Origin of the sequence: Methylobacterium terricola (assembly GCF_006151805.1) — a bacterium.
Taxonomy (GTDB): Bacteria; Pseudomonadota; Alphaproteobacteria; order Rhizobiales; family Beijerinckiaceae; genus Methylobacterium; species Methylobacterium terricola.
In genome coordinates this window covers 1-51953 of record NZ_VDDA01000030.1, presented here as the reverse complement: position 1 = coordinate 51953, position 51953 = coordinate 1, and the positions used below count along the sequence as shown (strand labels likewise).

41 protein-coding genes are annotated in these 51953 nt (G+C 71.5%); 25 read left to right on the top strand and 16 right to left on the bottom strand.

The features are described 5' to 3' along the window. Window positions 1-111: 111 nt before the first annotated feature. The 3 genes from FF100_RS31320 to FF100_RS31310 all read right to left on the bottom strand — a co-directional run bounded on the left by FF100_RS31320 (window position 112) and on the right by FF100_RS31310 (window position 2913). A complete protein-coding gene (locus FF100_RS31320) occupies window positions 112-723 on the bottom strand; it encodes a protein-L-isoaspartate O-methyltransferase family protein (protein ID WP_139039949.1) in 612 nt (203 codons plus the stop codon). A 745-nt stretch (window positions 724-1468) separates the two neighbouring features. Then, window positions 1469-2236, bottom strand: a complete 768-nt coding sequence (locus FF100_RS31315) for an EAL domain-containing protein (protein ID WP_139039948.1) — start codon at window positions 2234-2236, stop codon at window positions 1469-1471. Between the two features lie 104 nt (window positions 2237-2340). Beyond that, a complete protein-coding gene (locus FF100_RS31310) occupies window positions 2341-2913 on the bottom strand; it encodes a cupin domain-containing protein (protein WP_246102586.1) in 573 nt (190 codons plus the stop codon). Window positions 2914-3078: 165 nt separating this feature from the next. Between FF100_RS31310 and FF100_RS31305 the strand changes: the two genes are divergently transcribed. From FF100_RS31305 to FF100_RS31290, 4 genes are read left to right on the top strand one after another with little or no spacing between them, the layout of a single operon-like run. Beyond that, the gene (locus tag FF100_RS31305; protein ID WP_139039953.1) at window positions 3079-3858 is read left to right on the top strand and encodes an ABC transporter substrate-binding protein; all 780 of its coding nucleotides are present in this window, start codon (window positions 3079-3081) and stop codon (window positions 3856-3858) included. Between the two features lie 16 nt (window positions 3859-3874). Continuing rightward, window positions 3875-4528, top strand: coding sequence for an amino acid ABC transporter permease (locus FF100_RS31300; RefSeq protein WP_139039946.1), 654 nt, complete (start codon window positions 3875-3877; stop codon window positions 4526-4528). Then, window positions 4525-5256 (top strand): amino acid ABC transporter ATP-binding protein, encoded by a 732-nt coding sequence (locus FF100_RS31295; protein WP_139039945.1) that lies wholly within the window; start codon window positions 4525-4527, stop codon window positions 5254-5256. The genes FF100_RS31300 and FF100_RS31295 overlap by 4 nt, the downstream gene beginning before the upstream one ends. An 11-nt stretch (window positions 5257-5267) precedes the next feature. After that, the gene (locus tag FF100_RS31290; RefSeq protein ID WP_139039944.1) at window positions 5268-6554 is read left to right on the top strand and encodes an NAD(P)/FAD-dependent oxidoreductase; all 1287 of its coding nucleotides are present in this window, start codon (window positions 5268-5270) and stop codon (window positions 6552-6554) included. A gap of 209 nt (window positions 6555-6763) precedes the next feature. On the opposite strand, the gene FF100_RS31285 is transcribed toward FF100_RS31290, so the two are convergent. Further along, a complete protein-coding gene (locus FF100_RS31285; protein ID WP_139039943.1) occupies window positions 6764-9481 on the bottom strand; it encodes a bifunctional diguanylate cyclase/phosphodiesterase in 2718 nt (905 codons plus the stop codon). A 450-nt stretch (window positions 9482-9931) separates the two neighbouring features. Further along, window positions 9932-12319 (bottom strand): EAL domain-containing protein, encoded by a 2388-nt coding sequence (locus FF100_RS31280; protein WP_171070403.1) that lies wholly within the window; start codon window positions 12317-12319, stop codon window positions 9932-9934. Between the two features lie 354 nt (window positions 12320-12673). Here FF100_RS31280 and FF100_RS31275 point away from each other — a divergent pair, with 354 nt between their 5' ends. From FF100_RS31275 to FF100_RS31250, 6 genes are all read left to right on the top strand, one after another. After that, a complete protein-coding gene (locus FF100_RS31275) occupies window positions 12674-13909 on the top strand; it encodes an ABC transporter substrate-binding protein (protein ID WP_139039941.1) in 1236 nt (411 codons plus the stop codon). A 5-nt stretch (window positions 13910-13914) separates the two neighbouring features. After that, window positions 13915-15141, top strand: a complete 1227-nt coding sequence (locus FF100_RS31270) for a cytochrome P450 (protein WP_139039940.1) — start codon at window positions 13915-13917, stop codon at window positions 15139-15141. A 102-nt stretch (window positions 15142-15243) separates the two neighbouring features. After that, on the top strand, window positions 15244-16152 hold the full coding sequence (locus tag FF100_RS31265; protein ID WP_139039939.1) for an aldo/keto reductase: 909 nt from the start codon (window positions 15244-15246) through the stop codon (window positions 16150-16152). Beyond that, window positions 16142-16855, top strand: coding sequence for an NADPH-dependent F420 reductase (locus tag FF100_RS31260; protein WP_139039938.1), 714 nt, complete (start codon window positions 16142-16144; stop codon window positions 16853-16855). Before FF100_RS31265 ends, FF100_RS31260 begins: the two co-directional genes overlap by 11 nt. Continuing rightward, a complete protein-coding gene (locus tag FF100_RS31255) occupies window positions 16852-18198 on the top strand; it encodes an NTP/NDP exchange transporter (RefSeq protein WP_139039937.1) in 1347 nt (448 codons plus the stop codon). The genes FF100_RS31260 and FF100_RS31255 overlap by 4 nt, the downstream gene beginning before the upstream one ends. Next, window positions 18191-18844, top strand: coding sequence for a class II aldolase/adducin family protein (locus tag FF100_RS31250; RefSeq protein ID WP_139039936.1), 654 nt, complete (start codon window positions 18191-18193; stop codon window positions 18842-18844). The genes FF100_RS31255 and FF100_RS31250 overlap by 8 nt, the downstream gene beginning before the upstream one ends. 37 nt (window positions 18845-18881) lie before the next feature. Here FF100_RS31250 and FF100_RS31245 read toward each other — a convergent pair whose 3' ends face one another. Beyond that, entirely contained in the window at window positions 18882-19865 is a 984-nt protein-coding gene (locus FF100_RS31245; RefSeq protein ID WP_246102585.1) for an MBL fold metallo-hydrolase, read from the bottom strand. 288 nt (window positions 19866-20153) lie between these two features. On the opposite strand from FF100_RS31245, the gene hydA reads away from it, so the two are divergent. Together hydA and FF100_RS31235 are read left to right on the top strand one after the other, a co-directional pair. Beyond that, window positions 20154-21650, top strand: a complete 1497-nt coding sequence (gene hydA, locus FF100_RS31240; protein ID WP_139039935.1) for a dihydropyrimidinase — start codon at window positions 20154-20156, stop codon at window positions 21648-21650. Between the two features lie 58 nt (window positions 21651-21708). Then, the gene (locus FF100_RS31235) at window positions 21709-22113 is read left to right on the top strand and encodes a carboxymuconolactone decarboxylase family protein (protein ID WP_139039934.1); all 405 of its coding nucleotides are present in this window, start codon (window positions 21709-21711) and stop codon (window positions 22111-22113) included. A gap of 233 nt (window positions 22114-22346) precedes the next feature. Here the strand turns inward: FF100_RS31235 and FF100_RS31230 are convergent, their stop codons facing one another. Next, on the bottom strand, window positions 22347-23696 hold the full coding sequence (locus FF100_RS31230; protein WP_139039933.1) for an NAD(P)H-dependent oxidoreductase: 1350 nt from the start codon (window positions 23694-23696) through the stop codon (window positions 22347-22349). A gap of 127 nt (window positions 23697-23823) precedes the next feature. On the opposite strand from FF100_RS31230, the gene FF100_RS31225 reads away from it, so the two are divergent. Then, window positions 23824-24264 carry a bleomycin resistance protein gene (locus FF100_RS31225; protein ID WP_139039932.1) on the top strand — a complete coding sequence of 147 codons (441 nt, stop codon included), beginning with the start codon at window positions 23824-23826 and terminating at the stop codon, window positions 24262-24264. 241 nt (window positions 24265-24505) lie between these two features. Here the strand turns inward: FF100_RS31225 and FF100_RS31220 are convergent, their stop codons facing one another. Next, the gene (locus FF100_RS31220; RefSeq protein WP_425463372.1) at window positions 24506-26431 is read right to left on the bottom strand and encodes a potassium transporter Kup; all 1926 of its coding nucleotides are present in this window, start codon (window positions 26429-26431) and stop codon (window positions 24506-24508) included. 210 nt (window positions 26432-26641) lie between these two features. Between FF100_RS31220 and FF100_RS31215 the strand changes: the two genes are divergently transcribed. Continuing rightward, window positions 26642-27703: an SDR family oxidoreductase gene (locus FF100_RS31215; RefSeq protein ID WP_139039930.1), complete on the top strand. Its 1062-nt coding sequence runs from the start codon at window positions 26642-26644 to the stop codon at window positions 27701-27703. Window positions 27704-27838: 135 nt separating this feature from the next. Further along, window positions 27839-30220: a methyl-accepting chemotaxis protein gene (locus FF100_RS31210; protein WP_139039929.1), complete on the top strand. Its 2382-nt coding sequence runs from the start codon at window positions 27839-27841 to the stop codon at window positions 30218-30220. A 153-nt stretch (window positions 30221-30373) separates the two neighbouring features. On the opposite strand, the gene FF100_RS31205 is transcribed toward FF100_RS31210, so the two are convergent. Both FF100_RS31205 and FF100_RS31200 read right to left on the bottom strand, forming a co-directional pair. Next, window positions 30374-31156: a 2-keto-4-pentenoate hydratase gene (locus FF100_RS31205; protein WP_139039928.1), complete on the bottom strand. Its 783-nt coding sequence runs from the start codon at window positions 31154-31156 to the stop codon at window positions 30374-30376. Next, window positions 31153-31971, bottom strand: coding sequence for an SDR family NAD(P)-dependent oxidoreductase (locus FF100_RS31200; RefSeq protein ID WP_139039927.1), 819 nt, complete (start codon window positions 31969-31971; stop codon window positions 31153-31155). The genes FF100_RS31205 and FF100_RS31200 overlap by 4 nt, the downstream gene beginning before the upstream one ends. A 190-nt stretch (window positions 31972-32161) precedes the next feature. On the opposite strand from FF100_RS31200, the gene FF100_RS31195 reads away from it, so the two are divergent. Next, window positions 32162-32833 (top strand): RraA family protein, encoded by a 672-nt coding sequence (locus FF100_RS31195; protein WP_139039926.1) that lies wholly within the window; start codon window positions 32162-32164, stop codon window positions 32831-32833. A 12-nt stretch (window positions 32834-32845) separates the two neighbouring features. Here the strand turns inward: FF100_RS31195 and FF100_RS31190 are convergent, their stop codons facing one another. Together FF100_RS31190 and FF100_RS31185 are read right to left on the bottom strand one after the other, a co-directional pair. Then, complete coding sequence (locus FF100_RS31190; protein ID WP_139039925.1) at window positions 32846-33478, bottom strand: flavin reductase family protein; 633 nt, start codon at window positions 33476-33478, stop codon at window positions 32846-32848. 4 nt (window positions 33479-33482) lie between these two features. Further along, window positions 33483-34448, bottom strand: coding sequence for an acetamidase/formamidase family protein (locus FF100_RS31185; RefSeq protein WP_139039924.1), 966 nt, complete (start codon window positions 34446-34448; stop codon window positions 33483-33485). A 132-nt stretch (window positions 34449-34580) separates the two neighbouring features. On the opposite strand from FF100_RS31185, the gene FF100_RS31180 reads away from it, so the two are divergent. After that, window positions 34581-35462 (top strand): beta-keto acid cleavage family enzyme, encoded by an 882-nt coding sequence (locus FF100_RS31180; protein WP_139039923.1) that lies wholly within the window; start codon window positions 34581-34583, stop codon window positions 35460-35462. Window positions 35463-35681: 219 nt separating this feature from the next. Here the strand turns inward: FF100_RS31180 and FF100_RS31175 are convergent, their stop codons facing one another. The 3 genes from FF100_RS31175 to FF100_RS31165 form a co-directional block, all read right to left on the bottom strand. Then, window positions 35682-38525 carry an ATP-binding protein gene (locus FF100_RS31175; RefSeq protein WP_139039922.1) on the bottom strand — a complete coding sequence of 948 codons (2844 nt, stop codon included), beginning with the start codon at window positions 38523-38525 and terminating at the stop codon, window positions 35682-35684. Window positions 38526-38675: 150 nt separating this feature from the next. Next, entirely contained in the window at window positions 38676-39089 is a 414-nt protein-coding gene (locus FF100_RS31170; RefSeq protein WP_048450618.1) for a DUF3830 family protein, read from the bottom strand. A gap of 67 nt (window positions 39090-39156) precedes the next feature. Then, a complete protein-coding gene (locus tag FF100_RS31165; RefSeq protein WP_139039921.1) occupies window positions 39157-40407 on the bottom strand; it encodes an allantoate amidohydrolase in 1251 nt (416 codons plus the stop codon). 196 nt (window positions 40408-40603) lie between these two features. On the opposite strand from FF100_RS31165, the gene FF100_RS31160 reads away from it, so the two are divergent. The 4 genes from FF100_RS31160 to FF100_RS31145 all read left to right on the top strand — a co-directional run bounded on the left by FF100_RS31160 (window position 40604) and on the right by FF100_RS31145 (window position 45058). Continuing rightward, window positions 40604-41497: a LysR family transcriptional regulator gene (locus FF100_RS31160; protein ID WP_139039920.1), complete on the top strand. Its 894-nt coding sequence runs from the start codon at window positions 40604-40606 to the stop codon at window positions 41495-41497. 100 nt (window positions 41498-41597) lie between these two features. Further along, the gene (locus FF100_RS31155) at window positions 41598-42713 is read left to right on the top strand and encodes a D-alanine--D-alanine ligase family protein (RefSeq protein WP_139039919.1); all 1116 of its coding nucleotides are present in this window, start codon (window positions 41598-41600) and stop codon (window positions 42711-42713) included. A gap of 362 nt (window positions 42714-43075) precedes the next feature. Beyond that, complete coding sequence (locus tag FF100_RS31150; protein ID WP_139039918.1) at window positions 43076-43348, top strand: hypothetical protein; 273 nt, start codon at window positions 43076-43078, stop codon at window positions 43346-43348. 714 nt (window positions 43349-44062) lie between these two features. Continuing rightward, the gene (locus FF100_RS31145; protein WP_139039917.1) at window positions 44063-45058 is read left to right on the top strand and encodes a Hint domain-containing protein; all 996 of its coding nucleotides are present in this window, start codon (window positions 44063-44065) and stop codon (window positions 45056-45058) included. Window positions 45059-45097: 39 nt separating this feature from the next. Here FF100_RS31145 and mdoH read toward each other — a convergent pair whose 3' ends face one another. Beyond that, window positions 45098-46897 carry a glucans biosynthesis glucosyltransferase MdoH gene (gene mdoH / locus FF100_RS31140; protein ID WP_246102584.1) on the bottom strand — a complete coding sequence of 600 codons (1800 nt, stop codon included), beginning with the start codon at window positions 46895-46897 and terminating at the stop codon, window positions 45098-45100. Between the two features lie 66 nt (window positions 46898-46963). On the opposite strand from mdoH, the gene FF100_RS31135 reads away from it, so the two are divergent. The 4 genes from FF100_RS31135 to FF100_RS31120 all read left to right on the top strand — a co-directional run bounded on the left by FF100_RS31135 (window position 46964) and on the right by FF100_RS31120 (window position 50354). Continuing rightward, window positions 46964-47866: an MDR/zinc-dependent alcohol dehydrogenase-like family protein gene (locus FF100_RS31135; protein ID WP_425463371.1), complete on the top strand. Its 903-nt coding sequence runs from the start codon at window positions 46964-46966 to the stop codon at window positions 47864-47866. 114 nt (window positions 47867-47980) lie between these two features. Further along, on the top strand, window positions 47981-48382 hold the full coding sequence (locus FF100_RS31130) for a 6-pyruvoyl trahydropterin synthase family protein (RefSeq protein ID WP_139039916.1): 402 nt from the start codon (window positions 47981-47983) through the stop codon (window positions 48380-48382). Continuing rightward, window positions 48382-49422 (top strand): glycosyltransferase family 4 protein, encoded by a 1041-nt coding sequence (locus tag FF100_RS31125; protein ID WP_139039915.1) that lies wholly within the window; start codon window positions 48382-48384, stop codon window positions 49420-49422. The genes FF100_RS31130 and FF100_RS31125 overlap by 1 nt, the downstream gene beginning before the upstream one ends. Beyond that, window positions 49419-50354, top strand: a complete 936-nt coding sequence (locus FF100_RS31120) for a methyltransferase domain-containing protein (protein ID WP_139039914.1) — start codon at window positions 49419-49421, stop codon at window positions 50352-50354. Before FF100_RS31125 ends, FF100_RS31120 begins: the two co-directional genes overlap by 4 nt. Window positions 50355-51953: the final 1599 nt, after the last annotated feature.

The following is a 51953-nucleotide window of genomic DNA, read 5'->3' as shown; positions in this document are numbered from 1 at the left end:
CGACGATAGCGGACAGGCGCGTCAGGTCGGCGGCGCTGGGGATCACACAGACAGTCTGAGCCATGCCTCAGACTCGCATGCCTCATGCCCCCTGTGAATCCTCTGAATGCGTCAATGCACTAGCTGCTTCGATGGGCGCCAAGGAAAGACGATCCGCCCGCCGGGCCGTAGCGCCTTCAACCACCGACCGGGCGGTGAGACGACGCCGGCATTGACGTAGATCACGTCGCAATCCGGCAGGGGCAGTTCCGTTGCATCCCCCTGCACGACAGTCACGCCCTCGAACGGCGCGAGGTTGTCGAATGCGCGGCGTGCCAGCGCCGGTTCGATCTCGAAGGCGTGCACGCGTCCGTTCGGCAGGGCCAGCATCGACAGGAGAGCGGTATAATATCCGGCTCCCGCTCCAATGTGGACGAGGGTCTCCCCCTTTTTTGGAGCGACCGCTCCGATCCAGCGCGCGTGCAGGAATGGTTCGCCGTTGTTGATCCCCTTGGCGGCATCGAGGGCAACGAGGCAGTTCTGGTAGACGAAGATCGGATTGGCGCTCGGTGTTTCGACGTATCGCTCGTTGACCATGATCTTCCATGGCCCGGCACCGAGAAAAGCCTCTCGTGGAACGATTTCGAAGGCACGTTCGAGCCGCGGATCATCGGAGCCGCTGGCGACGGCCATAAGCCTCGCGTGGAAGGCACGCACCTCGTCGGCGTTGCGATGCTTGTCCATGGGGCGGTCAACGTCTGCTTCGATCGCGATCCTGCCCTAAAGCCGTCAGACTGCAACCCCCAACCGGCTGCAGACCTCGGCCTCATCGAGAGCCGAGAAGCGGACCGTCCGGGGCCCGTACTGATTCCCAGGCCGCGTGAAAACTCGGACGTACCCGAAGGTGTACAACAATCCTCTGCGCAGCAGCCGTCCGAGCACCCTGAAAGGCGGCAAAGATGCCGCCAGGTTCCTAAGATGTACGAGAATAGATCTGTCTACGACATCCGCATTTTTTCACAGCTTCGGCCGAAAGCGGCCCTCTCCATGATCGAACCGATCGGATCTCGACCCGAGATCTGACGCTCGACGGCAAGCGCCGTCTCATACCCTCGCGCCTTGGCGTCGACACGTCGATGCCAAGGCATCCGGCGCATCAGCGCCGGCGCCCGTTCGAAGGCGCGGCGGTATCAGAGGGGCCTCAATCGAGGCAGCGACGCGCCTGCGGCGCGTTCTCGCGCACGCGGTTGAGCAAAGTCTCGAACAAGGCGGTCCGACCGGGTCGAAGCGGACGCCCGCGCCGCTCACGACGGCGTCGGTCGCCGAACAGCCCGACCGGACGGTGGTCCGCCCCGGGGGATTCGCCAAGCCCGACCCGTCACCGTCCTCTCCGGCAAGGCACCGTCCGCATCGCCAGGCGACCGGACGGGACACGGACCGCTCCGTGAAGGCCCCGGTCGCCGCGCCGAGACCGACCGGCCCTGCCGCGTCACGCCGCCCGCCGCGCCTCCGGCAGGCTCAGCTCCGGCAAAGCCGCCACCGCCGGCCGGGCGAACAGGTAGCCCTGGAACAGGGTGATGCCGGCCTCGCGCAGGGCGGCGAGCTCCTCCGCCGTCTCGACGCCTTCCGCGATCACCGCGACGCCGAGCGCCCGGGCGATGCCGATCACCCCCGACACGATCACCTGCCGGGCCGGCGACTCGGCGATGCCGCGGATCAGCTCCATGTCGAGCTTGATCAGGTCGGGCTGGAACCGCGCCAGCAGGCCGAGGCCCGCATAGCCGGCGCCGAAATCGTCCAGAGCGGTGAGGAAGCCGCGCTGGCGGTAATCGGCGACGATGCGCTGGACGTGGGCCACGTCGGTCATGCGCTCGTTCTCGGTGAACTCGAACATGATCCGCTGATGCGCGAAGCCGATCCGCCGCGCCGCCTCCAGGGTGGCGCGGATGCAGGCCGCCGGCTCGTAGACCGCGTTCGGCAGGAAGTTGATCGACAGCCGCACGTCGCCGGCCGGAAACAACCCGCCGGCCAGCTCGATCGCCTTGGTGCGGCAGGCCTGGTCGAAGCGGTAGCGGTTGTCGTCGTTGACTTGGCCGAGGATGTATCCGGCCCCCTGGCCCTCGGTGCCGCGCACCAGCGCCTCGTAACCCCACACGCCGCCTGTCGCGACATCGACGATCGGGTGGAACGCCATCGTGAAGGCGAAGGGCAGCGGCTCGCCGCTCCTGCACTGCCCGCACCCGCTCTGCCTGGTCATCATGCCGCTCCGGTCCCGTCGGCGGACACCCTCCCCGAGCGTCCTTCACACATCGTAAAACCGGAGCGCGAATTCTTGCATGGGAGGGGGGTTCCGCCGGTGCGTCACGGTTTCGGCACGGCGTTGACCCAGAGGACCACGGTCGGCCGGTCGGGGGACGGGTTGCGGTAGCGGTGCGGGCGCCGGCTGGCGAAGCGGAAGCTGTCGCCGGGCCCGAGCTCCGCCATCACCCCCTCGACCGTGAGGACGAGGGCGCCCTCCATCACCAGCCCGGCCTCCTCGCCGTCATGGACCAGGGGTTCGTCGCCGGTGCCGGCGAGCGGCGCGAGCTGCATCTGGAACAGGCTCAGGCTGCCGTCGCCCCGCGTCAGCAACTGCTTGGTGATGCCGGCGCGCCAGAGGGTGAGCGCCGCCCGCGCTCCGGCCCGGGTGACGATCCCGTCGGCGGCCGGCTCCTCCGGCCCGCCGAACAGGGCGCCGAGGCCGACCCCGAGGAGGTCGGCGACCCGGGTCAGCGCCCGCAGCGACGGCGAGGACAGGCCGCGCTCGACCTGGCTGAGATAGCCGATCGACAGTCCGGTCCGCCCCGCCACCGCCTTCAGCGACAGGCCGCGCGCCTGCCGCAAGCCGCGCAGGCGCTGCCCGACCGCCCGGTCGGCGGCGGGACCGGCCGTCATCGCCTCGGCCGCGTCCTGCTCGTTTGGTGATCCGTCTGCCGCCTGTTTCATGTGCATGAAATTTGATTGCGTGACGCAGCGAATTATGGCCTGATGTTCATGTCAATGAAATTTATCGGGTTGGGGCGGCGCGCCGCGGACCACCTCCAGGGGGAGCAGAGGATGATGAGGCGTCTGGTTCTGGCCGCGGGCGCGGCCCTGGTGCTGCTCGCGGGCTCAGGCCTGGCCCGCCCGGCCCTGGCGCAGGAGACGGTCCGGGTCGGCTCAACCCCGACGGGCGTCCCCTTCACCTTCCTCGACACAAAGACCAACACCATCCAGGGCGTGATGGTGGACGTGATCACCGCCATCGGCAAGCAGGCGGGCTTCTCGGTCCAGATCGAGCCGTTCCAGTTCTCGACCCTGATCGCGGCGCTCACGGCGAAGAAGATCGACGTGATCTCGGCCGCGATGTTCATCACGCCGCCGCGCAAGGAGGTGATCGCGTTCTCCGACCCGGTCTACACCTACGGCGAGGGGCTGGTGGTGCCGAAGGCCGACACCAAGGCCTACACGGCGTTTGCCGACCTCAAGGGCGAGACGGTGGGCGCCCAGGTCGGCACCGCCTTCGTCGACGCGCTCAAGAAGTCGGGCGAGTTCGGCGAGGTGAAGGTCTACGACACCTTCCCCGACATGCTGCGGGACGTGAATGCCGGCCGGGTCAAGGCGGTGTTCGCCGATGCGCCGATTATCGCCTACAACCTCAAGAGCGGCAACTTCCCCAACGCCCATCTGGTCGCGTCGTACAAGCCGGTGGTCGTCGGCTCGGTCGGCATCGGCGTGCGCAAGGACGACACGGCGTTGCTCGCCAAGATCAACGCCGGCCTTGCCAAGATCAAGGAGAGCGGGGAACTCGCCAAGATCCTGGAGAAGTGGGGCCTGCAGCCCTCCGTGAACCCGTCCTGACCGGACGCGCCGTCCCATGGACAGTTTTCTCGCCGACGCCCGCGAGTTCGTTCCGATCCTGCTCCAGGGCGTGTGGCTGACGGTCCTGATCACGGCGGGCTCGCTCGTGGTCTCGACCGCCCTGGGCCTGGTCTGGGCGATGATGCGGGTCTCGGGCGTGCGCGCCCTCTCGTTCTTCGCCGCGACCTTCATCAACGTGATCCGGGGCATCCCGATCATCGTGCAGCTGTTCTACATCTACTTCGTGCTGCCGGATTACGGGGTATCGCTCACGGCGGTGCAGGCCGGCGTGCTGGGCCTGGGCCTCGCCTACTCGGCCTACCAGGCCGAGAACTTCCGCGCCGCCATCGAGGCGATCGACAAGGGCCAGGTCGAGGCGGCGCAGACCATCGGCATGGGCTGGGGGCTGACCATGCGGCGGGTGCTGCTGCCGCAGGCCTTCCGCACCGCCCTGCCGCCCTTCGGCAACGTGATGATCATGATGCTGAAGGATTCCTCGCAGGCCTCGACCATCACGGTGGCGGAGCTCGCCCTCCAGGGCAAGCTCATCGCCTCGGCGACGTTCAAGAACACCAGCGTCTTCACCCTCGTCGCCCTGATGTACCTGACCCTGAGCCTGCCGCTGATCCTGATCGTGCGCCACTTCGAGAAGCAGGCGGGCCGGCGATGATCGTGCTCGACGACGTCCGCAAGTCCTACGGGGCGCTCGCCGTCCTCAAGGGCATCACCGCCCAGGTCTCGAAGGGCGAGGTGGTCTGCGTGATCGGGCCGTCGGGCTCGGGCAAGTCGACGGTGCTGCGCTGCATCAACGGGCTCGAATCCTACGATGCCGGCACGATCACGGTGAATGGCCGCACGGTCGACCGGTCCGACCGCTCGATCCGGGCCGTCCGGGTCGAGGTCTCGATGGTGTTCCAGCGCTTCAACCTGTTCCCGCACCGCACGGCGCTCGAGAACGTCATCGAGGGGCCGATCTACGTGAAGGGCGAGGACCGGAAGGAGGCGACCGAGCGCGGCCGGGCGCTGCTCGCCCGGGTCGGCCTCGCCGGCAAGGAGGCGGCGCACCCGCCGCAGCTCTCCGGCGGCCAGCAGCAGCGGGTTGCCATCGCCCGGGCGCTCGCGATGCGGCCCGAGGCGATCCTGTTCGACGAGCCGACCTCGGCCCTCGATCCGGAGCTCGTCGGCGAGGTGCTGGGCACGATGCGTCAGCTCGCCGAGGAGGGCATGACGATGGTCGTCGTCACCCACGAGATGGGCTTTGCCCGCGAGGTCGCCGACCGGGTGCTGTTCCTCGACGGCGGCGTGATCGTTGAGCAGGGCGCCGCCCGCGAGGTGCTGGGCCGGCCGCAACAGCCCCGCACCCAGGATTTCCTGAGACGGGTGCTGAACCCGCTGTGACGAGTGCGTCGATGACCGAACCCTTCCCCCTCGGGCCCGCCCTCTGGGCCACCACCGCGTCGCCGGCGCCCGCGACCGCGCCGCTGACCGAGTCCGGCCGGGCCGACGTGGTGGTGATCGGCGGCGGCTTCTGCGGCCTGTCGACGGCGCTCCACCTCGCCGAAGCCGGGCTGAGGCCGGTGGTGCTGGAGGCGCGCGAGATCGGCTTCGGCGGGTCGGGCCGCAACGGCGGCCAGGTGATCCCGGGCCTCAAGCACGATCCCGACGAACTGGTGCGGATGTTCGGGCCCGAGCGCGGCGAGCGCCTCGCCGCCTTCGGGGCCGGCACCGCCGACGCGGTGTTCGACCTGATCGCGAAGCACCGGATGGACGTGCCCCACACCCGCACCGGCTGGATCCAGGGCGCCCACACCGCCGAGGGGCTGGCCCAGGCCGAGAAGCGGGCCGAGCAATGGGCGCGGCGCGGGGCGCCGACCCGCCTCCTCGACAAGGACGAGGCCGGCCGGCTGATCGGCAGCGAGCGCTATCGCGGCGGCTGGCTCGACGGGCGCGGCGGCGCGGTGCAGCCGCTCTCCTACGCCCGCGGCCTCGCGCGTGCGGCGCTCGCGGCCGGCGCCCGGATCCACACCGACACCCCGGTGACCGGCTTGTCCCGCCAGGGTGAGACCTGGACGGTGCGGACCGCATCGGGCCCGAGCCTGACCACCGAGCGGGTGGTGCTCTGCACCAACGGCTATTCGGGCGAGCTGTGGCCGAACCTCCGCCGGACCATCATCGCGGCCAATTCCTTCCAGGTCGCCACGACCCCGCTCTCGGACAACCTGCGCCGCAGCGTCCTCCCCGAGGGCCAGGTCTCGTCCGACACCCGCAAGCTGCTGCTGTATTTCCGTCTCGACCATACCGGCCGGCTGCTGCTCGGCGGGCGCGGGCCGTTCCGCGAGCCGAAGGGCGCCGCCGACTGGGCGCATCTGGAGCGGATCGTCCCGAAGCTGTTCCCGCAGCTCGCCGGCATCGGCTTCGACCATCGCTGGTGCGGCCGGGTCGCGGTCACCCGGGACTACCTGCCCCACCTGCACGCGCCCGAGCCCGGCCTGCTGATCGATATCGGCTGCCAGGGCCGTGGCGTCGGCCTCCAGACCCGCATGGGCCAGGCGATCGCCCGGTACATCGCCGGCGGCGACGGCGACGCCCTGCCGATCGCCCCGACCCCGATCACGCCCCTGCCGCTGCACGGGCTGCACCGGCTCTACGCCTCGGCGGTGGTGGCCTGGTACCGGTTCCAGGATGGGGGATTGTGAGGGCGGGCCCCATAGGATGCCGGGCCGGCATGTCTGACATCACGGCTCGGTCAGGATAAGCCGGCCGTCACCCTCTCCCGCATGAACGCAGCGACGCGGAAGGCGAGCGGAGGATGAGGGCCGACGGCCCGTTCGTCCACCGCACGCAGGCGCCACCCGACATCGTTTCACGCGGGGGCCGGGCACAGCTCCGCGCCGTCCCCCGCAAATCACCCGTGCGACCGGCGCCGAGGCGCCCCATCGGGCACGGCCCGCACCGGGCGGACCGCCCCGCCTCCCGGCATGCCCGCGCGCAAGTCCCCGAGCGGGCAGGGCCGGCCGAACAGGTAGCCCTGCAGCTCGTCGCAGCCGACCGCGCGCAGGAGCGCGGCCTGGGCCTCGGTCTCGACGCCCTCCGCCAGCACGATCATGCCGAGCGCCTTGCCGAGGCCGACCGTGGCGCGGACGATCTCGTCGCTGGCGCCCTCCTCGCCGGCGCCTTTGCCGAGGCTCGCCACGAAGCTGCGGTCGATCTTGATCTTGTCGAAGGGGAAGCGGCGCAGGTAGCTCAGGGACGAGTAGCCGGTGCCGAAATCGTCCATCGCGGTGCTGACCCCGAGGGCGCGCAGGCGGTGCAGGACCGTCAGGGTGGCTTCGTCGTCCTGGAGCAGCACCGATTCGGTGATCTCGAGCTCGAGCCGCCCGGCCGGCAGGCCGCTCGCCGCCAGCGCCTGCGCGACCTCCTCGACGAGGGAATCGCCGACGAACTGCGCCGGCGAGAGGTTCACCGCGACCTTGATCCCGGCCGGCCAGCTGGCGGCGTCGATGCAGGCCCGGCCGAGGGCCCAGGCGCCAAGCCGGCGGATCTGCCCGGTCGCCTCGGCGATCGGGATGAACTCGCCCGGGCTGACGAAGCCCTCGCGCGGGTGGCGCCAGCGCAGCAGCGCCTCGTAGGCCCGCACCTCCGCCCCGTCGGCGGCGACGATCGGCTGGTAGTGGAGGTCGAGCTGCCCCGCGGCGAGGGCGCAGCGCAGGTCGGCGCCGAGCTGCCGGCGCCGCTGCAGGTCCGCATCCATCGCGGGATCGAAGAAGCGCCAGCCGTTCCGCCCCGCGGCCTTGGCCTGGTAGAGCGCGACATCGGCCCGGCGCAGCAGCTCGGCGGTCGTGGTGGCGGCGTCCTCCGTCAGCGCGAGGCCGATCGAGGTGCCGATGCCGACCTCGTGGCCCTGGACCTCGAACGGCTGCCGCAGGAGCCGGACGATGCGCTCGGCCAAGGCCGCCACCCCGGCCGGGTGCGAGGGGGCGCAGCGCATGACCGCGAACTCGTCGCCGCCGAGGCGCGCGACGAGGGCGGTGGCGCCAACCGCCTCCTGCAGGCGCCGGGCCACGAGGCGCAGCAGATCGTCGCCGACCGGATGGCCGTAGGTGTCGTTGACCTCCTTGAAGCCGTCGAGGTCGAGGCAGAGCACGCTCACCGCCTCGTCGGCGCCCCGGCCGGCCAGCGCGGCGTCGAGCCGCTCCTGGAGCCGGCTGCGGTTCGGCAGCCCGGTCAGGCCGTCATGGCCGGCCATGTGGGCGATGCGGGCTTCCGCGCGGCGCCGTTCGGTCACGTCCTCGTGGGTGCAGATCCAGCCGCCCCCCGGGATCGGCACGTGCACGACGGCGACGGCGCGGCCGTCGGCGAGGTCGCAGGTGAAGCTCTCGGGACGGCGGCCGGCGGCGATGCGGGCGCAGGCCGCCACCAGCCGCTCCGCCCGCGTGCCGTCCGCGCTCAGATGGGCGAGCAGGGCGGCGACCGGCGTGCCCCGCCGGCGCAGGGACGCCGGCACCGCGTGCATCTGCGCGTAGCGGTCGTTCATCACGATCAGCCGATCGTCGCCATCGTACAGGCATAGCCCCTGGGTCATGTGGTCGAGGGCGATGCCGAACTGGGCGTGCTGGGCGCTGAGCTCCCGCTCACTGCGCTCCCGCATCTCGGCGGCCGCCCGGGCGGCCTCGGCCTCGGCGAGCCGCGCCTGGGCCCGCAACTGGCGCAGGCCGAGGAGCACCAGCCCGGCGAGTCCGAGATCGAGCAGCAGGGCGGCGACGCCGATGACCCAGGCCTGCTGGCGCCAATCGTCGAGGCTCGCCTGCGCGGAGCGGCTGACGCCGAGGATCAGGGGATAGCGCGCCAGGGCCCTGGCGCCCGAGATCCGGTCCTCGCCGTCGATCGGGCTGATGGTGCGCATCACGCCGCCCGCCGTGCTCGCGCGGGTGATCCTCAGGGGCGCGGCGGTCGCGAAGGATTGCCCGACCGCGCCGTCGAGCTTGGGATGGCGGACGAGGAGCGTGCCGTCGTCGCGGAAGACCGAGACGACGTAGTCGGGGGCCGGCGCGATCGCCCCGTAGAGCCGCTCGAAATAGCCAAGCTCGACGGCGCCGAGCACGAGGCCGAGGAAGCTGCCGTCCGGGGCGCGCACCTTGCGGGCGATGTAGATCGTCCAGGCCCCGTCGCCGCGGTTCTGCACCGGCCGGCCGATATAGCGATCGAGGGCGGGATCGGCCGACAGGGCCTTGAAGTAGTCCCGGTCGGCGATGTTGACCTTCGGGATCGGCCAGTAGCGGCTGAAGTTCAGGAGGTTGCCGTGCCGGTCGATCACCGTCACGGCGTTCACCTGCGGCAGGGCGCCGATCCGCGTCTTCAGCACCTCGTGCAGGGCCTGCTGCCCGGCCTGTACGGCGTAATCGGCCTCGGTGACGACCTTGGCGCTGCGGAACGTGGCGATCACGTTGTCCTGGACCAGCTCGATCGCCTGCAGCGCCCGGTCGGCCTGGTCGGCAAGCACGGTCGACAAGCCGGCAAGGTTGCGCTCGGTCTCCGTGACGGCCTGGCCGTGCAGCCCGTGCACGAGCAACCCGGCGCCGACCGCGATCGCTGCTGCCAGGACGCCGGCGGACGCGACCACCATCCGGAAGGAGCGGCCGCGCGACGCATCGGACGGCTGTGAAAGGTCGGTCGTCGGGCCCACAGGTCTCGTCTGATCGCTGCGCACGTCAAGGGACCCCGTCTATGCGCCCTCCAGCTTAAGGCCCGATGAAGGCGCGCGGTCGACCGCTCACTTTCTCGACCCCACCCCCAGTATAGCGGCGAGAACCGGTAGCCGGGATCATAAATCGGCGGCATTGACCACAGTCAGATACCGCCCGGGGGAGCGGCGCCATCAAGCCGGCCATGACCAATACAGTGCCGTGCAACCGCCGCAACGCCTCCCCGGGCGCCTGACGCGGCAGGCGCAGGAGACCGGTTCGTCTACCGGGAATCTTCTCGCCGACCGGAACTCCGGCCGGATTCGCGACCCGATTCCTGGCGGGCGCGGCAGGCACGGGCCGGAACTCTCTGACGTAACGTCATCCGAAGCTCACGCCTCCAGCGGCACGGGCTTGCCGAACAGGTAACCCTGCACCTCCGTACAGCCCTCCCGCTGCGCCGCCGCGAGCTGGTCCTCGGTCTCGATGCCCTCGGCGGTGATCGTCGCGCCGAGCTGCGCCCCGATGCCGACCACCGCGCGCACGATCGCCGCCGTGCCGGGATCGGCGATGTCGGCGATGAAGGAGCGGTCGATCTTGATCGTGTCGAAGGGGAAGCGGCGCAGGTAGCTCAGGGACGAGTAGCCGGTGCCGAAATCGTCGAGGGCGATCCGCACCCCGAGGCGGCGCAAAGCCATGAGCAGGTCGGCGGCCTCGCCCTCGATCGGCAGGCTCTCGGTGATCTCGATCTCGAGCCGGTCCGGCCGCAGCCCGGATTCGCGCAGGGCGCCCTGGACGGCGGCGATCAGCGGCCCGTGCCTCACCTGCGCCGCCGAGACGTTGACGGCGACCCGGGTGCCGTCGGGCCAAGCCGCCGCGTCGCGGCAGGCCCGGCGCAGGATCCAGGCGCCGAGGCGGTCGATCAGGCCGGTCTCCTCGGCGAGCGGGATGAAGGAGGCCGGCGGCACCAGCCCGCGGGTCGGGTGGTGCCAGCGCACCAGGGCCTCGCGGCACACGACCCGCCGCTCCGCCGCGGTGACGATCGGCTGGTAGTGCAGCGCGAACTCGCCGCGCTCGAGGCCGAGGCGCAGGTCGAGCTCGAGGCCGTGGCGCTCGGCGACCGCCGCATCCATCGCCGGATCGTAGAGCCGGAAGGTGCTGCGGCCCGCAGCCTTGGCGCCGTAGAGCGCCCGGTCGGCCCGGGCCATCAGGGTGTCGGCATCGCCGCCGTGGCAGGGGGCGAGCACGACGCCGATGCTGACGCCGACATGCATCGCCCGGCCCGCGACGGTGACCGGCGCCTGCATCGCCTCGACGAGGCGGGCGGCCGCCCGCGAGGCCGCCAGGGGATCGGCCCCGGGCAGGAGCACCGCGAACTCGTCGCCGCCGAGCCGCGCGAGCGTGTCCTCGGACCGGAGGACCGCCCGCATCCGCCGGGCGACCTCGCACAGCAGGGTGTCGCCGGCGGCGTGGCCGAGCGTGTCGTTCACCACCTTGAACCGGTCGAGGTCGAGCCACAGGATCGCGCAGGCCTCCCCGCCCAGGAGCGCGTCGAGGCGGGCGCGGAACAGGGTGCGGTTCGGCAGGTCGGTGAGCGCGTCGTGGTCCGCCATGTGGGCGATGCGCCGCTCGGCCTCGCGCCGCGCGGTGACGTCCTCGACCTGGAGCAGGGTCGGGTGGAGCAGGGGCGAGGCTGGATCGGGCGGCAGGGCGAGGCGCACCGCCGAGACCCGGGCCCAGAGCGTCGCTCCGTCCGGACGGCGGAAGCGCATCTCGGTCGGGATCGGTCCGGCCTCCGTGGCCGCGCGGGCGAGGAGTGCCGCGAGGCGGTCCGCCTCCTCGGGCGGCGCCAGGGCGGCGAGGGGCCGTCCGACGAGACCTCCCCCCGTCCCGTCCCCGAGGGCGGAGCGGAAGGCACGGTTCGCCTCGACCAGGATCCCGGCGGCATCGACCACCAGCATCCCGGACGGCGCGTGCTCGATGATGCCGCGGAAATGGCTCGCGCGGCGCGAGGCCTCGGCCTCGGCGGCCCGCAACGCCGCCTGCTCGCGCTTGAGCGCGGTGATGTCGAAATGCACGCCCGTGCGCGCACCGCTCTCGCGTACGTGCTCGATCACCCGGGTCCAGCGGTCACCCGGCAGCGACACCTCGAATGGCGCCCCGGCGAAGAGCAGGGATTCCCGCAAGCGCGCCAGCAGCTGGCCCGGCGCCTCCCCGCCGGCCTCCTGCCAGGCCCGGGCCACCACCGCCTCGAGGGTCAGGCCGACCGCCTCGGCCGGGCCCAGGCCGTAGAGCTGGCCGAACTGCCGGTTGGCCGAGACGATGCGCCCGTCGGCATTCGCCGCCGCGATGCCGTCCGGCGCCCCGCGGGCGGCCTCCGCGGCGGCGGCGGCCGCGGCGGGCGCCGCCTCCCGGGTGATCGGCCGCCACAGCCGCACCCGGCCGATCCCCGGGATGGTCTGGGCCGAGACCCGCAGCCAGGTGCCGCGATGCTCGAACTCGAACGGGCGGCTCTGGGCCTGGTGGCGGGCGATCCCGCTCGCGACGTATTCCTCGACGTAGCGGAACTCGTCGGAGGTCAGGCGGGTGCGGTAGAACCGCAGCAGATTTTCGCGGTAATGCTCGCCGACATGGACGAAGCCGTCATGCTCGGGGAAGAGGTACAGGAAGGTCTGGTTCCAGCCGAGCGTCCGGTCGCTGGCGTCGAACGCGCACAGGCCGATATCGAGGCCGTCGAGCAGGTCGGCGAGGAGATCGAGGCTCGGCTTGGGCTTCAGCATGACTCGAATTTCAGCATGACCGGACTTTCGGAGCGAGCTGGACTTCAGCACGGCGTGGTGTTCCGGCCTGCGGGGACCACGGTGACGCGACGCACCGCTCCCGGTCCGGGCGGCCGGCGAGCCGGGACGACCATGACTTGTTTTACGTCCACGGCCCTTCTGGCATGAACAGATTACCGTCATCCTTGACCCTCGGGTACCATCTTTTCCTCGGAACCGGGCACCGCGCCGGAGCCGGGCGAGACCCGGGCCCTTGCCTCGCCGGCGCGGATGGGCTGTGAAGGGAAGTGACGACACGAAAAGAAGACGAGGCGACCTCGCGCGGGAACGACGCGGGCGCCGGGAGGAGCCGAGATGATCCGTTTCACCACCGCCCTGGGCGGGGCCGCCCTGACGCTCGCGGCGCTCGTCGGACCCCTTGCCGGAGCCCTTGCCGGCCCGGCCGCGGCGCAGATCTCCGACGATGTGGTGCGGATCGGCGTGCTCACCGACCTCTCGGGCCCCTACGCCGATAGCGGCGGGCGCGGCTCGGTGGCGGCCGCCGAGATGGCGGCGCGGGATTTCGGCGGCAGCGTCCGGGGCAAGCCGGTTGAGATCGTCTCGGCCGACCACCAGAACAAGCCCGACGTCGCCTCGAGCCTCGCCCGGCGCTGGTACGACGTCGACAAGGTCGACGCCATCGTCGACCTGCCGGTGACGGCGATCGCGCTCGCCGTCCAGGCGGTCGCCAGGGAGAAGAACCGCACGGTGATGATCACCGCGGCGGCGACCTCCGACCTCACCGCCAAGACCTGCTCGCCCGTCAGCTCGCACTGGACCGACGACACCCACGCGCTCACCGCCGGCACCGCCCGGGCCGTCTTCGAGCGCGGGGGCAAGTCCTGGTACTTCATCACCGTCGACCACGCCTTCGGCCACGCCCTCCAGAAGGAGGCCACCACCGTCGTCGAGTCCCTCGGCGGCAAGGTGCTGGGCACCTCGCGCCACCCGATCAACACCGCCGACTACTCGTCCTTCCTGCTCCAGGCCCAGAGCTCGGGGGCGGACGTGGTCGCCTTCGCCAGCGTGGGCGACGACTTCACCAAGGCGGTCAAGCAGGCCGACGAGTTCGGCCTGACCGGGGGCCGCCAGACGCTCACCGGGTTCCTCGTCTACATCACCGACATCAAGGGCCTCGGCCTGCCGGTCGCCCACGGCCTGACCTTCTCGGAGGCCTTCTACTGGGACCAGAACGAGGCGTCCCGCGCCTTCGCCAAGCGCTTCCAGGAGCGCACCGGCGCGATGCCGACGAAGAACCAGGCGCTGATCTACACGGCCGTCACCCACTACCTGAAGGCGGTCGACAAGGCCGGCACCGACGAGGCGGTGGCGGCCAACGCCGCGATGCGGAGCCTGCCGGTGGCGTTCTTCGACCACCCCGCCACGTTGCGGGCCGACGGACGGCTCCTCTACGACCCCGTGCTCTACCGGGCGAAGGAGCCCGCCGCCTCCAAGGGCCCGTGGGACCTCTACGAGGTGCTGCGCACGATCCCGCAGGGCGAGGCGTTCCTGCCGATGAACCCGGCCTGCGCCCCGAAGGAGCGCGGGTGAACCGGATGGCCGATCCCGCCCTCGTGCAAGGATTCGACCTGCGGCGCCTGCCGGAGGGGTTCATCGCGAACCCCTACCCGGTCTACGCGGCCCTGCGCGCGCACGCCCCGGTCCACCGGATGGGGGACGGGCAGATCCTGCTCTCGCGCCATGTGGATCTCGAGCGGGTCTACAAGGACGCCGCGACGTTCAGCTCGGACAAGACCGTCGAGTTCGGGGCCAAATTCCGCGTGGAGGCGGAGCCCTCCCCGCTCTACCGCCACCACACCACGAGCCTCGTCTTCAACGATCCGCCGCGCCACACCCGGGTCCGGCGCATCATCGCCGGCGCCCTGACGCCGCGGGCGATCGCCGCGATGGAGGCCGGCATCGTCGCGCTGGTCGACCGGCTCCTCGACGCGGCCGAGGCCCGGGGCCGGATCGACCTGATCGAGGATTTCGCCGCCGCGATCCCCGTCGAGGTGATCGGCAACCTGCTCGGCGTGCCGCGGACGGAGCGCGGGCCGTTGCGGGACTGGTCGCTGGCGATCCTCGGCGCCCTCGAACCGGTGCTCCCGGCGGCGGTCGAGGAGGCCGGCAACCGGGCGGTGACCGACTTCCTGGCCTATCTCGACAGCCTCGTCACGGAGCGCCGCAACCGGCCGGGCGACCCCGAGAAGGACATCCTCACCCGCCTGATCCAGGGCGAGGTCGGCGGCGAGCGGCTGTCGCCGGAGGAGCTTCTGCAGAACTGCATCTTCATCCTCAATGCCGGACACGAGACCACCACCAACCTGATCGGCAACGGCCTGCACCTGCTGACCGAGCATCGGGACGCGCGGGCGCGGCTCCTCGCCGAGCCCGACCTGATGCGAAAGGGCGTGGAAGAGGTTCTGCGCTTCGAGAGCTCGAACCAGCTCGGCAACCGCGTCGCGACGACGGATTTCGCGCTCGGCGGGACGGAGTTCCCGGCCGGCACCCAGATCACGCTCTGCATCGGCGCCGCCAACCGCGATCCCGCGCAGTTCCCGGATCCCGACACCTTCGCCGTCGCCCGCGACCCCAACCGCCACCTCGCCTTCGCCAGCGGCATCCACCAATGCGTCGGCATGGCGGTGGCGCGGCTGGAGGGCCGGATCGCGCTCGGGCGCTTCCTCGCCCGCTTCCCGGATTACCGCCTCGACGGCGTGCCGGAGCGCTCGCAACGGGTGCGCTTCCGGGGATTCCTGCGGCTGCCGGCACGGCTGGGGTGACGCTGACCTCAATCGTTTGTGTGCGGGCGCGGCGTGGGCAGGCGCCCCGCTGCGCCCTAAGCTTCCCGCCAGCGATGCATTGATGAGCCAAAGGGATCCTGCATGATGCTCCACCGCCGCGCCGTCCTGGCCGGATCCCTGGCAACCGCCCTTCTCCCGAGCCGGCTTCTGGCGGAAGAGCCCGGGCTGATCCGCCGCCCGATCCCCTCCACCGGCGAGACCGTGCCGGCGATCGGCATCGGCACCTCGCGGCGCTACGACGTGGCGCCGGATTCCGACGCCATGGCGCCGTTGCGCGAGACGGTGGCGAAGTTCGTCGGCTTGGGCGGCACGGTGATCGACACCGCGCCCGATTACGGCCGGGCCGAGGAGGTGCTGGGCCGGATCCTCGCCGAGACGAAGCTGCGCGACAAGATCTTCCTGTGCAGCAAGGTGGCGGCCAAGGGGCGCGAGGCGGGGCAGGCGCAGATCGAGCAGTCGTTCCGCCGCCTCGGCACCGACCGGATCGACCTGATCGCAGTCCACAACCTGATCGACCCGGAGGCGCAGCTGCCGCTCCTGCGCGAGCTGCGGGACAAAAAGCGCATCCGCTACATCGGCGCCACCACCTGGGCCGAGAAGCAGTACGGCGATCTCGAAGCCCTGATGAGAGCCGAAAAGCTCGACGTGATCCAGGTCAATTACGCGGTCGATGCCCGCCAGGCCGCCGAGCGCATCCTGCCGCTGGCGCGTGACCGCGGCATCGCCGTGATGGTCAACGTGCCGTTCGGGCGCGAGCGCCTGTTCACCCTGGTGCGCGGCCGCGAGCTGCCGCCCTGGGCCGCCGAGTTCGACTGCAGGAGCTGGCCGCAATTCTTCCTCAAGTACGTCCTGTCGCACGAGGCGGTGACCTGCCCGGTCCCCGGCACGGCGCAGGTGCGCTACGTCGAGGACAATCTCGGCGCCGCAAGCGGCCGCCTGCCGGATGCCGGCCAGCGCCGCAAGATGGAGGAGTTCATCGATGGCCTGTGATCGTCGCATGCTGCTGGGTGTCGGGGCTCTCGCCCTGGCGCTCGCCGCCGGCCCCGCCCTCGCGCTGGACGCGAAGATCCCGGTCGCGGTGATCGGCGGCGGCAATATCGGCGGGACGATCGGGGGCCTGTGGGTCAAGGCGGGCCACCCGGTGATGTTCGCCTCGCGTCACCCGGACGACCTGAAGCCCCTCGTCGATCAGCTCGGGCCGCTCGCCCGGGCCGGCACGGTCGAGCAGGCGCTGGCGTTCGGCGACGCCGTGCTGATCGCGGTGCCCTACAAGGCTTATCCGGAGATCGGCCAGGCCTATCGCGGGCTCCTCAAGGACAAGATCGTGCTCGATGCCGGCAACGCCACCAAGGCGCGCGACGGCGACCTCGCGGCGGAGGCGGAGAGTGCCGGCATCGGCGCCACCTCGGCCAAGTACCTGCCCGGCGCCCGGCTGGTGCGGGCCTTCAACGCGGCGAATTACCGGCTCTTCGCCCAGAACGCCCATCGCGCCGGCGCCCCGATGGCGGTGCCGATCGCGGGCGACGACAGGCAAGCCCTCGGCGTCGCCGCTGCGCTGGTGCGCGACGCCGGCTTCGAGCCGGTGGTGGTCGGCGGCCTCAACACGGCGAGGAAGTTCCAGATGGGCAGCGCCGGCTTCGGCCACGACGCCACGGCGGCAGACGCCCGCAAGGCGTTCGGGGTCGCCGAATGAGCCCTGCTCCGGGCGCTGCCGCGCAGGCGGCGCAGGCCGGCCTGAAGGTCCCGGCCTGGCTGCGGCGCCTGACCGACGTGCGGCCCGAGGAGGTGCCGGCCTTGGGCTGGGCCTGGCTCTACATCTTCGCGCTGCTCTCGTCCTACTACGTGATGCGGCCGATCCGCGACCAGATGGGGCTCGCCGGCGGGCTCGAGAACCTGCCCTGGCTGTTCACCGCCACGCTGGTGGGCATGCTGGTGCTCAACGTGCCGTTCGGCTGGCTGGTGCGCCGGCTGCCGCGGGCCCGCTTCATCCCGATCACCTACCGCTTCTTTGCCGCCAACATCCTGGTCTTCGCGGTGGTCCTGTTCCGCGCCGGGCCCGAGGACACGGTGTGGATCGGCCGGGTGTTCTTCGTCTGGCTGTCGATCTTCAACCTGTTCGTGGTCTCGATCTTCTGGGCCACCATCGTCGACGTGTTCGACACCGAGCAGGGCAAGAGGCTGTTCGGCTTCATCGCGGCCGGCGCGACGCTCGGCGCCATCACCGGCTCGGCCTTCACCGCGGTGCTGGCGCGGGACGTCCCCACGCCCTTCCTGCTGCTGGCGGCGGCGGCCCTCCTCGAGGTCGCCGTCATCAGCATGCGGGGGCTGGCGCGGATCTCCGACGCCCTGTCGCGCGAGCCCGGGGCGGCGACGCAGGCGATCGGCGGCAGCCCGTTCGCCGGCATCAGCCGGGCGCTCCGCTCGCCCTATCTCCTCGGCATCAGCCTGTTCCTGCTGCTGTTCTCGATCACCTCGACCTTCCTGTATTTCGAGCAGGCCGGCATCGCGAAGCGCAGCTTCCCCGACCGCGGCTCGCAGACGGCGTTCTTCGCCTCGGTCGACCTCGCGGTGAACGTGCTGACCCTCGGCGTGCAGCTCTTCCTCACCGGGCGGATCGTGCGCCGGCTCGGCGTCGGGCTCACCCTGGCGATCCTGCCGCTCGTCAGCGCGCTGGGCTTCGGGCTCCTGGCGATCGCCCCCACCATCGCCAGCGTGGTGGTGTTCGGCGTGCTGCGCCGAGCCGGCAACTTCGCCATCGCCCGGCCGGTGCGCGAGGTGCTGTTCACCGTGCTGCCGCGGGAGGACCGCTACAAGGCCAAGGCCTTCATCGACACGGTGGTCTACCGCCTCGGCGACCAGGTCGGCGCCTGGTCCTACGGCCTCGTGGCCTGGCTGGGCCTGAGCGCCACCGCGCTCTCGGTCGTGGCGGTGCCGCTGTCGGTGGCCTGGCTGTTCAACGGGCTCTGGCTCGGACGCCGGCAGGAGGCTATGGCTCGCGAGAGGACAGGGTCACCGGCGGAGACGAGCCATGGCTGAGACCGAGGCGGGGTTGCGCGCGGCGATCGTCGAGACCTGCCGCAGCATGGCGGCGCAGGGCCTGAACCAGGGCACCTCCGGCAACGTCTCGGCCCGGTTCGGCGGCGGCCTGCTCATCACCCCCTCGGGCCTCCCCTACGAGGAGATGACGCCCGACGACATCGTGCCGATGACGATGGACGGCCGGGCCGACCACCCGCTCCCGCCCTCCTCCGAATGGCGCTTCCACCGCGACATCCTGCGGGCCCGCCCCGACGTGGCGGCGATCGTCCACGCCCACCCGACCTACTGCACCGCCTTCGCGATGTGCCGGAAGGACATCCCGGCGGCCCATTACATGATCGCCGCCGCCGGCGGGCCGACCGTCCGCTGCGGCGGCTACGCGCTGTTCGGCACCGAGGAACTGTCGCAGCGGGCGCTGGAGGCGCTGCAGGACCGCACCTGCTGCCTGCTCGCCAACCACGGCATGATCGCCACCGGGCCCAGCCTCGCCAAGGCGTTGTGGCTCGCGGTCGAGCTCGAGACCCTGTGCCGGCAATACGCCGTGGCGCTCCAGGTCGGCCGGCCGCACATCCTGAGCGAGGCCGAGGTGGCGGAGGCGATGGAGCGGTTCAAGTCGTACGGGCCGCGGCCCAAGGCGGGGTGAGCCGGCGGCATCTGATGCGCCGGCCCTGAAGCCGCCCCTACAGATCCATCTTCATGGCCTGCGGGTAGTACCGGAACCCGCCCTGCCCGTTCTCCGCGACGTGGCCGACGCCCGGCCAGGCGAAGTGGTAGGCGAGCACCGGGATGCGGTTCTTCGCCAGCATGGTCAGCATCTTCAGCCGGGTCTGGGCCGATTGCTTCGGGTCGGTGTCGTAGGCGAACTCGGTCAGCGGCTTCTCCATCAGCAGCACCGGGTGGTGCGTCAGGTCGCCGAGGTAGCAGAGGGTCTGCTGGCCCGACGTGATCATGAAGATCATGTGGCCGACGCTGTGGCCCGGGGCCGCCAGGGCCTGGATGCCGGGCAGGAATTCCTGGCCGTCCTTGACGAAGACCAGCCGATCGCGGATCGGCAGCAGGTTCTTGCGCGCGGTGTCGAGGAAGGCGCCGAACGCCGCCGGCACCTTGGTGGGATCGGTCCAGTAGTCGAAATCGGCCTGGGAGATGTAATACTGGGCGTTGGGGAAGTGCGGCGTGCCGTCATCGGCGACGCAGCCGCCGCAATGATCGACATGGGCGTGGCTCATCACCACCGCGTCGATGTCCTTCGGGTCGATGCCGGCCTGGCGCATCGTGGTCAGGAGCTTGCCGGTGGTCGGCCCGAACAGCTTGAGCGAGCCCATGCCGGTGTCGAACAGCACCAGCTTGCTGCCGGTGTTGAGGATCAGGATGTTCTGCTCCAGCACCGCGTTGGTGAGCGGCAGGAAGTTGCTGGTGAGCTGCGCGTCCATCTCGGCCGGGGTGAGGCCGAGGAAGTTGGCGTGGGGGTCGCCGAGCGGCAGGGTGCCGTCGGAGACCATCGTCGCCTCGGCGTCGCCGAGGGCGAAGCGGTAATAATAGGGGCTCTGGCTGCGCAGCATCGGCGCCTTGGCCTGCGCCGCGCCCGGCAGACCGGCCGTGACCGCGGCCGCCGCCGCGCCGAGCATCACGCCGCGCCGGCTCGGGACATCCAACCGAATCGTCATCGAGGGTTCCTCCACACGTGAGCCGCGGGCGCCCTTATACCGCGCGGCCGGCGGGATCCCCGTCGGCTCAGCGCGGCCGGAACCTCTGCGGTGCGATACTTGTCCGTCGGCCCGGAAACGTTGTCAAACCGGCCGTTGGGTCAAGTGCCGCTCAAGACCTGCGGTCGTGCCCGAATTACGGGCCGGCTGCTCAAACCCCCGGCACCCGGACCGATCACGGCACGCGCCGGAATTGACAGCCCGCGCAAGCGGTTCCACCACCCCGGCAAGACAGGGAGGGCCTTCGCGATGCCGAGCCATGATTTCGACTACGACCTGGTGGTGCGCGGGGCGACCCTTGCCGGCCCGGCGGAGGTGTTCGAGGCTGATCTCGGGGTGCGGGACGGGGTGATCGCGGCACTCGGCCGAAACCTCCGGCGCGGTCGGGACGAGATCGACGCCAAGGGCCTCATCGTGACGCCCGGCGGCCTCGACCCGCATTGCCACATCGAGGAGCCGTCCGAGGGCGGCGGGGTGCACGAGGAGAGCTTTGCGAGCGGCTCGGCCGCGGCCCTGGCCGGCGGCACCACCTCGTTCATCTGCTTCGTGCCGCAATGGAAGGGCCACCCGATCGCCGCCACGGCGACCGGCTACGAGGCCAGCGCCCGGGCCTCGCGCGCCGATTACAGCTTCCACCAGATCATCACCGACCCGACGCCCGACGTGCTGGAGCGCGAGGTGCCGGCGCTGGTCGCCCGCGGCATCCGCAGCCTCAAGGTGTTTCTCACCTACGATCCCTTGCGCCTCACCGACGGCCAGTTCCTCGAGGTGCTGGCGACGGCCCGGCGCCTCGGCGCCTTCGTGACGGTGCATTGCGAGAATTACGACGCCATCGGCTGGCGCATCCGCGCGCTGCTCGAGGCCGGCCTCACCGAGCCGCTCCAGCACGCCTGGGCCCGCCCGCCGGTGGTCGAGCGCGAGGCGACGCACCGCGCCATCGCGCTCGCCGAACTCGTCGACCAGCCGATCCAGGTCTTCCACGTCTCCTGCGACGAGGCGGCCGAGGAGATCGCCCGGGCCCGCGCCCGCGGCGTCAAGGTCTGGGGCGAGACCTGCCCGCAATACCTCACCCTCTCGACCGACGATCTCGCCAAGCCCGATTTCGAGGGCGCCAAGGTGGTGTGCTCGCCGGCACTCCGGGCGCCGGGCGAATCGGAGCGGATCTGGTCGCGCATCCGCGAGGGTACCCTCGACGTCGTCTCCTCCGATCATTGCGGCTTCTCCTTCGCCACCGCCAAGCGCGATCCGGTCAGCAGCGGCTACGGCCAGGGCGGCGCGGGGGCGCGGCCCGACGGGATGCCGGCCTTCAACGCGATCCCGAACGGGGTGCCGGGCATCGAGACCCGCCTGCCGGTGCTGTTCTCCGAGGGCGTCTCGGCCGGGCGCATCGACCTGCCGACCTTCGTGCGCCTGACCTCGACCAACGCCGCCCGCCTGTTCGGCCTCGCGGGACGCAAGGGCACGCTGGCGCCGGGCGCCGACGCGGACCTGGTGCTGTGGAACCCCGATACCGAGCGGGTCCTCACCAATGCCGACCTGCACCACGCCATCGACTACACCCCCTGGGAGGGCATGCGCCTCAAGGGCGCGCCGACGATGACGATCCGGCGCGGCGAGGTCGCGGTGCGCGACGGACAGGTTCTGGCCGAGCCCGGCTCCGGCCGCTTCCTCGCCCGCGGGCCTTACGCGCTCGCCACCCCGTCGGGCCGGGTGCCGGACGGGTTCGACGCGGCGGCGCGGCGCTGACGCCCTCGACGCGGGGCGCGCGCCGGCCGACCATGCGCCCTCGCGAAGGAGGACCCGCATGGCGACCGTGAGATTGTGGAGCGACGCGGAGGCGGATGCCGATCCCCGCGTCAAGGCGGTGTTCGCCGACATCCGGGCGGCGCGCCGCTCGGACTTCATCAACAACTTCTGGCGGGCGCTCGCCAACCAGCCGGCGGTGCTGGAGCGGACCTGGGCCGACCTGAAGCAGGTCATGGCCGCCGACGGCGCCCTCGACCCGTTGACCAAGGAACTGATCTACATCGCGGTCTCGACCGCCAATGGGTGCAGCTACTGCATCCACTCCCACACCGCTGCGGCGCGGTCGAAGGGCATGACCGAGGCGCAGTACGGCGAGTTGCTGGCGGTGATCGGCATGGCGAACCAGACCAATGCGCTGGTCACCGGGATGCAGGTGCCGGTGGACCCAGAGTTCCAGGTGTAGTGCGCGCCCGTGAACCCTCCCCCCCTCTGCGGGGGAGGGTGACCGGCGGAGCCGGGCGGGAGAGGGGACGACGCTTCCGGAGAGGTCGCGACCATGATGACGGGCTCCACCTCGATCAGCGTCGCGCTGCCCCTCTCCCGGCTCGCCTTCGCTCGCCACCCTCCCCCGCAGAGGGGGGAGGGGTCACGGGCGCGCCCTTCATGAGGGGCAGAGATCGACGGGCGACCGGCGCCTCACCCCACCTCCCCCCGGAACACCTCCTCCATCTCCCGCCGGAACCGGATCGCCGGGTCGTCGGCCGAGAACGCCACGTCGTCCCACGACACCGGCGTCCCGGCGGCGACCGGGCGGGTGAGGGTGAGGCCGTGGGCGAGCCCGATCGGCAGGCCGCCGGCGCGCAGGGAATCCCGCGCCGGCATCAGCCGGCCGTAGACCGTGTAGCCGCCCTCCCCGTCGAGGCGCTCGCCGGCCTTCAGGTCGCGCTTGGCCGTCGCCACCACGTCGCCGGAGAAGCCCCGCGTGGTCCCGGTCGGCTCAGCCCGGACCGCGATGCTGGCGACCGACAGCCCGAGTTCCAGCCCGATCAGGTGATACGGCTTGTACATCGCGCTGTAGTGTCCGCTCGGATCGGTCTTCAGGCCGTATTCCGAGAAGCACTTGCGGACGTAGTCGGAGGGCGCCTCGAAGGTGGCGTAGACGCCCCAGCGCAGGTCGCGGAAGACCGGGCGGCCGTCGCGCTCGAGCGACGACACCACCTCGACGGTGCCGTCCACCGGCAGGATGCCGCCGGCGGATCGGGGCTTGAGCAGGGCCGGCAGGTCGTCGACGCCGCAAGCCGGGAAGGCGAGGCCGGCGGGGGGCGGGATCAGGTCGCAGGCATTGGCGACCGCCGCCATCTCCAGCGCCGACTTGGTGCCGTCGAGGAAGGAGTTGAACATCTGCGGGTTGAAGTCGCCGCCGGCCACCTGCTCGGGCGTGAAGCCGTAATGGCCCCAGACCGTGTCGGGGGTCGAGGCGTGGTAGACCGGCAGGTACTTGGTGCCCTTGCCGGCGCAGACGACCCGGAAACCGGCCGTGCGGGCCCAGTCGACGATCTCGGCGATCAGCGCCGGCTGGTCGCCATAGGCGAAGGAATAGACGATGCCGGCCTCCGCCGCCCGGCGGGCGATGAGCGGCCCGGCGAGCGCGTCGGCCTCGACATTGACCATCACGATATGGCGCTTGTGCCGGCAGCAGGCGAGCGCGTGGCGGATGCCGGCGCCCGGATGGCCGGTCGCCTCGACGATCACCTCGATCCCGTCGGCGGCGATCAGGCCCTCGGCATCGTCGGTGAGGAAGGTCGTCCCCTGGCGCATCGCCTCGGCGACGCTGTTGGCCTCGTACCGCTCCGCCGGCCAGCCGACCCGGGCCAGCGCGGCGCGCGCCCGCTGCGGATCGAGATCGGCGATGCCGACGACGTGCAGACCCGGCGTGCGCGGCGCCTGCGACAGGAACATCGAGCCGAACTTGCCGGCCCCGATCACCCCGATCCGCACCGGATGGCCGGCCTCGGCCCGCGCCGCGAGCTTGTGGTACAGGCTCATGTCCCCTCCCTGGGCGGTCCTTGCCGCCTCGCCCTTCCTTCGGCGCACGTCTCGGGCGCCGTTGCGGGAAGCGTCACGGATCGGCAGCCTAAGGTCAACCGGCGGGTAACTTGGGAAAGGAGCAGGCATGACTGACACGCTGACCCGCGCGAGACTGGTTCCGGAACTCGTGGTCGCCGAACTCGGGCGAAGCCTGCGCTTCTGGGTCGACCTGATCGGCTTCCGGATCGCCTATGACCGGCCGGAGAACCGCTTCGCCTATCTCGACCTCGATGGAGCACAGGTGATGCTGTACCAGTACGATCCAGCCGCCCGGCACTGGCTGACCGGTCCGATGGACCGGCCGCTGGGACGGGGGATCAATCTCCAGATCGAGGTCGCGGCGGTGGAGCCGATCCTCGACCGGCTCGATGCGGCCGGATGGCCGCTGTTCATGGCGGTCGAGGATGCCTGGTACCGGGCCGGCGAGATCGAAGTGGGGCAGCGGCAGTTCCTGGTGCAGGACCCGGACGGCTACCTGTTGCGCCTCGGCGCGAAGCGGGGGGAGCGGCCGGTGGGAGCGAGTTAGAATTCGCTCACCTTGCGCAGGTTGGGACCGAGGCCGCTCTTCCCCTTCATCGTCGTTTCCGGGTCCGCGCGGCGGAATCCGGAATCCGGACACTGCGGGTCGTTCAGGACAAGGCGGCGGGCGTCCTGCCCTGTTCCGCACCACCTGCGGTTCAGGATCCCGGGCTCCGCCGCGCGGCCCCGAGTGACGATGGAGGATGTCAACGCGACCGGAGGCTTCGAAGAAACGCCCGTTCGCGGCCTCAAATCTCGATCTCCGTCCCCACCTCCATCACCTGCCGGGTCGGCACGCAGAAGAAGGCGCCGGTGCGCTCGCCGTTGCGCGCCATGAAGGCGAACAGCGCCTCGCGCCAGACCGCCATGCCGCGGTGGTTGTGCTTCGGGATGACCGTCTCGTGACCGATGAAGACCGTGACGTCCTCGACGAAATCGGCCGGCAAGCCGCCATGCGCCACCGCGCAGGCGAGCCCCTCGGGAATCGAGGCATCCTCCATGTAGCCGTAGCGGAGCGTGACGCGGTAGAGGTCGGGGGCGACCTGGATCACCTCGGCGCGCTCAGGCGCGGGCACCACCGGCTTCTCCTCGTAGAGCGCGGTGACGATGGTGCAGCGGGACGGCAGGGCGCGGCTGCGCTCCACGAGCCGGCTCATGTGGAGCGGGATGCCCTTGGTGGCCGCCGACAGGAAGGCCCCCGCCCCCGGCAGCCGGATCGGCGGGTCGGCGCGCAAGTGCGCCAGGAAGGCGTCCTCGTCCTGGCGCTCCCCGACCCGGTGGGCCTCGATCAGCCGCGTGCCCTGGAGCCAGGTCAGCATCGTCACGGCGACGATCGCCGTGAGGACGAGCGGGTACCAGCCGCCCTCGAACACCTTCACGCTGTTGGCCGACAGGAACACGAGGTCGATCAGGAGGAACAGCCCGTTGACCACGAGGACGATCAGCAGGCTGTAGCCCCAGCGCCGGGCGATCAGGGCGGCGAGCAACGTCGTGATCGCCATCAGCAGCGAGACCGCGATGCCGTAGGCGCCGGCGAGCGCGTCCGAGGTCTCGAAGATCACCACGGCGCTCAAGGTCGCAGCGGCGAGCAGCCAGTTGACGATCGGCACGTAGATCTGGCCGCGCTCGTCACGGGCGGTATGGATGATGCGGATATAGGGCAGGAAGCCGAGCTGCACCGCCTGCTGGGTCAGCGAGAACACGCCCGAGATGATCGCCTGCGAGGCGATGACGGTGGCGAGCGTCGCGAGCCCGATCAGCGGGTAATGCGCCCAGTCGGGGCTGAGGCGGTAGAACGGGTTCTCGATCGCGTCGGGCTCGGCGAGCAGCACGGCGCCCTGCCCGAAATAGTTGATGACGAGGGCCGGCAGCACCAGGCCGAACCAGGCGAGCCGGATCGGGCGGGCGCCGAAATGGCCGAGATCGGCGTACATCGCCTCGCCGCCGGTCACCGCCAGGAAGGCGGCGCCGAGCATCGCGAAGCTGACGCCCCACCCCGCATGGGTGAGGAAGTCGACCGCCTTCAACGGGTTGAGGGCGGACAGGATCTGCGGCGATTGCAGGATGCCGCCTAGCCCCAAGAGGGCGATGACGACGAACCAGACCAGCATCACCGGCCCGAAGATCCGCCCGATGAAGGCCGCGCCCTTGCTCTGGATCAGGAACAGCCCGACCAGGATCACCACGGTGATCGGCACCACCGCGCGGGCGAGGCCGGGCGCCTCGACCTTCAGGCCCTCGACGGCGCTCAAGACCGAGATCGCCGGCGTGATCGCCCCGTCTCCGTAGAGGAGGGCGGCACCGATCAGCCCGACGACGAGGAGGAGGCCGGCCCAGCTGCGCGGCTCGGCGTGGCGGGCGCCGAGCAGGGCCAGCATCGCCACGATGCCGCCCTCGCCGTGATTGTCGGCCCGCAGGATCAGCACCGCGTATTTGAGCGACACCACGACGAGGAGCGCCCACAGGATCAGCGACACCGCGCCGATGACCGCGGCGGGCGTGGCCTGGCCGTGGCCGGCGGCCCGCACCGCCTCCTTGAAGGCGTAGAGCGGGCTGGTGCCGATGTCGCCGTAGACGACCCCGAGCGCCCCGAGCAGCAAGGCGGGCTTCAGCCGCCGCGCCGGCTCCGGTGCCGGTGCCGGTGCGTCCGCCGCGGTTTCCTCTTCCGTGCCGATGAGCTGGCCCACGGGTCGCCTCCGCCGGCAGTTCCGGGCGCCCCGGCCCGCTGCCGCATCCAGCAACGCGGAACCGCCCGCCCGGCTCCGCCGCGTCGACGGCTTAGGCGAAGACGCTATGCCGTCCCGGCAAAGCATGCCCGCGCTACGGGACCCTCCCACCCCCCAGGCGTTGTCCCGCCGATCAAGAGCGAACAAAGGATCCGGGACATGACGGAAACCGTGCTGATCGTCGGCGCGAGCGGCATCGTCGGCAGCGCCGCGGCGGCGGTGATGAACGAGGCCGGCTGGACGGTGCTGGGGCTCGCCCGCAACCCGCCGGCGCAAGACAGCGTCGTGCCCGTAGCGGCCGACCTGCAGGACGCGGAGGGCCTCAAGGCCGCCCTGGCGCCGCACCGGCCGACCCGGGTGGTGCTCTCGACCTGGATGCGCCGGCCGACCGAGGCCGAGATGATCCGGGTCAACGGCGCGATGGTGCGCAACCTGCTGAACGCCCTGCAACCCGCCGGCAGCGTGCGCCACGTCGCCCTGGTGACGGGGCTCAAGCACTATCTCGGCCCGTTCGAGGCCTACGGGAAGGGCGCGGTGCCCCAGACCCCGTTCCGCGAGGAGCAGGGCCGGCTGCCGGTCGAGAACTTCTACTACGCGCAGGAAGACGAGGTCTTCGCGGCAGCCAAGCGCGACGGGTTCTCGTGGAGCGTGCACCGCCCGCACACCATCATCGGCAAGGCGGTCGGCAACGCGATGAACATGGGCACCACGCTCGCGGTCTATGCCACGCTCTGCCGCGAGACCGGACGGCCGTTCCGCTTCCCGGGCTCGGCCATGCAGTGGAACGGCCTGACCGACATGACCGACGCGCGGCTGCTGGCTCGCCACCTGCTCTGGGCCTCGACCGCACGCCAGGCGGCCGACCAGGACTTCAACGTCGTCAACGGCGACGTCTTCCGCTGGAGCTGGATGTGGGGCCGCCTCGCCTCCTGGTTCGGGATCGAGCCGGCGCCGTTCGACGGCACCGTGCGCCCCCTGGAACAGCAGATGGCCGGCGACGCCCCGCTCTGGGCCGAGATCGCGAAGCGGCACGGCCTCGCCGAGCCGACCCTCGACCGCCTCGCCTCACCCTGGCACACCGATGCCGATCTCGGCCGGCCGATCGAGGTCGTCACCGACATGAGCAAGAGCCGCCGCCTCGGCTTCCTCGACTACCAACCGACCGACGACGCGTTCTTCGACCTGTTCGAACGCCTGCGCGCCGACCGGCTGATCCCCTGAGGTCTTATGGCGCCCGACCCCGAGCCGGGCGCCTACAAGCAGAACATACCGATTCAATCTTTGGTTGCAATAATATAGTAGGAAATGCTTCATACCTCGCTGTTAGCTTCTGCTGAGGTGAGGAGATATGGTAGAATGTCCATCAGGGCGCGCGTCTTCGGGGGGTTCGGTCTCATCCTCCTGCTGACGGTTTCGGTTGCAGCGATCGGGTGGCACAGCCTGACGGGCTTCGCCCGGCGGGTCGATACGGCCAACGCGGCGCAGATGCTGGCCGGCGAGATCGGCGATCTCGCGCTCGCCACGGACCGCGCCCTCAAGAGCGACGATGCGCGCCGGGACGACGCCCTGCGGGCGGCGATCGGGCGGGTGCGGGCGAGCGCCGGCACCTTCTCGGGCCGCCTCGCGGACGACCCGCAGGCCGCGGCCTCCGCCGCCGGCATCGCCGGCGCACTGGACGGGTTCGAGGCCGCGGTGAAGGCCTTCGGCGCCCAGAAGGCGACGACGCGGGCGCTCCAGGACCGTCACGCCGCCCTCATCGCCGAGTTGCAGAACACCGTGACCGGCATCGGCACCGCGCAGGAGCGGCAGCTCGCTGAGGCCGGCAAGGCCCTCGACAAGGCGCTGGCCGACCAGAAATCCGCCACCAACACCGCCGTCGTCGTCGCCTTCGCGATCCGCTCGGCGCTGGAGATGCAGGTGCTGCAGGTCGGCTTCCTGGCCGGCGCGAGCGAGGACGGCAAGCTGGAGATCCAGTCGAAGGTCAATTCCGTCGCCGTGCTGCTGCGCCGCCTCGGCGCCATGACCTCGCTCGAGACCGTCGAGCCCGCCTTGACGGCCCTGGAAGCCTATCAGGCCAAGGTCGAGGAGCCGCTCGGGCCGGGCGGCAAGGCGGAGCGCGGCGAGGAGCTGGCGCCGCTGTTCGGCGGCCTGATCGTCGGCCTGCGCCAGATCGAGCAGGCGCAGAACAACGCCCAGACCGCCGCCCAGGTGACCTTGCGCCAGCAGCAGGACAAGGTCGCCTCGGGCACCGGCCTGCTCATCGCCAGCGGCAAGGCGATCTCCGCCGCCAAGGAGGCCGAGAAGCAGGAGCAGCGCCTGATCCTGGCCCGCGAGGAGGAGGCCGCCAAGGCGGTCGACGCCGCCGCCGACACGTTGATCGACCAGGCCGAGACGATCCTCTACGGCGACATCGACGCCGCCGCCCAGACCGTTCTGCGCGACCTCGCCAACAAGGTGCGCGGGTTCAAGGACAGCATTCCGGACATCGTCAAGGCGAACGCGGCGCAGGCCAAGATCTTCGCCGACCTCGACCGCCGCTCGGCCGAGCTGGTGGCGGCGGCGCAGGGCATCGGCGCCGGCGAGCTGACCCAGCTCGCCGCCGAGCGCGACCGGGCGCTGTGGCTGCTCGCCGGCGGCGTCGGCCTCGCCTGCGCCATCGGGGCGGCCCTGGCCCTGCTGATCGGGCGCGGCATCACCCGGCCGATCGACCGGCTGTCCGGCGCCATGCGGGCGCTCGCCGGCGGCGACCTCGCCACCGAGGTCCCGGCGCTGGAGCGCCGCGACGAGATCGGCGCCATGGCGGGCACCGTGCGGGTGTTCCGCGAGGCGCTGCTCGCCAAGGACGCGGCCGACCGGGCGAGCGCCGCGGAGGCTGCCGCCAAGGCCGAACGGGCGGCGCGCCTCGACGCGGTGACCCGCACCTTCGAGGCCAACGTGGTGGCGATGACCGCGACGCTGGCCGAGGCCGCCACCGGCATGGAGGCGACCGCCCGCACCATGACCCAGGCCGCCGAGACCACCAACGGCCGCTCGACCGAGGTGGCGGGCGCCGCCGAGCAGACGCTCGCCAACGTCCAGATGGTGGCGGCGGCGAGCGAGGAGCTCTCGGTCTCGATCGGCGGCATCAGTGCCCAGGTGGCGCAGTCCTCGGACATCGCCCGCGACGCGGTCGACCAGGCGCGCCGGACCGACGAGACGGTGCAGCGGCTGGTCAAGTCCGCCGACCAGATCGGCGACATCGTCAACCTGATCTCGTCGATCGCCGGCCAGACCAACCTGCTCGCGCTCAACGCCACCATCGAGGCGGCGCGGGCCGGCGAGGCGGGCCGCGGCTTCGCGGTCGTCGCGGCGGAAGTCAAGGAGCTGGCGAGCCAGACCAGCCGCGCCACCGCCGAGATCGCCCAGCAGATCGGCCACATCCAGGAGACCACCGGCGGCGTCGTGCAGGCGATCCGGGCGATCTCCGGGGTGATCGAGCGGATGTCGGAGATCGCCGAGGGCGTGGCCGGTGCCGTCGACCAGCAAGGCGCGGCGACCCAGGAGATCGCCCGCAACGTCCAGCACGCGGCGCAAGGCACGCAAGCGGTGACGACCGGCATCGTCGCGGTGCAGCGCGAGGCCGGCAGCACGGGCGCCGCCGCGACGGAAGTGCTCGGCGCGGCCGACCGGCTCGGGCGCTACGCCGGCGAGCTGGAGCGCGAGGTGGCGGTGTTCCTCGAGGGGGTGAAGGCGGCCTGAGGACGGCCGGGCGACGGCGGACCATGAAGGGGGATGCGGAAAGGTCCGCATCCCCCTTTCCGTCGACGGTCGCTTCGCTCAAGCCCAGCCCGGATTGTCGGCTCAGGCCACGCGCCCATCGATGCCGCGATCGAGCCGCCCGTGCCGGGCGGGCTACTCCGCCCCGACCCGCACCGTCAGCGCGCCCAATCCCCCCAGCTCCGCCCGCACCACGTCCCCCGGCTCGACCGGCAGCGGCACCGTGGTGGTGCCGGTGGTCACGATCTCGCCCTCACGCAGGGTGAGGCCCTGCCCCGACAGCGCATTGGCGAGCCAGGTCAGCGCGAGGCGCGGATCGTCGAGGGCGTTGCCGCCGCTTCCCTCGTGGGGCGCCCTCCCCTCCGCGGCGATCCGGGTCGGCATCGCGGCGAGGTCGAGAGCGCGCCAGCCCTCGGGCGCCGGGGGGCCGAGGACGAAGAGGTGGGCGCAGGCATTGTCGGCGATCAGCGCCGACTCTCCCGCCCTCTCGAAGGCCTCCAGCCGCGAATCCGGGAACTCGATCGCCGGATGGGCCGCGTCCACCGCCGCCATCACCTCATCGACGGTGTAGGGCTCCGGCCGCGGGGGCAGGTCGCGGCCGATGCGGAACGCCACCTCGGGCTCGGCCACCCGCATCTGGTTGCCGGAAAGCGGCACCGGCGCGTCCGCGGGTAGCACCTGCTCGGCCAGCAGCCGCCCGGCGAGCGGCCCGTCGGCGCCGATATGGCGCTGGCCGGCCAGGCTCGTCGCGGCGATCTTCCAGCCGTAGAGGGGGGACGCGCTGCGCGGCTCCAGCAGGGCCTGGATCCGGTAGGCGGCGGCGCGGTCGGGCGGCGCGAGGTTCGGCGGCAGGGCGGCGAGCAGGCGCCCCTCGCGCCAATGCCGCCAGAGCAGGTCGGAGGTATCCTGAAGGCTCACGCCACCCTCCCGGTCAGGCCGCCATCGACGGGCAGCGCCACACCGGTGATGTAGGCCGCCTCGTCGGAGGCGAGGAACAGGGCGGCGTTGGCGACGTCCCAGGCGGTGCCCATCCGGCCCATCGGGCAGGCGGCGTCGCGGGCCCGCACCATCTCGGCCGGGTCCTGGTACTGGCCGGAGATCTGCTGGTGGATCAGCGGCGTGTTCATCAGCCCGGGCATGATCGCGTTCACCCGGATGCCGTCCTTCGCGTATTGCAGCGCCAATCCTAAGGTGAAGTTGTTCACCGCGGCCTTGGCGGCGTAGTAGGCGGCATACGGATAGCCGGTGTAGCGGATCGCCGCCGCCGACGAGATGTTGACGATGCTGCCCGCCCGCTGCGCCAGCATGTGCGGCAGCACGTGCTTGCAGGTGAGGAAGCAGGTGGTGAGGTTGAGGTCGAGGGTGCGGTGCCAGTCGGCCTCGCTCAGCTCGACCGGACCGCCCATCTGGGCGTAGCCGACATTGTTGTGCAGCACGTCGATGCGCCCTTGCGCCGCCATCACCTCGGCGACCAGGGCCGCGACCGCAGCCGAATCGGTGGCGTCGCAGGATGCCGCCGTGGCGGCGCCGTCCTCGCGGCGGATGATCTCGGCGGTTTCCTCCGCCGCCTCGCGCCGCACGTCGACGCAGACCACCCGGGCACCGTGGCGCGCGAAGGTCACCGCCGCGGCCTTGCCGTTGCCCCAGCCCGGCCCCGCCGAGCCGGCCCCGAACAGCACCGCCACCTTGCCCTCGAGCCGCCGCGAGCCCGGGGCGCTTCCGCCCTCCGCCATGCCTCATCCTCCCCTGGGCTCCCGCGGGAGCCCTTCTTGCGGTCGCGCCTGCGGCGCACCGGATTTTTGCTTGTCCGCGCCTGTTGGAGCGTCGGAGTCTCGGTTGCCTCGCGCCTGTCGGCGCGTGGCCTGGCAGCCTATAGAGATCGGCGACCGGCCGCAAAGCGAAGACGGCCCGAGAGGAGATGCCATGCCGACCCGGATCATCGCCGAGACCCCGCCCCGCCTCTCCCCCGACCTGATCCGGCGCTTCGCCGCCGTGCCGGTCGCGGTGGTGGTCGATCTGCTGGAGGGCCGCACCCAGGTCGATCCGGCGATCCGGCCGCTGCGGCGCATCGCCGGGGGCCCGAGCCTCCTCGGCAGCGCCGTCACCGCGCTCTGCGATCCGAAGGATTACGGCGCCGTGCACCACGCCATCGCGGTGGCGGAGGCCGGCGACGTGGTGGTGATCGATGCCGGCGGGCGCAGCGACGTCGCGATGATCGGCGACCTGCTCTCGACGGCGGCACGCCGCAAGGGCATCGTCGGCCTGGTCGCCGACGGCGCGGTACGCGACACCGGCATCCTGGGCGGCTGGAACGACTTCGCGGTGTTCACCCGCCACGTCACGGCCCGCGGCCCGGCCTCGAAGGACGGCGGCACCGTCAACGCCCCGGTCACGATCGGCGGCGCTCCGGTCCGTCCCGGCGACCTGATCCTCGGCGACGACGACGGCGTCGTGGTGATCCCGCGCGAGGCGGCGGAAGGCCTGATCGCCAAGGCCGAGGAGCGGGCCCAGGCCGAGATCGGCTGGGAGAAGCGGCTCTCGGCCGGGGAGACGACGCTGGCGGTGTTCGGGGTGCCGGACGCGGTGAGGGGCTAACGCCCTCTCCCCTCAACGCCCTCCCCCCTGCTTGGCCTCCTCGACCGTGACCCGGGGCACCGCGAAGCGGTCCCCGGTGCGGGCGTAGAGGTCGCCGTAGAGCCGGCCCACCGGCAGGAAGGCGCCGTCGCGCAGGTGGCGCCCGTCCGGGGTGAAGAGGTCGTCGCGGGCTTGCAGCGACACGACCTGCCCGAGCACGATCCGGCGCTCGGGCGAGAGGTCGATGACGGTGTGGGTACGGCAGCCGAGGCTCGCCGGCGCCTCGGCGATCCGCCCCGGCCGCACGCCGGTGCAGGGGAGAAGCGTCAGCCCCGCCGCCGGGATCTCGCTCTCGCCGGGCGGGAACTCGGCGGCGCAGACCGTCATCGCGGCGACCAGCCCTTCATCCACGAGGTTGACCACGAACTCGCCCGTCTCCTCGATCGCGCGCGGCGTGTCCTTGAGGGTCCCGTCGGAGCGCAGGTTGAAGCTGAGCGCCACGATCGGCGGCTCCTCGGCGAGCACCTGGAAGAAGCTGATCGGCGCCGCGTTGTCGGTGCCGCCCGCGGAGCGCGTGGTCACGAGGGCGATCGGCCGGGGCGTCACCAGCGCGGTGAGCAGGCGGTAGCGGTCGCGGGCGGGCAGGTCGTCGAAGCGGAGATCCATGCGCTCACTTCGTCTCCGGCAGCGCAGATTTCGGCAGCAGCATGTGCACCCCCTTGTTGCCGTCGACGGTCTGGGTGATGCGCAGGTTGCCGGCGAGCGAGCACAGCATGTAGGCCTGGTTGCGGGTGAGCCCAGTCCGGGCGCAGACGTGGCGGATCATCTCGCGCACCGCCTGGCGCATCGCCTCGTCCAGGCTCTCGTGCAGGCCGATCGACATCAGGTCGGTCGGCGTCTCGGCGAAGGGCCAGTCGAAGGCCAAATCCTTCTTCACCAAGTCCTTGCGGACGGTGAGCCGGAAGGTGCCGGTGAGCCCGGTCTCGAGCGCCGTGATGCAGACCTCGCCGTCCCCCTGCACGCCGTGGCCGTCGCCGGCATAGAACCCCGCGCCTTCCGCGAAGACCGGCAGGTACAAGGTGGTGCCGGTCTTCAGCTCCTTGTTGTCCATGTTGCCGCCGAAGCGGCGCGGCACCGGCGAGGTCACCCTGCCCCAGGCCGGCGGCGGGGAGGTCGCCAGGATGCCGAAGAACGGGTCGAGCGGCAGCTCCGTGCCCCAGGGCAGGATCGCGACGCCGCGCGCGGCATCGATGTCCGGGTGGATGGTCTCGGACGTGTCGAACTCGTCCGGCAGGGTGCCGAGGAGCGGCAGGATCGCCACGAAGCCCCAATCCATGCGGAATTTCAGGTCGAGGATGTCGATTTGGAGCACGTCGCCGGGCAGGGCGCCGCGGACATGGACCGGCCCGGTGACGAAGTGCGGGCCGATCCCGGGCGAGAGCGCGTCGAGGGCCTCGATGTAGTCGGCCGGGTGGCGGGCGGGGTCGGGATGGAGCGTGGCCCGGCCGCCGGCCGGGTGGGAATGCAGTGTGACGGTGTCGCCGGATTCCACCGTCAGCACCGGCTTCAGGGCGGCGTCGAAATAGCCCAGCACCATCGTGTCGGGGGTGGCGGGAATCTCGTGGTGACGGGACATGGGAGCCTCCCGGGCGGAGTCTTGTCAGTGCCTGCAACGCTTGCAAGAACCAATCCAGCAGGAGCCGCGCCGCACGGCAGACAGGCGGCCGCCTCCGGCGCATGATGCCCGGCAAAGACCGGGAGGGACGCGATGGCGGAGATCTGGATCGAGGCGGCCCTGAACGGGCCGTGGGGACGCGAGCGCCAGCCCGGCATCCCGATCACCGTCGACGAGGTGGTGGCCGACGGGCTCGCCGCGGTCGCGGAAGGGGCGGCGATCGTCCACGTCCACGCCTACGATCCCGGGACCGGGCGCCAGAACGACGCCTGGGAGACCTATGCCCGCATCATCGAGGGCATCCGGGCGCAATCGGACGCGATCGTCTACCCGACGATCCCGCTTGCCGGCTCGGATTACGCCGCGAGCGCGGCGATCCGCTATGCCCATACCGAGGAGCTGGCCCGGCGCGGCCTGATCGAGTGGGCGGTGTGCGACCCGGGCTCGACCACCTTCCTGCGCTACGACGAGGCCTCCTCCGACGACAGCGGCTTCGTCTACCAGAACCCGATGGCCGATATCCGCGAGGGCCTGCGCATCGCCCGCACCCACCGGATCCGGCCCGGCTACGCCATCTACGAGCCGGGCTTCACCCGCCTGGGCGCGGCCTTGGCCGCCCTGGAGCCGCGCCCGCCGGTGCCGGTCTACCGCTTCATGTTCTCGGACGAGTTCGCCTGGGGCTTCCCGCCGCGAGAGGCCTATCTCGACGCGCATCTGGCGCTGCTCGCCGAATGCGCACCCGGCGCGCCCTGGATGGTGGCGGGCCTCGGCGTCGACATCCTGCCGCTGGTGCCGGCGGCTGTTACCCGCGGTGGGCATGTGCGGGTGGGGCTGGAGGACGCGCCGTGGGGGTCGACGCGGGGCAACCGGGACTGGGTCGCGGCGGCGCGGCGGGCGATCGAGGCGGCGGGGGGGACGGTGGTGGGGGCGGAGGCGGCGCGGCGGGAGCTGGCGGTGCGGGATGGGGTGGGCTGAGGCCGATTCCGCCCTCCCCTTTCCCGGACGACTGCAGCGCCAGCGGAAGGAGATCCGGGAACCAGCACAAGAAGGCGCGAAGCGTCCGCCTGTCTGCGACGGTGCACCATGCAGAGCCGCTTCGCGGCAAGTCTTACGGCTGGATCCCGGATCTCCTTCCGCTTCGCTGCCGTCGTCCGGGACAGGGCGGGTGTGATGGATGTTGAGATTTGCTGATGGTCACGCCGCCCGCAACGTCTCGATCTGCGCCAGGGCCGCCGCCCGGGCCGCCTCGATCCGGCGCTGCAGGTCCGGCAGGTCGGCGCCGGCACGGCAGGCATCCTCGATCTCGCGACACAGGTCGGACAGGCCGGTGAAGCCGAGGAGCCCGGCGGCCGAGATCATCGCGTGGGCATCGTGGGCGAGGCCGGCGCGGTCGCCGCTGCGGGCGCGGAAGCGCTGCTCCAGCTCCGTCGCCAGGAGGCCGAGGAGGGCATCGATCCGCTCCGGGCCCATCAGGGTGCGGGCGGCCGCGAAGGCCTCGGCGTCGACCAGCACCGGCACCGGGACGGACCCGCCGCTATCGGCGCGGTGCCGGGCGATCGCCGCGGCGAGCTCGGCGCGCTTGAACGGCTTGCCGACATGGCCGTCCATCCCGGCGGCCCGGAAGGTCTCGAGCTGGGCCGGGAGCACGTTGGCGGTCATCGCGACGATCGGCACCGTGCCGACCGGGCCGGCCATCGCCCGGATCGCCCGCGTGGCGGTGATCCCGTCCATGCCGGGCATCTGCACGTCCATCAGCACGAGGTCGTAGGACTTCGCCCCCACCGCCTCGATCGCCGCCGCGCCGTCGCCGGCGACGTCGACGCTGTGGCCGTCCGCCTCCAGCACCGCCCGGGCGAGGTCCTGGTTGATCGGCACGTCCTCGACGAGGAGCAGGCGGGCCGGGCGCACCGGGGCCGGCCGGCCCTCCGCCTCCTCCGCGGCCGGGGCCGGGCAGGCCGGGAGCGGCAGCCGGAACCAGAAGGTCGAGCCGGCGCCGGGCCGGCTCTCGACGCCGATCGTCCCGCCCATCAGCTCGACCAGCCCCTTGCAGATCGCCAGCCCGAGCCCGCTGCCGCCGTATTGCCGGCGGATCGAGCCGTCGACCTGGCTGAAGCGCTGGAACAGCCGGCCGTGCTGCTCGGACGCGATGCCGATGCCGGTGTCGGAGACCGAGAAGCGCAACGATCCTCCCTGAGCCCCTGCCTCGGCCTCGACCCGCACCGCGACCCGGCCGGCGGGGGTGAACTTGACCGCGTTGTTGAGGAGGTTGAGCAGGATCTGGCGCAGGCGGTCGGGATCGCCCCGGACCCAGTCCGGCACCGCGGCATCGAGGGCGACGTCGAGGGCGAGGCCCTTGGGCTCGGACAGGCCGCGCACGATCGAGGCGGCGTTGTCGATCAGCGCCGCGGGGGCGAACGGCACCTCGGCGAGCGCGATGCCGCCGGCCTCGATGCGCGAGAAGTCGAGGATGTCGTCGACGACGGTCAAGAGCGCCCCGCCCGCGGCGGCGATCCGGTCGACGTAGCGCCGGTGCCGGCCCGGCAGGGTGCGGTCGGCGAGGAGCAGGTCGGCATAGCCGATGACGCCGTTGAGCGGCGTGCGGATCTCGTGGCTCATCGAGGCCAGGAAGTCGGTCTTGGCCTGGCTCGCCCGCTCGGCGGTGATCCGGGCCTCCTCGAGGGCGCGAGCGTGGCGCTGGCGCTCGCCGACGTCGCGGAAGGTCGCGATGATCGCCGGCTCGCCGGGCGCGGCGCCCGGGATGCGCCGGAACGCCCCCTCGACCCAGACCCATCCCCCGGTCCGGTGGCGGGCGCGGCAGACCACGCTGACCTGCGTCTCGCCGGCCGCGAGGCGGCGGGCCTGGGTCACCAGGGGCGCGAGATCCTCGCGGTGGACGCAGTCGCGCAGGCGCATCGCGGCGGCCTCCTCCGGCGTGTAGCCGAGCAGGCGCCGCACCGCCGGCGAGACGTAGCTGCGCCGGCCGTCGTCGTGGGCGAGGACGATCAGCTCGCTGGTGTTCTCGGCGAGCAGCCGGTAGCGGGCCTCGCCGGCCGAGAGCATGCCGGCGGCGCGGCGCGCCTCCTCCTCGAGGTCGCGGTGGCGCGTCAGCGTCCGGGTCAGCCCGAAGCCGAGCCCGACCAGCACGGCGCTGATCCCCAGCACGATCGCGGCGTCCTGGCGGACGCCGTCGCGCCAGGCGGCCAGCGCCTCGTCCTTCGAGACGCCGGTGGTGACGAGGAGCGGCGCGCCGGAGACGCGCTGGAAGCTGCCGTAGCGCGGCACGCCGTCGATCGGCGAGGCGCCGCCGAACGTGCCGCCGGCCGCGCCGGCCGCCGCCCGCATGAGCGAGCCGCCGGCGACGTTCAGGCCGACCTTGTCGGGGACGTAGGGATGGCGCACCAGGACCACGCCGTCGCTGCGCAGGAGCCCGATGGCGCCGTTGGGCCCGAGATCGAGCTGGCCGTAGAGCCGTTGCAGCTCGGTGAGCGAGAGGTCGGCCACCGCGACCAGCGGCGTCTCGCCCGGACGCGGCAGCACCATCCGGGCGACGCTGACGAACCAGGTATCGGCCGGCCCGACCCGGGTCGGCCAGCCGATCGCGAGCTCGGACTGCCCCACCGCCAGGGCGGAGCGCACCAGCTCGGCATCGGTAGGGCGGCCGTCGTGCCCGGCCCCGCCCTGGCCGAACAGCACCCCCGCCGTGGTGCCGTCGAGCACCCGCACGGCGGTCACCGCCGGGATATGGGCCATCAGGCCGGAGAGGAGCTGGCGGGTATAGACCGGGCTCGCCCCGAAGGTGTGGGCATCGACCCGCGCGGCGGCGGCGCTGAGCAGCATGTCGACGGAGGAGACGAGGCGGTTCGCCTCCTGGCCGAGCGCCTGCACCACCGCCTCGGCGGTGCTGCGGGCGTCGCGGATCGTGCGCTCGTAGTCGCGGGTGTCGGTCCAGACCGTGACCGTGGCAAGCCCGAGGCAGGTCGTCACGACGCCCGCCCAGACGCCGCCGACGAGAGAACGGTACGACCGTTTCAGGTTCATCTCTTCAAGCGCCCCGCGCCCCACGCTCCGTCCGGGTGCCCGGTGAGGGCATCCCGGGTGGGCCGCGGTATCAGGCGTACGGGGCGGACCGCCCCGCCGCAAGGGGATCTTGTCAGCGCAAGCGTGGCGGTGGGTCCGGAACCCGCGCCGTCACATCGCCTCGAAGCGGATCGGCTGGGCGCCCTTGAGCAATGTCATGCGGCCGAGATCATAGACGTGCTCGATGCCGGTGGTGATGGTCAGGAAGTGGTTGCCGGCCAGCTGCCCGACCTTGCTGGCGAAGTGCACGCCGCCATAGGCGAGCAGGATCTCGGTCTCGCTGATGCCGCCCGGATACAGGATCATCTGACCCGGCGCCGGGTAGCTGGTGTGGTTCTCGTAGCCGACGCCGAAATCGAGGTCGCCGAGGGGCATCCACACGCCCTCGCCGCTCCAGCGCACGTGAATCACCTCGCTCACGAAGGGCAGCGCCTTGAGGAAGGCGGCGCAGGTCTGGGGCGCCTTCTCGAGCTCGAGCCGACCGACGAGGTCGAACGGGCCGGCCTTGATCTTCAGTTCCTTCACGGAGTCTCTCCTGGTGGGGGGTGGATCGCGGGGCCCGCCCCCGGAAGCGAGGGCCGGGCCAAGGAGGTCAGGGCCGCACGGATTCCGGCCGCAGGTGGCGCAGCACGTCGACGAGCAGGCGCGTCGCGACGTCGACATCGGCCTCGGTGACCGATTCGGCTGGGGAGTGGCTGAGCCCGCCGGCGCAGCGCACGAACAGCATGGCGATCGGGCACAGGCCGGCCAGCGCCAGGCCGTCATGGCCGGCCCCGCTCGGCAGGCGCAAGGGCGCGAGGCCGAGGCGCACGATGCCCGCGTCGAGCGCATCCATCAGCCCGGGAGCGCAGGCGGCAGCGGGCTCGTCGTAGCTGCCTTGCGCGCTCACCGTCACGCCGCGGCGCGCGGCGATGTCGTCCCAGGTGGCGCGCAGGCGCGCGAGCGCGGCGTGGCGCACGGCGTCGCTCGGACTGCGCAGGTCGAGGCTGAACCGGGTGAGGGCCGGGATGACGTTGACGGCGCCCCGCGGCACCTCGATCTGGCCGACCGTGGCGACGAGGTCCGGGGTGGCGTCGGCTTCGGCCTCGACCGCCAGCACCATCTCGGCCGCCGCCGCCAGGGCGTCGCGGCGCAGGCGCATCGGCACCGTGCCGGCATGGCCCGCCCGGCCCTCGACCGTGACGACGAGACGGCTCGCCCCGGCGATGGCGGTGACGATGCCGACCGGCAGGTCCGCATCCTCCAGAACCGGCCCCTGCTCGATATGGACCTCGAGGTAGCCGAGGGTCTCGGCCGGGTCGCGGGCGAGGCCCGCCAGCCCGGCGGGATCGCCGCCGAACGCGGTCAGCGCCTGGGCGAGGCTCACCCCGTCGGCGTCGCGGGCCTCCAGGAAGTCGGGCCGGATCAGGCCGGCGAGTGCCCGCGAGCCGGTGAGGGTGACGGGGAAGCGCACGCCCTCCTCGTCGCCGAAGGCCAGCACCTCGATGGCGAAGGGCAGGCGCTCGCCGGCCCGGTGCAGGGCTCCCACCGCGGCGATCGCCACCACCACGCCGAGATTGCCGTCGTAGCGGCCGGCATCGCGCACGGTATCGATGTGCGAGCCGAGGAGCAGGGTCGGGGCGCCGGGAAACGCCGCCTCGTAGCGGCCGATCACCGTGGCGGCGGCGTCGCGCCGGACCGCCATGCCGGCCTCCTCCATCCAGCCGGTCACCTGCCGGCCGGCGGCGTCGTGGGCGGGGGTGAGGTAGAGGCGGGTCAGCGCGTCGGGCTCGGCGCTGGCACGGGCAAGCGCGTCGAGGCGGGCCATCACGCCCGCGCCGAGGCTCGTGTCGGTGTGCTGCATGGTGGTCCGTCTCGGTCCTGTGCCCTCGGGGTAGGGCGGCGGGGCGGGACTGTCCAGCATCCGAAAGCCCGGCCGCGACGCTCCCGGCATGCGCCCACCGATGCATCCCCGCCGTCTAGACGTCCAATATCCTGTTGCGTACGATCCATATCTCGATCGTCTGGATCCACGTCGACGAACCGGTCTGGAGCGCCCCTTGGAGCTGAGGCATCTGCGCTACTTCGTGGCGGTGGCGGACGCGCTCAGCTTCACCGCGGCGGCGGAGCGCCTCGGCGTGTCGCAGCCGCCGCTGAGCCAGCAGATCCGCGACCTCGAGGCGGAGCTCGGCACGCCGCTGTTCTGGCGCACCAGCCGCAGCGTCGCCCTGACCCCGGCCGGCGCCGCCTTCCTGCCGCGCGCACGCGCCGTCCTGGCCCAGGTCGAGGAGGCGGCGGCCGAAGCGAGGGCGGTCGGGGCCGGGCGCACCGGCACCCTCGATCTCGGGCTCACCGGCTCGATCCTCGCCGGCCCGCTCGGACGGATGATCCGGCTGTTCGGCGAGCGCTACCCCGGGGTGCTGGTGCGCCTGCACGAGATGCCGCCGGGCGAGCAGCCGGCGGCGCTCCACGCCCACCGCACCGATCTCGGCTTCCTGCGCCACCCGCCGGACGATCCGTCCTTGCGGGCCGTGCGCGCCTGGCCCGAGGCGGTCGGCGTCGCGCTGCCGGCGGGGCATCGCCTCGCGTCCCACGCCGAGATCGCCTTGAGCGACCTTGCCGGGGAGGCCTTCGTGTCGCTGCGCCTGCGCGATTCCCGCTTCGCCACCCATCTGCACGAGGCCTGCCTCGCCGCCGGCTTCGCGCCACGGATGGTGCAGCAGGTGGTCGAATCGGCCTCGCTCGTGAGCCTCGTGGCGGCAGGGCTCGGCGTCGCCCTGGTGCCGGACTCGGTCGGCGCCCTGCCACGGCCCGGCATCGTCTACCGGCCCCTCGCCGCCCCGGCCCCGGTCGCCGACGTCTTCGCCCTCTACCGGGCGCCGGCGAGCGCCGTGACCGAGAACTTCCTCGCCCTGATGCGCGACGGCCTCGCTCCGTGCGACGCCGCCGCGTAGGGTTTCTGAAATCCTCCCCGGGCGATAAGCAGGGCGCCCCGCACGAGGTGGGATCGTGGTGGCCAAGGAAAGCCACCAAGGGAATTCCGAGGATTCGCGCATGACCGAGAAGACCCGCGTCGCCGTCCTGTACGGCGGCAGATCCGGCGAGCACGAGGTCTCGCTGCGCTCCGCCGCCTCGGTAGTGCGCCACCTCGACCGCACCCGCTTCGAGGTGATCCCGGTCAGCATCGACAAGGCCGGGCGCTGGCAGCGCCACGACCTGCGCCGCATCGAGCAGACCGGCGACGAATCCCTGTCGATCCCGCCGGAGAGCCCCGAGGTGCGCCTGGCGCAGGGCGCGAACGGGCGCGCCGCGGTGGTCGGCCTCGACGAAGCCAAGGAGCGCACCGAGATCGACGTGGTGTTCCCGGTCCTGCACGGGCCGCTCTGCGAGGACGGGACCCTGCAGGGCCTGCTGGAGCTGACCGAGACCGCCTATGTCGGTTCGGGCGTGATGGCCTCGGCGGTCGGCATGGACAAGGACGTCACCAAGCGTCTCGCCACCCTCGCCGGCATCCCGATCGCCCCCTACCGCGCCTTCACCCGCCGGGCCTACGAGCGCGGCGCCGTCCCCCTCGACGAGATCGCCGCGACCCTGACGCTGCCGGTCTTCGTCAAGCCCTGCAACATGGGGTCGAGCGTCGGCATCCATAAGGTCAAGGCCTGGGCCGACCTGCCGGTGGCGCTCGCCGACGCCTTCCGGTACGACGTCAAGGTGCTGGTGGAGCAGGGCATCGACGCCCGCGAGATCGAGGTGGCGGTGCTCGACGGCGACCCGCCCTTCGTCAGCGTCGCCAGCGAGCTGAACCCGCAGGCCCACCACGACTTCTACTCCTACGCCGCCAAGTACCTCGACCCCGAGGGCGCCAGCGTCGACCTGCCGGCCGACATCTCGCCGGAGCAGATGGACGAGGTGCGGGCCCTGGCGCTCCGGGCCTTCGAGGCGCTCGAATGCAGCGGGCTCGCCCGGGTCGACTTCTTCCTCGACCGGCAGAGCGGCGCCTTCTCCCTCAACGAGATCAACACCCTGCCGGGCTTCACCTCGATCAGCATGTATCCGAAGATGATGGAGGCCTCCGGGATATCGTACCCGAAGTTGCTGACGCGGCTGGTGGACCTGGCGCTCGACCGCCACCAGACCCGGCGCGGGCTGACGCGGGAGTTCGAGGGCTGAGGATCGCCCCCGGCGGCGGCGCGTCCGGATCGGAGGGCGCGCCGCGATCATCGTCGACGGCCGGTGGATGGAACGGCAGGGCGGCGGGATTGCGCGTCATCACGCGATCGTCGTGGGAAAGATCGCCGATAGCGCCGGCCCATCGTCACAACTGACGATGGGCCGGCGCCCGCAAGTTGTTTCTAAATCGTGTCAGGATCGATGGGTCCGGCGAAGGGCTTGGGAACCGCACCAGTTCCAGGATCGTGCCGAACGGGCACAACCGGCGGCGCCCGCACGCGAGCGCCGTCGCGGACCGCTCTCGGACCGTCCTGGACGCCTGCGACCGGCCCTCGCTTTCGACGCGAGAGGGAGACGACACGATGCGTGGATGGATGCTGGGCGCCGCCGTGCTGGCGACGATGGGCGTGGTCGCGGCTGCGCCCGCCGCGGCCTGCCAGGGCGCCGCCTGCTATGCGCGACCGGGCTATGGCGGCGCGGGCCCCGGCGCGGTGCGGCCCGGCGGGTCCTACGTCCCGCCGGCTCAGGCCGTGAAGGGCGGCCGGCTGATCGGGCAGGACGGCGGGACTTTCGCCGGAGGCAAATCCGGCGCGATGCTGAACCCCAACACCAATCCCGCCTTCCGCCCGCGCTGACCGCCTTGCCCCGCACCGGACACCGGTCCGGTCGGGGCATCGGGCACTGGGGAGCGTGAGCGGAACGGCACCGGGCCGTCCTGCTCACGCGGCAATCCGGGATCGCGCAGTGGAGCCGAAGCCCCCCCAGCCATGCCGACGACCTTCCGCAGGGCGGAAGCGATCCGGCCGAAATCCGCGCTGCAGCTCGGCCGCGACAGGCCCCTCGTGCCGTCCCCGAGGATCCGTCCCAGAGGATCCGTCCCAGAGGATCCGTCCCAGAGGATCCGGCCCCGAGGAGCCGCATCCAGGACGCGGCCACGGCCTCCCACGAACCTTGCGGTTCGATCGTTCCCCCGCCCCGCCCGCAATCCGTCGCTGCCGTGTCGGACGGATGCCGCCCCGGGAAGATCCGGCAATCAATCTAGGAAGATCCGGCAATCGTTTCAGGAAGATCTGGCAAATCCTGCCTGCATCGCGATGAGAATTTTCTGAGAAACAGCGCCGTCACCCCCGGCAAGATCGTAGCAATAAAATCACAGACCCCGGAAAATCCCTGGATCATCCCTTGAGTACGGCTGTCGCGGGGGTTTGCGACGTGCTTACCCTGCGTGCGTCACCGCGGCGGTTGCTCTGCTGCGCCACGCGGGCGGCCCTGTCGTCGCGCGGGTCTCGATCCGCGCGGTCGCGCTCGGCCATTGCACCAATCATGAAAAAAACGGGGAGTTGCATCCGATGCCGGTCTTCAACAACACTGTCTATCGTGCGGGCTTCGTCGCGACGGATGACGGGAAACCTTCGGCCAGCTTCGGGCTGGACGACGTATCGACCTCCAGCATCACCGTGACCGGAACGGTCAACAAGGTCGGCGACACCGTCCAGGCGACCGGCATCTTCCCGGCCGAGACGACATCGACCACCAAGACGCTCTACGCGACGCAGTACGACTCGCAGAGCATGATCCAGTTCACGGACAGCCCGACCAGCCCGACCACGCGTTTCGTCCTGTCGAACACCGCGCTCGCGGCGCGCCAGCGCGTCACCTTCGACGACAACAACACCCCGACCGATTACATGCCGGTCTGCTTCACCACCGGCACCCGCCTCCGCGTGATGCGCGACGGGGCCGCGGCGGAGGTCGCCGTCGAGGACCTGCGGGTCGGCGACCGCGCCGTCACCGCCTCCGGCGCCCTGCGGCCGGTCGTCTGGATCGGGCATCGCACCCTCGCGGGCAAGGGCGCCGCCCTGCCCCACGACCAGCAGCCGATCCACCTCCGCGCCGGGGCCTTCGGGCCGGGGCTGCCCGCCCGGGATCTCCGTCTCTCCCCCGGCCATCCGGTCCTCGTCGGCGCCGATGCCGACGGCGCGGGCGGCCATCTCGTGCCGATCATGTGCCTGATCAACGGCACCAGCATCGCCCGCGAGCCGGTCTCGTCGGTCACCTACTGGCACGTCGAGCTGGACGCCCACGACATCCTGCTCGCCGAGGGCCTGCCGGCCGAGAGCTACCTCGACTGGGGCGACCGGCCGTTCTTCGCGCAAGGCTCCGACCACGCCCTGCACAACCCCGATTTCGTCGTGCCGGGCCTCGCCGCCCGCTGCCGGCCGGTGGCGGTGGACGGGCCGGTGGTCGAGGCCGAGCGGGCGCGCCTCTCGGCCGTGTTCGCGGGGGCGCTCGGCGCCGATTGCGCCTGGGACGAGGCCGAGCGCTTCACCTGGATCGCCGCCTGAAACCATACCGGTCGGGCCGGGCCGCGCGGCCCGACCGCCTCAAGGCACCGCGCGTTCGGCCGAGCCGGCGCGCAGCCGCGCGATCTCCCAGGGCGGCGCGATCTCCTCCCGCGTCGCGCAGAGGCCGGACCGCACCATGGCCCGGCCGGGGCCAGGCGCCGCGGTGAGGACCGCGAAGGGAACGGCGAGCAGGCTGCCGAGGGTGAGCGGCAGGCTCCAGACCAGCAGCGCCGGCGCGATCGCCGCGAGCGCCCCGCAGACGACGAGCCCGAACAGCGTGACGCCGGAGAGGGCCCTGGCGGCCTCGCCCCAGCGCAGGCCCCGCGGGTCGCGGCCCTGCGCGGTCCACCGGCCGGCGCGGCCGGCGAGCATCGCGACCAGCACCGCGGTGAGCCGCACCGACGACGCGCCGAGCAGCAGGAACGAGGCCACGATCTCGGCCAGCATCCCGGCGACGAAGCGCGAGGCCCCGCCATGCGCCGCCCGCGCCTCGCGGTCCGCCAGCACCGTGGCGTAGCCGGCGAGCTTCGGCGCCAGCGACAGCAGCAGCCAGAGAAGGAAGAGCGCGCCGGCCCCCGCCGCCGGACCGGCTTGCGTCGCGGCCCGCCAGGGCAGCAGCAGGAGGGCGAGGGTCAGGGCCGGCGGGTTGAGGAACATCAGCACCGCCCAGGCGAGCTGGAACCGGCTCATCGGCAGGAGCCCGGGCATCGCCGGCAGGCGAAGATACTGCATGTTGCCCCGGCACCAGCGGGCGTCGCGGGTGAGGTGGTCGAGGAGCGTCGGCGGGTTGTCCTCGAAGCTGCCCTCCTCGATCGGCAGCACCCGCACCTCGTAGCCGGCCCGGCGCATCAGCACCGCCTCGACCTGATCGTGCGAGAGCACGGCTCCGCCGCCGCGCAGGGGCGGCAGCCGGCAATGCGCCGCGAACGGCGCGATGCGCACAACCGCGTTGTGGCCCCAGAACGGGCCGCAATCCGCCCCCCACCAGGCGGCGCCGAGCGTATAGGGCAGCATGCCGTGGCGCATGCCGAACTGGAACAGCCGGGAAAAGGCGCTGTCGGCCGGCGCGCCCACCGCCAGGCTCTGCAGGATGCCGAGGCGCGGATGCGCCTGCATGATCCGCACGAGGCGCAGGATCGCCGGTCCCGTCATCAGGCTGTCGGCGTCGAGGGGCAGCATCAGGTCGGCGTCGCTGCCGGCGCAGAACTCCTGCAGGTTGCCGGCCTTGTAGCCGGTATTGTCGGGCCGGCGCCGGTAGTGGATCCGGGCTGCCTCCCGTTCCGGCAGCCCGGCGCGCCAGGCCGCGACGCCCGCCTCCTCGGCCCGGATCGCCGCGGGATCGTCGCTGTCGCTCAGCACGTGGTAGCGGAAGGCGGCGCCCCGCCCGGTCCGCTCCAGGCTCTCGCGCACCAGGGCAAGGCGGGCAAGGGCCCGGGCCGGGTCCTCGTTGCGCAGGGTCATCACCACGGCGGTGGCGAGGTGGAGCGGCGTGTCCTCCTCCCCCGCCGCCGCGTGGGGTGCCGCCGCCCTCACGCCGGTGCGGCCGGCCCGCAGCAATGCGACGCCGATCGCGGCGTTCCAGAACCCCAGCACCGTCCAGGGCAGGGTGGCGAGGCCGCAGGCGAGGAGCGCGAGGTCGATTCCGTCGACCCCGTCCTGCGCCAGCACGGCCCACAGGGCGGTCGCGAAGCCTGAGATGGTCGCGAGGTTGAGACCGAGCACGAGGAGGCGGCGGCGACGCAAGGTGACGCAGGCTTGCAGGCCCGTCGGCGTCGTGAGAGGAGCGCGGGCGGGCCCCTCCGCGAGGGTGACGACCGAGGAGTCGGTGTGCGGCATCATCAGGCTTCCGGGAGCGGCACGGCGCAGGTGCGGGCGCTCTGGTATAGCGCGGCGGGCCGAGCGGAGCTGCGGCAAGAATGCCTGCCCCCGCCCGGTCCCGGCGAGGTCCGGGTGCGGACCCTGTGGACGGCCTTGAGCCGCGGCACCGAACGGCTGGTCTTCGAGGGCCGCGTCCCCGAGGTGGTGGCTGAGCGGATGCGGGCGCCGGCGCAAGCCGGCGAATTCTCCTTTCCCGTCAAGTACGGCTACTGCGCCGTCGGCGAGACCGAGGGGGGCACGCCGGTCTTCGCGCTCCAGCCGCACCAGGAGGCCTTCAACGCGCCCGAAGCGGCGCTGTGCCCGCTGCCCCCGGGGCTGCCGCCGCGTCGCGGCGTGCTCGCCGCCAACATGGAGACGGCGCTCAACGCCGTGTGGGAGTCCGGCGCCGGGCCCGGGGACCGGATCGCGGTGGTCGGCGGCGGGGTGGTCGGGCTCCTCGTCGCCCATCTCTGCGCCGGCCTGCCGGGGGCGGAGGTGTGTCTGATCGACCGCGACCCGGCCCGGGCGGACACCGCGCGGGCCCTCGACATCCCCTTCGCACCGCCGGAGGCGGCGGCGCCGGACGCCGACATCGTCTTCCACGCCAGCGCCAGCGAGGCCGGGTTGGCGCTCGCCCTGTCGCTCGCCGGCGAGGAGGGGCAGATCGTCGAATTGAGCTGGTACGGCGACGCGCCGGTCGCCGCGCCGCTCGGCCTCGCCTTCCACGCCAAGCGCCTGCGCCTCGTCGCGAGCCAGGTCGGGGCGGTGGCGGCCTCGCGCCGCCCGCGCTGGAGCCACCGGCGGCGCCTGCTCAAGGCCCTGGCGCTGCTGCGCGATCCCCGCCTCGACGCCCTCCTCACCGAGGAGGTCTCCCTCGCCGACCTGCCCGGCGCCCTGCCGCGGCTGCTCGCACCCGGCGCGCCGGGCCTGTGCACCCTCATCCGCTACTGATACGGGTTCCGGGAGATTCCTCCCTGAACCCGTATCGGTAGCCCGCGGCGATCGAGCGAAGCTGAAATCCGCCTTGCGACGCCATCGATCGGATTTCGTATGACAGGAGCCCTCATGTACGCCGTCGAGGTCCGCGACCACGTGATGATCGCCCACAGCTTCCGGGGCGAGCTGTTCGGGCCGGCGCAGGCCCTGCACGGGGCGACCTTCGTGGTCGACGTGGCGTTCTTCCGCGAGGCCCTGACCGCGGACGGGGTGGTGGTCGATATCGGCCGGGCGGGCGAGGCGCTGAAAGGCGTGCTGGCGCCGCTCAACTATCGCAACCTCGACGACCTGCCGGAGTTCGTGGGCCAGAACACCACCACCGAGTTCCTGTGCGGGCACATCCACGCCGCGATGGCCGCGGCGACGAAGGCCGGCGATCTCGGCCCCGGCGGCGAGGGCGTGAGCCGGATCCGCGTCACCCTGCACGAGTCCCACCTGGCCCGGGCCTGGTTCGAGGCGCCGCTCGGCTGATGCGCCTCGTCCTCGCCGTCCCGGGCGACCTGTCGGCGCCGACCGGGGGCTACGCCTATGCCCGCGAGCTCCTGGCGCACCTGCCGGCGCAAGGGGTCGCGGCCACGCATCTCGCCCTGCCGGGCGGGTTCCCAGACCCGAGCCCTGACGACCTCGCCCGCACCGCGGCGCTCCTCGCGGACGTGCCCCGGGACAGCGCCCTCCTCATCGACGGCCTCGCCTACGGGGCGCTGCCGCCGGAGGTGATCCGCGCCGCCGGGCGGCCGGTCTCGGCGCTCGTGCACCACCCCCTCGGCTACGAGACCGGGCTGGCGCCGGAGCGGGCGGAGGCCTTGGTCGTGGGCGAGCGCGCCGCCCTGGCGCTGGCCGACCGGATCGTCGCGACGAGCCGCTACACCGCGCGCCTGCTCGGCGCCGAGTTCGGGGTGGCACCGGAGCGCATCGCGGTCGCCGAGCCCGGCACGGCCCCCGCCGCCCGGGTGATGCCGCGGCCGGGCCCGCCTGTCCGGCTCCTCACGGTCGGCGCCGTGACGCCGCGCAAGGGCACCGACATCTTGGTGCGGGCGCTGGCGGAGCTGACCGATCTCGACTGGTCGCTCACGGTCGCCGGCAGCCTCGACCGGGCGCCGGACTGCTCCGCTGCCCTGCGCGCCGGGCTCGCCGCCCAGAGCCTCACGGACCGGATCACGCTCGCCGGCGCGGTCACGCCGGAGACCCTGGACCGCCTCTATGCCGCGGCCGACCTCGCGGTCTCGGCCTCGCTGTTCGAGGGCTACGGCATGGCGCTGGCGGAGGCCCTGGCGCGGGGCCTGCCGCTCGTCGCCACCACGGGGGGCGCCGCCGCCGAGACGGTGCCGGCGGGCGCCGGGCTCGCGGTGCCCCCGGGCGACGCGCCGGCCCTCGCCGCCGCCCTGCGCACCCTGATCAGTGATCCCACCCTCCGCGCCGCCGCCGCCGCCGCGTCCTGGGCGGCCGGGCAGCACCTGCCGGACTGGCCCGACACCGCGGCCGCCGTCGCCGCCGCCCTGAGGACACCATGACCGGTTTCAGCCCCGACTGGCTCGCCCTGCGCGAGCCCGCCGACCACGCCGCGCGCGACCCCGGCCTCGTCGCCACCCTCGCGCGGGTGCTGGGGAGCAGGATTGCGGACGTGCCGGTGCGGGTGGTCGACCTCGGCTGCGGCACCGGCTCGAACCTGCGCGCCCTGGCGCCGCATCTCGGGCCGGCGCAGGACTGGACGCTCGTCGACCACGACCCCGCCCTGCTCGCCGCCGCCCGCGAACGCCTCGCAGCCTGGGCGGAGGGCGCGCGGGAGGACGGTGACGCCCTGGTCCTGCAGCATGGCGGCGTCCGGATCGCGGTGCGGCTCCGGGCCCTCGACCTTGCGGCCGATCCAGCGGCGGCGCTCGGCGAGCGGCCCGACCTCGTCACCGCCGCCGCCCTGTTCGACCTCGTCTCGGAGGAGTGGATCACCGTCGTCGCGGAGGCGGTCGCGGGCCGCGGCGCCGCGTTCTACACTGCCCTCACCTATGACGGGCAGGAGAGCTGGCACCCGCCCGACCCCGACGATGGCGCGATCCACGCCGCCTTCTTGCACCATCAGGCCGGCGACAAGGGCTTCGGCCCCGCCGCCGGCCCGGGCGCGACGGCGGTCCTGGACGCGGCCTTCCGCCGCCACGGCTACACGGTCGAGACCGCCGCCAGTCCCTGGCGCCTCGGGCCGGACGAGGCCGCGCTCGTGCACGAACTCGCCGAGGGGACGGCGCGGGCGGCGGCGGAGACCGGGCCGGTCTCCAAAGCGGAGGCCGCGGCCTGGGGGGCGTGCCGGCAAGCGCCAGGGACGGCGGCGGTGATCGGGCATCGGGATCTGCTGGCGGTTCCAGCCGGATCGGCCGGTGCGACGGAGTCGCGTAGTGAGATCGAGACGTCCGATCCACATCCGGAGTCGGGGCGGGTCACGGCTCTAGCGTGATTACGGATTGCCCGGTATCGGTGTCATCCTCGCGGGATCGCGGAACTGCTGCTCGCGCCGCCGGGACGCTTCCCCCTTCGGGCCAGGCGCCTCAAGGACGGGACCGTGCCCGTGCCAGCCGTCTCAGACTGGAGGAATACCGACTTACCGAACTGAGCGTCCTCGGATATGGGCCTCGCCGGCGGCATGGCAGCTTTTCGCCAATCGAAATATATGCCTTCTCTCATGTATGTAGACCAAAATTAATACATTGGGTGATTTTCATAGTTAGCTTTTACATGGTACATTCATTCATTGAAAGATTCAGACACTGCAATAAGAGATAAAATGCATTGCCGAATGCCAAAAAGTATTATATAAAATTGCAAGCATAGGAGGCAATTGCGAATTTGACTTTTTACAACGCACCCATGGCGTTGAGGACGGATCGTTGCTGAGATGGGCGGTCACGTCGCACGACGTCTTGGCGGAAAGCATTCATACCGCCGCGCCTTCGAACGGATCCGTTCGACGGCGCAAGGCAAGCCTGAACGGGCGTCGGCGCTGATGCGCCGGACGCCTTGGCATCGACGCGTCGATGCCAAGGCGCGAGGGTATAAGACAGAATTTAGAGATCTATGCGCCGTCGGCGCCGTCAAGTCTATCTATTGGAATATGGTCTTCGACAGGGGACTTGAGATTTCGTTCGACACAGGAATGCACTGCACTGTCATATCGGACAAGCGGAAATTCAGGAGTACCGAAGATCAAAGAAATAATATTTATTCATTGTAATGTAATAGATAATTTATATTAATAACAAAATCAATGCAATCGGTAAGTATGTGTAAGGAATTTTTCTAAGAGGAATTATGGCATCAGCAAAAGAGAGGCAAATGAGATCTATAACCACCTGTCTTCCCCTAACGAAAGGAGCGCTCTGTTTATCGTCGAGCCAAATTCGGATCATCTAAGCGCTCGCCGGCCATTGCCGATCGACGATATACCGCCGAGATAAGTCGATTGACACCTTACGAGGAGGCCGATGATATTGATCCATCGGTAGGGGACAAAGCTGCGATGGATATGCAGGTTACAATGACCGCAACTGGCTTATGGCCATAACGAACGGAATTCTACTAAGCATCGTGTCTGACTCGAGGCACGCGATGCTACTGATTAGAACCGCCATTCGTACTTCGAACATAAGCATCGAAGCTACGATGTAAGCAGTAGATACTGTTAGCATACCCCTCGATTCAGCCCTCTTTTCCTTTAATCATAGCTCAATTGCAAAAGACAAACAATCAATTATTATAAAACACTATCAAGGAATAGCTTGTCAATTGCTATAAATGACGTCAATGATATTGCCCTATGATTATTCCGACCGACCCGAACCTTCGATTGAGCGGGACGTTGCCAGAATCCGCCAGCTGATGCCAGCCGTTGGATCGGCAGGCCCATCGCCTCCCTCCCTGAGGCCAATGGCGCATTCTAGTGCATTGACGCATTCAGAGGATTCACAGGGGGCATGAGGCATGCGAGTCTGAGGCATGGCTCAGACTGTCTGTGTGATCCCCAGCGCCGCCGACCTGACGCGCCTGTCCGCTATCGTCG

What these genes read in the sequence shown, in the direction of transcription:
- FF100_RS31210 (WP_139039929.1), top strand. Translation starts at nt 27,839, where the DNA reads ATGTCCATCAGGGCGCGCGTCTTCGGGGGGTTCGGTCTCATCCTCCTG.
- FF100_RS31245 (WP_246102585.1), bottom strand. Translation starts at nt 19,865, where the DNA reads ATGACGATTCGGTTGGATGTCCCGAGCCGGCGCGGCGTGATGCTCGGC.
- FF100_RS31295 (WP_139039945.1), top strand. Translation starts at nt 4,525, where the DNA reads ATGATCGTGCTCGACGACGTCCGCAAGTCCTACGGGGCGCTCGCCGTC.
- FF100_RS31130 (WP_139039916.1), top strand. Translation starts at nt 47,981, where the DNA reads ATGTACGCCGTCGAGGTCCGCGACCACGTGATGATCGCCCACAGCTTC.
- FF100_RS31180 (WP_139039923.1), top strand. Translation starts at nt 34,581, where the DNA reads ATGGCGGAGATCTGGATCGAGGCGGCCCTGAACGGGCCGTGGGGACGC.
- FF100_RS31300 (WP_139039946.1), top strand. Translation starts at nt 3,875, where the DNA reads ATGGACAGTTTTCTCGCCGACGCCCGCGAGTTCGTTCCGATCCTGCTC.
- FF100_RS31145 (WP_139039917.1), top strand. Translation starts at nt 44,063, where the DNA reads ATGCCGGTCTTCAACAACACTGTCTATCGTGCGGGCTTCGTCGCGACG.
- FF100_RS31250 (WP_139039936.1), top strand. Translation starts at nt 18,191, where the DNA reads ATGGCTGAGACCGAGGCGGGGTTGCGCGCGGCGATCGTCGAGACCTGC.
- FF100_RS31290 (WP_139039944.1), top strand. Translation starts at nt 5,268, where the DNA reads ATGACCGAACCCTTCCCCCTCGGGCCCGCCCTCTGGGCCACCACCGCG.
- FF100_RS31225 (WP_139039932.1), top strand. Translation starts at nt 23,824, where the DNA reads ATGACTGACACGCTGACCCGCGCGAGACTGGTTCCGGAACTCGTGGTC.
- FF100_RS31285 (WP_139039943.1), bottom strand. Translation starts at nt 9,481, where the DNA reads ATGGTGGTCGCGTCCGCCGGCGTCCTGGCAGCAGCGATCGCGGTCGGC.
- FF100_RS31190 (WP_139039925.1), bottom strand. Translation starts at nt 33,478, where the DNA reads ATGGATCTCCGCTTCGACGACCTGCCCGCCCGCGACCGCTACCGCCTG.
- FF100_RS31230 (WP_139039933.1), bottom strand. Translation starts at nt 23,696, where the DNA reads ATGAGCCTGTACCACAAGCTCGCGGCGCGGGCCGAGGCCGGCCATCCG.
- FF100_RS31265 (WP_139039939.1), top strand. Translation starts at nt 15,244, where the DNA reads ATGATGCTCCACCGCCGCGCCGTCCTGGCCGGATCCCTGGCAACCGCC.
- FF100_RS31120 (WP_139039914.1), top strand. Translation starts at nt 49,419, where the DNA reads ATGACCGGTTTCAGCCCCGACTGGCTCGCCCTGCGCGAGCCCGCCGAC.
- FF100_RS31270 (WP_139039940.1), top strand. Translation starts at nt 13,915, where the DNA reads ATGGCCGATCCCGCCCTCGTGCAAGGATTCGACCTGCGGCGCCTGCCG.
- FF100_RS31235 (WP_139039934.1), top strand. Translation starts at nt 21,709, where the DNA reads ATGGCGACCGTGAGATTGTGGAGCGACGCGGAGGCGGATGCCGATCCC.
- FF100_RS31260 (WP_139039938.1), top strand. Translation starts at nt 16,142, where the DNA reads ATGGCCTGTGATCGTCGCATGCTGCTGGGTGTCGGGGCTCTCGCCCTG.
- FF100_RS31165 (WP_139039921.1), bottom strand. Translation starts at nt 40,407, where the DNA reads ATGCAGCACACCGACACGAGCCTCGGCGCGGGCGTGATGGCCCGCCTC.
- FF100_RS31310 (WP_246102586.1), bottom strand. Translation starts at nt 2,913, where the DNA reads ATGACGGCCGGTCCCGCCGCCGACCGGGCGGTCGGGCAGCGCCTGCGC.
- FF100_RS31255 (WP_139039937.1), top strand. Translation starts at nt 16,852, where the DNA reads ATGAGCCCTGCTCCGGGCGCTGCCGCGCAGGCGGCGCAGGCCGGCCTG.
- FF100_RS31320 (WP_139039949.1), bottom strand. Translation starts at nt 723, where the DNA reads ATGGACAAGCATCGCAACGCCGACGAGGTGCGTGCCTTCCACGCGAGG.
- FF100_RS31155 (WP_139039919.1), top strand. Translation starts at nt 41,598, where the DNA reads ATGACCGAGAAGACCCGCGTCGCCGTCCTGTACGGCGGCAGATCCGGC.
- FF100_RS31175 (WP_139039922.1), bottom strand. Translation starts at nt 38,525, where the DNA reads ATGAACCTGAAACGGTCGTACCGTTCTCTCGTCGGCGGCGTCTGGGCG.
- mdoH (WP_246102584.1), bottom strand. Translation starts at nt 46,897, where the DNA reads ATGATGCCGCACACCGACTCCTCGGTCGTCACCCTCGCGGAGGGGCCC.
- FF100_RS31125 (WP_139039915.1), top strand. Translation starts at nt 48,382, where the DNA reads ATGCGCCTCGTCCTCGCCGTCCCGGGCGACCTGTCGGCGCCGACCGGG.
- FF100_RS31315 (WP_139039948.1), bottom strand. Translation starts at nt 2,236, where the DNA reads ATGACCAGGCAGAGCGGGTGCGGGCAGTGCAGGAGCGGCGAGCCGCTG.
- FF100_RS31200 (WP_139039927.1), bottom strand. Translation starts at nt 31,971, where the DNA reads ATGGCGGAGGGCGGAAGCGCCCCGGGCTCGCGGCGGCTCGAGGGCAAG.
- FF100_RS31215 (WP_139039930.1), top strand. Translation starts at nt 26,642, where the DNA reads ATGACGGAAACCGTGCTGATCGTCGGCGCGAGCGGCATCGTCGGCAGC.
- FF100_RS31275 (WP_139039941.1), top strand. Translation starts at nt 12,674, where the DNA reads ATGATCCGTTTCACCACCGCCCTGGGCGGGGCCGCCCTGACGCTCGCG.
- hydA (WP_139039935.1), top strand. Translation starts at nt 20,154, where the DNA reads ATGCCGAGCCATGATTTCGACTACGACCTGGTGGTGCGCGGGGCGACC.
- FF100_RS31195 (WP_139039926.1), top strand. Translation starts at nt 32,162, where the DNA reads ATGCCGACCCGGATCATCGCCGAGACCCCGCCCCGCCTCTCCCCCGAC.
- FF100_RS31280 (WP_171070403.1), bottom strand. Translation starts at nt 12,319, where the DNA reads ATGCTGAAGCCCAAGCCGAGCCTCGATCTCCTCGCCGACCTGCTCGAC.
- FF100_RS31305 (WP_139039953.1), top strand. Translation starts at nt 3,079, where the DNA reads ATGAGGCGTCTGGTTCTGGCCGCGGGCGCGGCCCTGGTGCTGCTCGCG.
- FF100_RS31150 (WP_139039918.1), top strand. Translation starts at nt 43,076, where the DNA reads ATGCGTGGATGGATGCTGGGCGCCGCCGTGCTGGCGACGATGGGCGTG.
- FF100_RS31185 (WP_139039924.1), bottom strand. Translation starts at nt 34,448, where the DNA reads ATGTCCCGTCACCACGAGATTCCCGCCACCCCCGACACGATGGTGCTG.